This window comes from Mesorhizobium sp. M0514 (genome assembly GCF_040321145.1).
Taxonomy (GTDB): Bacteria; Pseudomonadota; Alphaproteobacteria; order Rhizobiales; family Rhizobiaceae; genus Mesorhizobium.
Window position 1 is genome coordinate 56670 of the sequence record NZ_JAMYQZ010000006.1, and the last position, 56874, is coordinate 113543.

The following is a 56874-nucleotide window of genomic DNA, read 5'->3' on the forward strand; positions in this document are numbered from 1 at the left end:
TGGCGGACGTTCTTGTCCAGCATCGCTTCGATGTCATTGAAGAAGATCATGCCGATGTCGGAAACGGGCTTGCACGAGCCGGCAAGCCCGTCCTTGGCGATCAGCCGGTCATACTCTTCGTAGGGGACCTCCAGCGTCACCTGCGAGGAACCGGATTCGATTTCGGCAACGCGGCTCGCCGCGTCGGTGACGAACTTGATCGTCACATTCTCGAAGGCCGGCTTGTCGCCCCAATAGTGCGGGTTGGCCTTCAGTCGGAGGAAAGCATTTCGCTCGAATTTTTCCACCATGTACGGGCCGGTGCCGATCGGCGCCTTCTCGAACCCTTCGGCGCCGACCTTCTCGTAATAGGCCTTCGGCAGGATGTAGCCGGTCAGGAACGACATCCATTTGAAGTAGACCGGATCGAACTGCACGACGTCGCCGGTGATCTTGTTGCCGTCGATCTTGAAATTGTTGACGTTCTTCCAGACGAACTGGATCGGATTGCCGGTCTTTTCGTCGCCCGCCCGCTGCAGCGACCAGACCACGTCCTCGGGCGTGAAGGGCGAGCCGTCATGCCAGGTCACGCCTTCGCGCACCGTCATCGTCACCTTGGTGCGATCCTCGTTCCAGCCCCATTCGGTGAGCAGGCCAGGCGCAAAGGACAGGTCCGGCTTTTGCGGAATGAACTGGTCGAACACTGACTGGTAGAGGCCCTGGATCGTCGGGTTGACGGCCGAGGGTCCGGTGGTCGGATCCCAGGACGGCAGGTTGACGTTATAGGCGATGGTCAGTTCGCCCGCTGCCTTGGCGATCTGCGGCAGGCCGATTGCGGCCGCACCAAGTGCCGCGGCACTGTATCCCAGCAATTCGCGTCTGTTGATTGTCATGGTCGTTCCCCTTGTTGTTTGTTGTCTTTGCGCGGCACTACCAGTTCATAGCTTCAGGCTTCGTGGGGCAGCAGCGCCTTGCCTCTCGTCGCCCTCCTGAAATCTTCCGAGCTACCTCCCGCCAAGCTGTTGCGCGAGCATGTAGCCCGAGGCCGCGCCGGTGCCGGCGCCCGGCCATGTCGCGGCGCCCGTGAGGTGCAGATTGGCGACCGGCGTGTTCCAGCCGGCATAGCCGCGCGCCGGGCGAAACAAGAAGTTCTGCGCCAGATGATGGCTGCCGCAGACCTGGTCGCCACCGACGAGATTGGGGTTCTCACGCTCGAGGTCGATTGGCGAGAACACTGCACGGCCGAGGATTTTCGGGCGCAGTCCGGGTGCGTATATCTCGATGATGTCGAGCACGCGCTCGGCGTAGGCATCCTTGACCTGATCCCAATGCGCGTGAGCGATCCTGCCTGCCGCATCGCCCAGGATTTCGGCAGGCAGCATGCGCACTTGCACCCACAGCACATGTTTGCCCTGAGGCGCGCGCGACGGATCGATCGCGGTCGGCTGGCCGACGACCAGCACCGGTTCGTCCGGCAGCATGCCCGCCATCGCCTGCTGATAGGTGCGCGACATCGCGTCGAGCGACGGCGACAGATGCACATAAGCGAACTGCCGAAGCTCCGCGCCGGCGCGCCAATCGGGCAGGTCGTCGAGCGCCAGATGGATCATCATCGTGCCCGGCGCGTGCCGGAATTTCTGCATCGCCGTGTCGAAGCCGGCGTCGCCGAAACCGTTGGGTAGCAACCTGCCGCTCAACGCCTTGGGCGCGACGCCGGCAATCACTGCCTTGGTGGCCGTATGTGTCTCACCTGAAGCGAGTCGCACGCCCGATGCCTTGCCGCCGGCAACGGTGATCTCGGCAACTTCCGCCCCGGTGACGATCGTGCCGCCGGCCGACGCCACCATGCCCGACAACGCGCGGATGATGGTGTCGGCGCCACCCTTGCCCAGCACCATGCCGAAGCTCTGATTGGCCATCGATTCAAGATAGGGGAATACGGCGCCGCCGGCGATGTCGGGGGCGAAGTCGAGATGCATGCCCCAGGTGGCAAGCGTTGCCCGCACATGCGCGGACTCGAAATTTTCCTCCAGCCAGGCGCGAGGCGATGACAACAGCAGCCGTCCCGTATCGAGCGCGCCGGACATGCCTTTCTTGCGCCACAGGTTCCAGGCGGTGCCGGCAAGCGCACGCGCACTCATCGGCGATCCCAGCAGCCGGAACAGGTGCTCGGCTTCACCCGGAAAGGCGGCGACCAGTCTACGCCAGGTCGCGGCATCCGCGGCGGAGAAAGCGGCCATGCGGCCGGTGGTTTTTTCCAGATCGTTGCTGACGCCGAACCAGCGTCCGTCCGGGAAGGCGCTGGCAAAACAGTCGGCGACCGGCGCGAACTCAAGACCCTGTGCTTTCAATTCATTTGCATATTTCCGGTGGAAGGCGGAGCCGGCGAACAGGCTCAGATTCATTGCACCGAAATCGTGCCGGAAGCCTGGAAGGGTGAATTCACGAGTCTGGACGGCGCCACCGATTGCTGCGCTGCGCTCGAAAATCCCGGTTTTCCAGCCTTTGAGCGCGAGATGCGCGGCGCATGCCAGACTGTTGTGGCCCGCCCCGACAAAGATGGCGTCGAACTCGCTCACGCCCCGTTCCCATTTCCTTTATGCTTAAAGATAATTGCAGATGCATATGTTTTCGTCTAGTAGGATATTAAGGGCCGAGACGAGCCTTGATCATCACCGACAAGAGGGAACTTCAGACCATGGACACGCAAAAACTCCTCGGCGAAGTCGCCGGCCAACTGCTTTCAGGCGCCATCAAGGTGGTCGACCTCTCTGCGCCGCTCGGACCCGACACGCCGCTGATCAGGCTGCCGCCGGAGCTTGCCGTCGACACGCCGAAGGTCGAGATCCACAACATCTCCCGCTACGACAAGAACGGTCCGTGGTGGGCATGGAACTGGCTGAAGCTCGGCGAGCATTCGGGCACGCATTTCGATGCGCCGCAGCACTGGATCAGCGGTAAGGACTATCCGGACGGCGCCACCGACACCATTCCGGCGCAGAATTTCGTCGGCCCGGTCAACGTCATCGACTGCTCGAAGGAAGCAGCCGCCGACCACGATTTCCTGCTCACCGTCGACCACATCAAGGCATGGGAAGCCAAGCATGGCACGATCAATGCCGGCGAATGGGTGGTGATGCGCACCGACTGGTACAAGCGCAACGGCTCGGAAGCCGAGTTCCTCAACGCCAACGAGACCGGCCCGCACACGCCAGGTCCGACGGCCGAAGCCATCCAATTCCTGATCAGCAAGGATATCAAGGGCTGGGGCTCGGAGACGATCGGCACCGATGCCGGCAACGCCGGCGGCATGGAGCCGCCATTCCCGGCGCACACGCTGATGCACAAGGCCAACCGCTATGGCCTTGCCAGCCTCTGCAACCTCGACCAGTTGCCGCCAAAAGGCGCCATCCTGATCGCCGCACCGCTCAAGATCGAACATGGCACCGGCAGCCCGATCCGCGCGCTGGCGCTGGTGTCGAAAGGCTGAGAAAGCACGCTGAGGTGAGCCAGCCGGATCACATCATCGTCGGCAGCGGCATCAACGCGCTGGTCTGCGCGGCGATGCTCGGCGGCAAGGGCGCGAAGGTGCTCATCCTCGAACGCAACGACCGCATCGGCGGTTGCATGCGTACCGAGGAGATCACCGCACCCGGCTTCATCCATGACGTAATGGCGACGACCTTCGTGCTGTTCATCACCTCGCCGGCCTTTGCGGCATTGGGCGGCGACCTCGCGCGGCATGGGTTGGAGTTCTGCCACGCCGGCACGCCAACCGGCGTGCTGCGGCCGGACGGCAGTCATGCAGTGCTCACAACCAACCGTGCCGCCAATGTCGCGGCAATCAATGCGATTGCCGCCGACGATGGCGACCGGCATGCGGACGATGTCAGCGGCATCGAGCGCAATGCCGGCCTGTTGTTCGGCCTGCTCGGCGGCAGCCTGTGGTCCTATCCGACGGCGAAACTGCTGGCCGGCGATGCCTGGCGGCGAAGCCCGCGCGGCCTTGCCGCCTTCCTCGGTGAAGCACTGGTGCCGGCGCGCAGCTGGCTGGAAAGCACCTATCGGTCTGAGACAATCCGCGCGCTGTGGGCGCCTTGGGTGCTGCATGCCGGGCTTGGACCGGAAGACGCCTTCTCAGGGCAGATTGCCAAGGTCATTGCCTTCGCGCTGGAGGCGGCCGGCGCGCCGATCGTCAAGGGCGGGGCGAAGAACCTGCTTGCGGCCTTCGAAGCCCTGATACGCGAACGTGGCGGCGACATCCGCACCGGCGCCGATGCCGCCTCGATCGTCCAGAGCGGTGGCCGCGCGACCGGCGTGCGGCTGGCATCCGGCGAAACGATTACAGCAAACAAGAGCGTCATCTGCTCGGTCACGCCGACGCAGCTTTACGGCCGGCTGCTCGGCGCGGATGCTCCCAAAGCCGAGGTCGAGGCGACACAGAAATATCGCTACGGCAAAGGCAATTTCCAGATCCACTATGCGCTGGCCAAGCCGCCGGCATGGCGCGGCGAAGGCCTCGACAAGGTGGCGCTGCTGCACCTGACGCCGGGGCTCGATGGCGTCTCGAAAGCCTGCAACGAGGCGGCGCGCGGGATGCTGCCGGAAGTGCCGACCATCTGCGTCGGCCAGCCGCATGCGCTCGATCCATCGCGCTGCCCGGAAGGCAAGGCGATCCTGTGGCTGCAACTGCCCGAGGCGCCCCGGCACATCAAGGGTGACGCCGCCGGCAAGCTGCAGACGCCGGCTGACGGACAATGGACCGAGGCGCTGCGTGAAGCCTACGCCGACCGCGTCGAAACCATTCTCGCCAGCCACATCGATGGCTTCAAGGGCAGCGTGATTGCGCGCCGCGCCTATTCGCCGGCCGATCTGGAAGCGATGAACATCAATCTGGTCGGCGGTGATCCTTATGGCGGGTCCTCGACCATCGACCAGTCGTTCCTGTGGCGCCCATTCAAGACCAGCCGCAACCACCAGACCGGCATCAAGCACCTCTACCATATCGGCGCCTCCACCCATCCGGGTGCAGGCCTCGGCGGCGGCTCCGGCTTTCTGCTGGCGGGGAGGCTGTGATGGAGCAGAAGGTCGCGGAAAGGCGCCAGCGCATTTCGACCCTCGGCCAGATCGGCCTGCAGCAATTCGCGCCCTATCTGATGAACCGCATCATGGGCCGCTACAACGCCACCTTGCGTGACGATTTCCGCAAGCAGGGCCTGACTATTCCGCAGGTCCGCACGCTGGCCGTGCTGTCGGTCACCGACGGCGTCACCGTCAACGACCTCTCGGTCTACACCGTCATAGAGCAGTCGACCTTGAGCCGCACGCTCGACACGCTGGAGGGACAAGGCTTTGTGCGACGCGAGCAAGGCGTCACCGACAGCCGCATCCGCCATGTCTTCCTCACCGATGAGGGCCGCGCAGAGTTCACCCGCGCCTGGCCGGCTATGCATGACGCCTTCGAGGCAATGTTCGACGATATTGACGATGCCGAATATGCAGCACTGATCGCGACGCTCTTGAAGATGCTGAAGAACATTCGCAAGCACGAAATCTAGACGTACGCGCTGCCAAGTTTCGGCGGCAACGGAAGGTTGGAAAAATGGCCGAACGGTCTTTTGCCAAGGAAGTCGAAAAGCTCCGGCTCGGCGCCGGCGAGGAGTTTGCCGGCGAGGGCATCCTCGCCATCACCAAGGCGCTGCTGCAATGCGGCGTCGGCTATGTCGGCGGCTACCAGGGCGCGCCGATCAGCCATCTGATGGACGTGCTGGCCGACGCGCAGGACATTCTGGGCGAGCTCGGGGTGCATTTCGAGGCGAGCGCCTCGGAAGCCACCGCCACCGCCATGCTCGCTGCCTCGGTGCATTATCCGATCCGTGGCGCGGCGACCTTCAAGTCGACTGTCGGCACCAATGTCGCGTCCGACGCGCTCGCCAACCTTGCCTCCGGTGGCGTTACCGGCGGCGCGCTGATCATCGTCGGCGAGGATTATGGCGAGGGTTCCTCGATCATGCAGGAGCGCAGCCATGCCTTCGCCATGAAAAGCCAGGTCTGGCTGCTCGACCCGCGCCCGAACCTGCCTTCGATCGTCAAGGCGGTCGAGGATGGCTTCGAGCTATCCGAGGCGTCCAATACGCCGGTGATGCTGCAGGTGCGCATCCGCTGCTGCCACGTCCACGGCCATTTCATCGCCAAGGACAACAAGCGCCCGCCGATGACGGTGGCCGATGCGCTCGACGCGCCGCGCCGCGACACCGGCCGCATCGTGCTGCCACCCGCCTCCTTCCTGCACGAGAAGGAGAAGGTGCAAAAACGCTGGCCGGCGGCTGTCGATTTCATCGCGAGGAACAAGATCAACGAATTCTTCGGCTCGGATCACGGTTCGGTCGGCATCGTCATGCAGGGCGGCATGTACAATTCGGTCATCCGCGCCTTGCAGCGTCTCGGCCTTGCCGACACCTACGGCGAGACGGATGTGCCGCTCTATGTGCTCAACGCCGTCTATCCCCTGATAGACGATGAGTTCCTGTCTTTCTGCGAAGGCAAGCAGACGGTGCTCGTGGTCGAGGAGGGCCAGCCCAACTACATCGAGCAAGCCTTTGCCGCCATGCTGCACAAGGCCGGGCGCGGTACCAGGCTGGTCGGCAAGGAGTATCTGCCGATGGCCGGCGAATACACCGGCCAGGTCATGCTCGACGGCATCGGCGCCTTCCTGCGCGCCGAGGCCTCGCATCTCTTGCCGGGCGAGGTGCGCGCGCCCAACAAGGTCGGCGACGGCGTCGACACCGCCGACCTGATCAATATCGTGCCGGGCCGTCCGCCGGGCTTCTGCATCGGTTGCCCGGAGCGGCCGATCTTTGCCGCGACAAAGCTGGTCGAGCAGGAACTCGGCAAGCACCACATCGCCTCCGACATCGGCTGCCACCTGTTCTCGATCATGCCGCCTTTCGAGCTTGGCGCCACCACCATGGGTTACGGGCTCGGGCCGGCCTCGGCTTCAGCCTTCAATTCGCCCGACGCCAAACGGAGGTCGATCTCCTTCGTCGGCGATGGCGGCTTCTGGCACAACGGCCTGACCTCCTCGATCGGCAACGCGGTGTTCAACAAGAACGACGGCGTCATCGTCATCGTCGACAATTTTTACTCCGCCGCCACCGGTGGGCAGGACATATTGTCGTCGCGTGCGGGCAACAAGACCAAGTCGACCAAGCATCCGATCACCGAAGCGGTGAAGGGCATGGGCGTCAAATGGCTGCGCCACATCGACCGCACCTACGATGTCGGCAAGATGCAGGACACGCTGCGCGAGGCGCTGACGACGGAGGAAAAGGGACCAAAGGTCATCGTCGCCTCTTCCGAATGCATGCTCAACCGCCAGCGTCGCGAAAAGCCGCTGGTCGACAAGGCGATCAAGGGAGGGACCCGTGTCGTCAAGCCGAAATTCGGCGTCGACGAGGACATCTGCACCGGCGACCACGCCTGCATGCGGCTGTCCGGCTGCCCGTCGCTGTCGGTGAAATCGCTCGACGATCCCTTGCGTGACGATCCGGTGGCATCGATCGACCAGAGCTGCGTCGGCTGCGGCAATTGCGGGGAGGTGGCGGACGCCGCCGTGCTGTGCCCATCCTTCTACCGCGCCGATGTCGTGCACAATCCGGGCCGCTGGGACCGTTTCCTGGAAAGCGCTCGCCGCGCCGTGATCGGCCTGATGCAGCGCCGCCGCGAGAGCCGTAGGTTGACGTTCGCCGATGCTTGACCAGGCTTCGCCCTTGCGCCCGAAATCCGGTGCCGCCGATACCGAGCCGGTGATCAAACTCGCTTTGCTCGCGGTCGGTGGCCAGGGCGGCGGCGTGCTCGCCGACTGGATCACCGATGTCGCCGAGCGCAATGGTTACGTCGCGCAATCGACCTCCGTCGCCGGCGTCGCCCAGCGCACCGGCGCTACGATCTATTACGTCGAGATGGCCCGCGACACCGGCCGGCTGCCGGTCTTTGCCCTGTCGCCTTCGCAAGGCGATGTCGACATATTGATCGCCGCCGAGCTGATGGAAGCCGGCCGCGCCATCATCAGGGGCTTCGTCACGCCCGATCGCACCACGCTGATCACCTCCTCGCACCGTATCGCCGCGGTGTCGGAAAAGATCGAGCCGGGTGACGGCCGGGCCTCGTCTTCGAAGGTACGCGCGACGGCGGAAGCTGCATCGAAACGCTTCATCGCTTTCGACATGGAAAAGATCGCCGCCGACAATGGCTCGATGATCTCGGCCAGTCTGCTTGGCGCGCTGGCCGGCTCCGACGCATTGCCGTTCAGGCGTGAAAGCTATGAGCAAGCGATCGGCGCCGGCGGCCGGGGCGCGAAAGCCAGCCTCGCTGCCTTCGCCGTTGCCTACGACCGCGCGCGCGGTACGACGGTCCCCGCGCCAGAGCGGGCAGAACCGGCCACGGTCGAACCAGCTCCGGGTGCAGGGCGCGTGAGCGGTCCGCAGAACCTGCTGCAGGGTTGGCAGGCACTGGCCGCCCGCATCGACCTGATGCCCGCGGCGGTGCGCGACATGGCGCTCCGGGGCCTGAGAAAGGTCGTCGACTACCAGGACATCTCCTATGGCGGCGAGTATCTCGACCGGCTCGACCAGGCGGTCGCGCTGGATAGCGCTGAACATGCCCATGCATTGTCCATCGCTGCCGCCAAGCATCTGGCCAACGCGCTGTGCTACGACGACATGATCCGCGTCGCCGATCTCAAGACACGTTCGACGCGTGACCGGCGGGTGCGCAAGGAGGTGGGCGTCAAGGACGGCTCCATCCTGCAGGTGACCGAATATTTCCATCCGCGCATCGAGGAGTTCTGCGGCACCTTGCCGGCGGGGTTGGGCAGCTACATCGAGAACCGACCGAAACTTGCCGGCTTTCTCGACCGGCGCATCAATCACGGCCGGCGCATCCGCACCGACAGCTTTGCCGGCTTTGCGGTCCTCTGGTTCATTGGCGGCCTGCGCCGCTGGCGCCGCCGCCTGTTGCGCCACAAGGTGGAGACGGCGCATCTGGAGCGGTGGTATGCATTGGCACTTGGATATGTGCCCCAGGATTACGCGCTCGCCGTCGAAATCCTGAACTGCCGCCGGCTGATCAAGGGCTACAGCGACACCCACGTCCGCGCCCAGTCCAAATTCGATCGCGTGCTGTCGGCGCTCGATCTGGTCAAGGGCCGCGATGACGCTGCCGACTGGATCAGGCGGTTGCGCGAAGCTGCGCTGAAAGACGAGAAAGGCGACATGCTCGATGGCGCGGTGAAGACGGTGGCATCGTTGTCTGATCATGGTGTGGGAGGAGGTCGAGCTTAGGCTGGTACCTCTACGCTACTGCCGCCGTTTCCCTACTCCCACTGGATTGCGGATTGAACACGCCGCTTCAAGCGATCGCAGCTCGGCTTCCACCCGGATTGCGGGAAGCGTTGCCGGCCGACCTGCCGGGCGTCAGTCGCGCGATATGGACAGCCCCGCGAGAAGCGGAGCGTACGCGGCGAGCCTGCGGGATACGAACTCCGTGAAGAGCCGCACCCGCTTCGTCTTGCGTGTCTCGCCTTGCGTGAGAAGCCACAGTGTCCCATGCATGGGCACGTCGATCCCCGGCACCCTCACCAGCAGGGGGTCGGCATCTCCAACGAAGCACGGCAGTTTCGTTATCCCAATCCCTTGGTGCGCCGCGATGATCTGCGTCTCGGCGTCAGGTGTCCTGAACGGTACTCCCGTCACGTGAACTTCTCCCTCGCGCGCCCAGTCCGGAATTCCATGATTGTCTATGCCTATCCACCGGATGGGATCAGGCGTGCCCGCACGCCACGCGGCTAGTCGATCGCGAGACATGTAGACGCCGCTGAACAGCTCCGGTCCCTTCAGGCCGTGAAGATTGAGCGGCAGGGTCTTGCGGTCGGCGACAATGCGGATCGCGACGTCGGCCTCTCGGTTGGTCAGATTGGCCAGCTCGCCGGACGACAGGATTTCCATCTCGATGTCGCGATGTAGACGCGCGAAGTCGGCGAGATCCGGCATGAGCAGGTGTGTGGCGAGGAACGGTGGAAGCGTCACCCGCAAAAGCCCGCGCGCGCTCTGGTCACGACCGAAGACTCGCGTCTCCAACTGGTGCGACGACGCTTCCATCTGTGTCGCGAGATCGAGGACCTCTTCGCCCGCAGCCGTCAGGCGGTAGCCGGAAGGCAGCTTTTCGAACATCTGCGCCCCGAGGCGTTCCTCGAGCTGAGCGATGCGTCGCAGCACGGTCGAGTGGTTCACACCGAGGTGCGCGGCGGCAGCACGCACCGAGCCGCCGCGCGCGGCGGCAAGAAAGTAGCGAACGTCATCCCAGTCGATCATGGTGCATTCCTGCGCAGCGAAGTGCGGCTTGCAAAGCCCATACTAACACGATCAGCCGTAGTTCGTGCGGTCGCCGCGGCGTTCAATCATCTAGCTGGATCGTTTTCGCACCAGCGATGTGCGCGATTGCGCACTCACCGCCCGACTTCGGCGAACCCATCTTGAGGCTCTCGCGGGACTTTCCCGTGCAGCCAAAGATACGAGACGGCGAAACGAAGGATGCATGACATGAACAGACTGAATGGAAAGACCGCTGTGATAACCGGCGGCGCTACGGGCATCGGCCGCGCCGCAGCCAAGCGCTTTATCGAGGAGGGCGCCTTCGTCTTCGTCTTCGGCCGCCGGCAGGAAGCGCTCGACGCTGCCGTGGCCGACCTTGGGCCTAGTGCCCGCGCGGTTAAGGGCTCGGTCTCGGATGAGGCCGACCTCGACCGACTCTACGCTGCGGTGAAGGCCGAGCGCGGAAGCCTCGATATCGTCTTCGCCAATGCCGGGGCGGGAAGTCTGCTTCCGCTCGGGCAGATCACCGCCAGGCACATTGACGAAACCTTCGACACCAATGTGAAGGGTACGATCTTCACGGTCCAGAAGGCGCTGCCGCTGATGAGCCAGGGCGGTTCGATCATCCTGACCGGCTCGAGCGCCGGCACCACGGGCGCTCCGGGGTTCACTGCCTATAGCGCGAGCAAGGCGGCAGTGCGCAACCTGGCGCGGACCTGGGCGGAGGACCTGAAGGGCACCGGCATCCGGGTAAACGTGTTGTCGCCCGGGGCGACGGCGACCGAACTCGCGAAGGAGGCGTTGGGCGAGGAAGGCCAGAAGGCCTACGGCGCGATGACTCCGCTCCAGCGCATGGCCAATCCGGCGGAGATCGGGGCCGTGGCCGCCTTTCTCGCGTCGCCGGACAGCAGCTTCATGACCGCCAGCGAAGTCGCCGTCGACGGCGGCCTGGCTCAACTCTGACCCCAGCGCGGTCCGCACCTGGGCCGCGCGCAACGAAAGACAAAGAATTATGAAAAAACTCGAAGGCAAGATCGCAGTCATCACGGGCGGAAGCAGCGGGATCGGATTGGCCACAGCCAAGCGCTTCGTAGAAGAAGGAGCGCACGTCGTGATTACCGGGCGAAGAGAGAAGGAGTTGAAGGAGGCCGCAGCCTTCATCATGAAAAACGTTACGACGGTCGTGGGTGACGTGTCGCTCCTGGAAGATCTGGATCGCCTCTATGCCGTCGTGAAGGTGAAACATGGTCATATCGACATTCTCTTCGCCAACGCCGGCGCGGGGACGATCGCACCGCTCGCCGTCGCTACCGAGGCACATTTTGATCAGACCTTCGATGTGAACGTGAAGGGTCTGTTCTTTACGGTGCAGAAGGCCCTTCCCCTGTTCAAAGACGGCGGTTCGATCATCCTGAATTCTTCAGTGTCGAACGTGTTGGGGCTTCCAGGGTTTAGTACCTACGCCGCGAGCAAGGCGGCTGTACGCAACTTCGCGCGCGCTTGGACACTGGAATTCAAAGACCGCAAAATCCGCGTCAATGCAATGAGTCCGGGACCAATCGAGACGCCGGCCTTGGAGACAACGACTGGCCTTACCCCTGAGCAAGCCGAGCAAGCGGCCGCCCAGTTTGCGTCACAGATCCCAATGGGTCGCAGGGGCAAACCAGAGGAAATCGCGGCTGCCGTAACGTTCCTCGCCTCCGATGAAAGTTCTTTCGTCACCGGCGTGGATCTCGCCGTCGACGGAGGCATGGCGCAAGTCTGACCCCGGCATTAGCACCAGATCGGAGAAGTACTATGAACTATGCAATCGTAGGATTCGGCAATATCGGACGGGCCCTTGCCAAGGCGTTTGCCCGAAACGGCATCGAAGTTTCCGTTGCAACCACACGCGACCCGGAAAGCTTTGCCGCCGATGCGGCCGCGATCGGACCCACCATCATCCCCAAAAAACTGGCGGAAGCCATCAAGGCGGACATCATCTTTTTGGCTGTCCGCTTCGAGGCGCACCCGAATGTTGCGAAGGCGCTCCCCACCTGGCAGGGGAAGACGATCATCGATGTGACCAATGCCTATGGCGTGCCCCCTGAGGAACTGGGAGGACAACCTTCTTCCAAGTTCATCGCGCAGGCCTTCTCTGGCGCAAAACTGGTCAAGGGCTTCAACCATCTGGTCGCCCCGGTGCTTGATCAGGATCCGGCCGTACATGGTGGCCGGAGGGTCGTGTTCCTGGCAAGCGACGATGATGCTGCCGCAACACAGACTGGGGAGCTTGCGGAAAATCTCGGTTTCGCGCCGATCAAGCTTGGCGGGGTGTCGGAAGGTGGCCTGCTGGTCCAGGCGCGCGGAGACAGCTGGGGTCATCTGATCTTCAAGGACTTGGTCAAATTCGACTGACGAGCGCGACGTCCCCACCGGCAAAGAAACCACGCACTCGATCGGAACTCGGATCGGATCAAGCGCGATCCGATCCGAGCAAAATGGAGAAATCACTATGAGCACCGAGAAGAATATCCACTCCTAAGGAGATTTCGATGTACGACCAATCCAAGGTATCCGAGTTAATCCGGTTCGCACGAATCGAGGCGGGCTCCACCGTGATCGACGTCTACCCTGGCGACGGAGACTGGACGCGCCTCTTCTCCGACATCGTCGGATCAGAGGGGCGGGTCTACAGCTTCGTGCCGGCCGAAGTCGCCCACTTCAAGAACGATCCGGTCGGCCTCATGCGGACGCTCGCGAAGGAGCCGGGCCGAGAGAACGTCGAAGCCGCCTCGGCGGATCTCGTCGCGATGCCGGAGGTCACGCCGCCAGCGGATGTCCTATGGCTGCACCTGTTTTACCACGATCTTCACACCGCCCTGCAGAAGAAGGGTGCGACGGCGGCCGACTTCAATCGAGCTGTCTACAAGCGGCTGAAACCCGGTGGGTCCTACGTCATCGTCGACCACGCCGCCGCCGCTGGGTCGGGCACGAGCGACCCGGTCGCTGCATCGGATCGACCCTGCATTCGTCGGCGAGGAGGTGGAGGCGGCCGGCTTCGTACTGGACGCGGAAAGCACCGTGCTGGTGAATAAGGATGACCCGCACTCGATCAAGGTGTTCGATCCCGCGATCAAGGGCGAGACCGATCGCTTCGCGTTCCGGTTCGTGAAACCCTGACAGCTCCCGGGCGCCGACTTTCATGTCGACCTCTCCAATGGGCCAATCAACTCGGGTTGGCACCCGTCAAGCTGGGAAAGGTCAACGAGGATGGCGCGCTGGTGCACGCACGCGATGCGGCAGCGCTTGAAGGCGTCCGAGGTGATGATGGCACAAGGTTCTGGAGCACACCTGCCGCAGGTTCCTGATTTGAACTTGATGAAATGACGGAAGTCGCCGCGCCGTTGAGGGAGCCGGCGCATCTCCTCAGGGATGCGCCGGGACAAACCGTTCAAGAATGGTGGATTTCCGTTCCCAACACCTTCAGGCATTCACGGATGAACGCCGCAAGCGCGGTCCAGCCTTTGGCTGAAACCATGGTCCCATCGACATAGGCGTCGGTGGGAGACAGATCGATATAAGTGCCGCCGGCAAGCGTCACCTCCGGCTCGCAAGCGGCGAGCGCCGCCACCTTCTTGCCGCGCACGACGCCGTCGACCGCGATCAGAATCTGGACGCCATGGCAGATCGTGAAGATCGGCTTTTTCGCCTCGTGGAAATGGCGCACCATTGCCTGTATCCGCTTGTCGGTGCGGATGTATTCGGGGCCACGACCGCCGGCGCAATAGACAGCGTCGTACTGGCTCAGCTGCTTCTCGGCGTCGGCGAAGGTCTTGTTGATCAGCGCGTTATGGCCGGGCTTTTCGGTGTAGGTCTGATCGCCCTCGAAATCGTGCAGCGATGTCTTGATCATGTCTCCGGCGCTTTTGTCGGGGCACACGACATGAACGGTGTGTCCCACCGCTTCCATCGCCTGCTGATAGACGAAGATTTCATACTCCTCCGTGAAATCACCGGTCAGCATCAGGATTTTTTTGGCTGGCATGTCTTTTCCTCTCGGCTTGTTTCAGGGGCGAGGTGCACTGCGCGCCTCGCTTCCCGGGATCGAAATCGGCTCAGAACGGGGAATAGAATTCGTAGGCGGCAGGCTGGGCGGACAGCGGCGCGCCGCGCTTGAGGGTGCCTCGGGCAAGCAGCATCGCCAGGCTACTCGAACGCAGGCAGGAGCCTGTCCCGCGAATTTTCGATGTGCGCACGCATGGCTTTTTCGGCGGCGTCCGGATCGCCCGCGGCAAAGGCAGCGAGAATAGCCTCGTGCTCGTCGAGCGCCTCTTCGGTCACCCTGGAGTGATACATCAGCCGGAAGATATGGAAGTGGGTATGCTGGTGATTCAGTGTCTCGCGAATGAGTTCGTTTTGGGCGAACTCGACGATCTTGTCGTGGAAGATGGCATCCTGACGGGCGAAGTTCGAATAGCGCAGGCGTTCGTCTTTCCCCACCCGCCGAGCCATGACGCCGGCCGCCTCCTGCAGCGCGGCAAGGCGCTCGCCGTCCATTGTTGCGGTGGCTTTGGCCGCGGCGGCAGGTTCAAGCAATAGACGCAGCTCGTAAAGCTCGTCGAAGCGCCGGCGGGTGATTTGTGGGGCGGCGCGATAGCCGATCAGGTGGGTTTTCAGAACCAGCCCTTCCCCCTCCAGCCTGCCAAGCGCTTCACGAATGGGGGTATGCGAGACGTTGAATTCCTTGACGAGATTGTCGACGGTGATGCGCGATCCCGGAGCAATCCTCAAAGACATGAGCTGCGCGAATATTGCTTCGTAAACGTCGCCAGCCAGGCTGTTGGCGCGCTGAATACGACGGGTCGCACGGGCTTCATTGTCAACCGTCAGGTCCGTGTTCTGCATCGTTTGCCTCTTGACAGAACCACCCACTAACACGATGCTCCGCGAAACTCAATCCTATATCCTATACGATTTTATGAGGATATCGCATGATCATGACCTGCAGCGCGGCCGAGGTCGGCCTCTGGCACGAAGCCAAGCCTGTCGGCTTCCAACCCGTCTTCGCAGGATCTTGTGCATGAGCTTGTTTGCAGCGGCGCGCCTGCCGAGCGAGATTCTGTTCGGCAAAGGCCAGCGCCATGTCCTGCCTGCCATCGCCGCCAAATATGGGCGCCGCGCGTTCGTCTGTACCGATGAGCGCTTCGCGGCGACGTCGCAGTTCGCCGAGATTCTCGCTGGCTTGCACAACGCGGCGATCGAGACGTTGGTCTTCGACCGAACGCTGCCGGATGTGCCGCGCGACAGCGTCGCCGCCTGCATTGCGCAAGCGAAAGATTTCAAGCCGGACATGGTGATCGGCATCGGGGGCGGCAGTTGCCTCGACATGGCCAAATGCGCTGCACTTCTGCTCAGCCACGGCGGCAAGCTCGAGGACTACTATGGCGAGTTCAAGGTACCCGGCCCTACCCTTCCGGTGATCGCAGTGCCGACGACGGCTGGAACAGGCTCCGAGGTGACCCCCGTTGCCGTGATCTCCGACCCGGATCGGACGCTGAAAGTGGGTATCGCCAGTCCGCATCTCATCGCAGCAGTGGCGCTTTGCGATCCGGATCTGACGGTGACCTGTCCACCATCCTTGACGGCGATCGCCGGCGCCGACGCGCTGACGCACGCAATCGAGGCCTTCACAGCGGCCAAACGCGGCGCCGACCCTCATTTGCCGCAACAGCACGTGTTCATCGGCAAGAGCGCTCTGACCGATCATTTCGCGCTTTTGGCCATCAGGCTGCTCGGCCGCAGTCTGGAAAAGGCATATCGCGACGGATCGGACGAGGATGCGCGCGCCGACGTGATGATGGGAGCGCTGGCCGCCGGTTGCGCTTTCGGCACGGCGGGAACGGCCGCCGCCCATGCGGTGCAGTATCCCGTCGGTGCGCTTACCCACACCCCGCATGGTCTGGGGGTCGCCACCATGCTGCCCTATGTGATGGCCTACAACCTGGCCGCAGCAGCCGCGGAGATTGCGGAAGTCGGCACTGCTCTTGGCCTTTCCCTTCAGGGCGGCGGCGCCGATGCCTTGGCGCACGCCACCATCCGGGAGGTGAGCCGGCTGTTTGGCGCCATCGGCATCACGCCGACATTGGCCGAACTGGGTCTTCCCGAAGACAAGATCGACTGGACGGCCGAGCAGGCGCTCGGCATCGACCGATTGATCAAGAACAATCCGCGTCCGTTCGACCGCGCCGCGATGCGACGGCTGGTCAGGGCTGCCTATGACGGCGACATGTCCGCCACCATGATGTGATCGACCAGGAGTTCATCCAATGAACATTGCCGCAGGCATATCCGACGAGGATCAAGATATGTTCGACTACGCCACGGTCTCGCACGGTCTCTACATTGGCGGACGCTGGCGGCCCTCATCGGAGGGCCGCGTGATCGAAGTGGTCGATCCCTCGACTGAAGCCGTGATCGCTGCGGTTCCCGATGCAACGCTCACTGATGCCGCCGCCGCCGTCGACGCTGCCGCGAAGGCGGCGGCCGGCTGGCGCGAGACCCCGCCACGCAGGCGATCGGAAATCCTGCGGCGCTGCTTCGAACTGATGACCGAACGGGCGGAGACGTTGGCCGCGCTGATCTCGCTGGAGAACGGCAAGGCGCTGCGCGATGCGCGCGGCGAAGTCGCCTATGCGGCGGAATTCTTTCGTTGGAACGCCGAGGAAGCGGTCCGCATCAACGGCGAGTTCGGCCTTGCACCCTCGGGCGCGAACCGGATCATTGTCGACTACCAGCCCATCGGCATTTGCGTGCTCATCACGCCATGGAATTTCCCGGCTGCCATGGCGACACGTAAAATCGCTCCGGCGCTGGCGGCCGGCTGTACGGTGATCCTGAAGCCCGCCAGCGAGACACCGCTGACGGCCTATGCGCTTGCGGCGCTCTACGAGGAAGCCGGCGTGCCGCCCGGCGTCGTCAACGTCCTGACGACCTCGACCCCCGGACCGGTGACGGCGGCCATGCTGGCCGATCCGCGCGTGCGAAAGCTGTCCTTCACCGGCTCGACCGGCGTCGGGCGCGTGCTGCTGGCCGAAGCCGCAAAGCACGTCATTTCCTGTTCCATGGAGCTTGGCGGCAACGCACCCTTCATCGTCTTCGACGACGCCGACCTGGAAGCAGCCCTCGACGGTGCGATGGTTGCCAAGATGCGCAACGCCGGCGAAGCCTGCACGGCCGCCAACCGGCTTTACGTCCAGGCCGGCATCCATGATGCTTTCGCGGAAGGCTTGAGCAAACGCATGGCGGCACTCAACCTGGGCCCGGGCACAGACTCAGACACAGAATGCGGGCCGATGATCACCAGGAAGGCTGTGCACAAGATCGACAGGCTTGTGCAGGACGCCGTTGCCCGCGGCGCCAAAATCCTGTGTGGCGGCGGCGTATCTGAAGGCAGAGGCTTTTTCTATCCGCCAACGGTGCTCAAGGACGTGCCGGCCGACGTTGCCATGGCTCACGAGGAGATCTTCGGTCCCGTGGCGCCGATCAGTCGCTTCGACAGCGAGGCGGAGGTCATCGCCAAGGCCAACGACACAGAATACGGTCTCGCGGCCTACATCTACACGCGCGACCTGGCCAGAGGAATGCGCGTGGCATCAAAGATCGAGTCGGGCATGATCGCGCTCAACCGCGGCCTGATGTCGGATCCGGCGGCGCCCTTCGGCGGAGTAAAGCAAAGCGGGTTGGGGCGAGAAGGCGGCCAGAAGCATGGCGTTGCCGAGTTCATGGAGGCCAAGTACATCGCCGTGACCCTGTGAGCGGACATCACGCCAAAGATCCGTTTCGCATTCGCGATCATGTGGTCGAGTTCGACGACATGGTCGCCGAGATCGTTCGCAGAAGCGAGGAGACCAGGGCGAATGTTCCCATGGTCGCCGATGTCGCCTACGGGGCTGACGCCACCGAAACCGTGGATCTGTTCTTTCCCGAGGGCAAACGGGACCGCCTGCCGGTGCACATGTTCATCCACGGGGGCTATTGGCGCATGTTCTCCAAGCGCGACTATTCCTACGTCGCCGAGACCGTTACGAACGCAGGTGCGATCGCGGTCATTGTCGACTACGCGCTGATGCCGACCGTCAGGATGGCCAGGATCGTCGACCAGGTGCGCCGCGCCAAGCGATGGGTATTTGACAATGTCGCACACCATGGCGGCAATCCCGGCCTGCTGACCGTTAGCGGTCATTCCGCCGGTGCGCATCTGGCAACAATGCTTTTCGACGGTGACGAGCGGGCTTCCGGCATCAAAGCTGCGCTGCTGCTTGGCGGCCTTTACGACCTGAAGCCATTGCAGATGTCGTTCCTTGCCGCCGAGATCGCGATCACCGACGAGGAGGCCCGCCGATTCTCGCCCATCGATCACAGTTTCGATCCATCCGTGGACGTAGATATCTTGGTCGGCGCCGATGAAACGCCGCCGTTCCACAGCCAGGCCGCACTCTTCACGGACCACCTTGACACACAGGGACTGACTGTTTCGCGCACCACCCTTGGCGGGGCCAATCACATGAGCAGCGTCCGTGACCTTGGCTTGGCTGGTACCGAGGCCGCGTCACTGCTGGCCCGCGTCGTGGCCGCCTGAGAGTTCCGCCAGAAGCGCTGCTGGGCGCGACCGTTCTTCGCAGTAGCGTCGCAGCATCGAGGTGCCGACCGCGGTGGCGAATCTTCCGCCACCGGTCCCCATACCGTAAGCCCGCCGGCGATGTCGACGTCGACGTGGTTCATGCTTTCCAGCGTGATTGAGCTTGATAACCGATGTCGGCGATCGCCGTCATGCAGGCAGCCCAGTTGAGTTCTCAAGGCTGGCCGGCCAAAGACGCCCTTCAGGGGAGAGCGGGCCGACGTTCCGCAACACCGGCCCGCAACCTTCAGAATATGATAGCCCGCGGCACCCCGGAGAAGGGAATCTGCGCTCTCACACCAGCATCGACTGCTGGGCGAAGATGCCCGCCGTCGCGCCGTGCGATATTGCCAGGGTGACCGATGGCGGCGTGAGGGGGTTGGCGAGGTCGCCCGCGGCGTAGATGCCGCGCATGCTGGTTTCGCGGCGCTCGTCGACCTTGAGGATTACGCCGAGGGGCGTATCGACCGTGGCGAGGCCCAGTGATTCATGCAGGCTTGCGGACGACTTGTTGCGCGGATGCGCGAACAGGATGTCGACCGCGACCTTGGGGCCGGTATCGAGCTTGACGGTGGCGTTATGCCCCCCGTGATGGGCGATCTCGCTGATCCGGCCGTCGACGACAGGTATGTTGCGGCGCGCCAGACCGGCCCGGATATCGGGCGGAATGTCGTGACCATCAGCGAAGACCGTCAACCTGTCGGTCCAATCGTGGAACAGCCTGACCTGATTCATCGACTGTGGGCCGGACCAGACGAGGCCCCAATGCTGGCCGGCGACTTCAAAGCCGTCGCAATAGGGGCAGGGCACGATGGACGTGCCCCAACCTTCGGCAAAGCCCGGAACATCAGGCATCTGGTCGGCGACGCCATAGCTCAGGATCAGCCGGCGCGCGCCGAGGCTTCCGCCATCGCCAGTGAGGACGGAGAAATCGTCGATGGCCCCGGAGAGGCTGTCGGCCCGGGCATTGACCAGCTTGATCGTGGGATAGCGCGCCAGCTGCCGCCGCGCCTCGGCCAGGATGTCCAGCGGTGGCTTGTGATCGTGGCCGAGCAGGCCATGCGAGTGGCCGGCGAAGCGGTTGCGCGGCAGGCCGGTATCGAGAACGGTGACCTTACGGCGGGCACGGCCGAGTTGCAGGGCGCCGGCGAGACCGGCAAAGCTGCCGCCGATGATGATGACGTCATCCATGATGGGCTCCGTGTTGTGGATGAGGGGCTGGTTGGACCTGGTTGAAACCTACCCATCGGCTTGCGCATTTCAGAAACTACATGGTATCGTAATCCGAGAATTTGGATACTGTCAAGGACTGGAATTGTCGTGACCGAAAATAGCCAGGGCCGGCGCGGCCGGCCCGCCAACGAGGCGCTTGGCCAAACGATACTCGACGCTGCGTCCGAACTCTTTGTGGAATTGGGTTTTCAAGCGACCACATTGGACAAGGTCGCCCAGCGGGCGAAGATATCCAAGCTCAGCATCTATCGGCATTTCGAGAACAAGGAGGCGCTGTTCAGCGCGGCCATCGCGGCCGGCTGCCATCAGTTGTTTGCGCCACTGGCCCTTCTTGAAGGCGTCGGCGGTTCGGTCGAAGATCAGCTCATGGCGGTGGGATCATCCCTGCTTCGGACGCTGTTGAGATCAGACGTCCGCAGTGTCGAAGCCATGGTCATGGCCGACCAGACGAATCCAAGGTCGTTAAGCAAGCTCCATTTCGAAGCCGGCCCCGCCCATGTCATCGCCCAAATCGAGGTCCTGTTGCGTCAGTTGCACGCGAAGGCGGTTCTGAACGTGCCCGATCCTCTCCGGTCCGCCCGCTTGTTTGCCGCGCTTTTCAAAGGATCCGATCTTTTGATTATCGCACGCTTCGATGAGGCGAGAGCGGCGGACGACAATGAAATCGAATCCTATTGCCGGTCGGCCGTCGCCATGTTCATCGCTGCGCACGGCTAGCAGTCCGCCCTGCCCGCTAATCATTGTATTTCTGCGAAATACTCCGCTAGTGTCGCCGTCGCGATGGGCGCCCATCCACCCCATGTCGATCGCGTCGGGTCGGGCTGCGCGCCCGCCGGTGAGCGGCATCTCCTACCTGCTCCGGTCACACAGCGCTGACCCTTGAGCGCCTCCGCCGACCTGTGAGGGCGAGGAAGAGAATGCCGGTTATGGCCGCGAGAATCGAGCAGATGAGGTGTCGATCGCCGCGAAGGGACACCTGCGGACGGACCTTCTTTGGCACACTTGAGTACGTCCATTCGTGGCTCGGGCTCCAGCGGTTCGTGCCCCGACGCGCCTGGGAAGGCCGCTGGTGCCCGCGACGGATCCTTCCAAGGTGCAGGTCTGGAATGGCCCAAAAATTCTCTCGAGCTCCCGGAACATCGGTCCGCCCCTGTGGTTCGACAAGCAGCGGCACAGTCGATCCAACCAGGCATCGGCCCGCTTAGGACAGGCGCGAGGTCCCTACCCACAGATCTTGCGAAAATAGGAGCAAGCTATGCGAGCGTTGGTCTGGCACGGCAAGGAAGACATACGCTGCGATCAGGTTTCGGACCCGGGAATTGAGGATGAACGTGACGCGATCATCAAGGTGACGAGTTGTGCGATATGCGGCTCCGACCTTCACCTCTACCACAACTATGTGCCAGCCATGCTGCCCGGCGACATCATGGGCCACGAGATGATGGGAGAGGTCGTTGAGGTCGGCAAGGGCGTCAACGGCGCTCTGAAGAAGGGAGACCGCATCGTCGTGCCGTTCACCATAATCTGCGGTGAGTGCGACCAGTGCAAGCGACAGAACTTTTCGGTTTGCGAACGCACAAACCGCAAGAAGAATCTCGGTGACAAGGTGTTCGGGCACACCACCGCGGGTCTGTTCGGCTACACTCATTTGACCGGCGGCTATCCTGGGGGACAGGCGGAATACATGCGTGTGCCGTTCGCCGATGCCACGCACGTAAAGGTGCCTGACAGCCTTACCGACGAGCAGGTTCTCTTCCTCGGCGATATTTTTCCTACCGGATGGCAGGCGGCGGCACAGTGCGACATTGAGCCCACCGATACGGTTGCTGTGTGGGGCTGTGGCCCAGTCGGGCAGATGGCCATACGCAGCGCCCTGCTGCTCGGCGCGAAACAGGTGGTGGCGATCGATTGCCTGCCGGAGCGGCTTTCCATGGCCGCGGCCGGCGGCGCCATCGCCATCAATTTCGCCGAGGAAAGTGTCGTCGAACGACTGCGGGAACTCACCGGCGGAAAGGGCCCGGAGAAGTGCATCGATTGCGTCGGCATGGAAAGCCACGTCTCGCTGGCCCAGCCCGATACCGTCTACGATCGCGCAAAGCAGTTGATGCTGATGGAAAATGATCGACCGCACGTTTTGCGTGAGATGATCTATGCCTGCCGGCCGGCCGGCGTGATCTCGATCCCCGGCGTCTACAGCGGGCTGGTCGACAAGATACCGATGGGACAGGCAATGAACAAGGGGCTCACCTTCCGAATGGGGCAGACCCATGTCAACCGTTGGACCGAGGATCTGTTGCGCCGCATCGAAGATGGCCAGATCGACCCATCCTTCGTCATCACCCATACCGTGGGGCTCGAGCAGGGACCCGAGATGTACAAGGTGTTTCGCGACAAGCAGGACAGCTGCATCAAGGTTGTACTGAAACCGTAGGGAAATCGTCATGAACGTGATTGCCAAACTTACCAACATCACCCGATCGCCTGGCGATCCCAAAGTGCTGAAGACTGGGCAGAGTGCGGTCGCGGCCTCCGATGGCCTTGCCCGCAAGCTCGGCTGGTTCAGCATCGCGCTTGGCGTCGCCGAGCTGGTTGGCGCCGAGCGGATTGCCGGCGCGCTCGGCATGCGCGGCAAGGAAGATCTGATCCGCGCTTATGGGGCGCGGGAAATAAGCAGCGGCATACTCTCGCTTTCAGTGGACAAGCAAGCGGGGCTGTGGAGCCGGGTGGCCGGCGACGGCCTGGATATCGCGACATTGCTGACAGCGTATCGGCCTGGCAACCCAAAGCGCGATAATGTGGGCCTTGCGCTTGCGATGGTCGCCGGCATCACATTGCTCGACATCATCGGTGCGAAAAGCGTGACCGCGCGCCACTCTCGGAGGGGGACCAAGCCACGCGATTACAGCGATCGAAGCGGCTTTCCCGGAGGCACTGCCGCAGCCCGCGACAGTGCCCGCTCGCAGCGCAGCCAGGAGGCCGGCGCAGCCTGATAGAGATTTCCGACCCTGGCGCCATGCGACCTGGACAGGTGGCATCTCGTCAGGCCCTAACGCCAGAGGTGGTTGCTTTCGGCGAGCCGAGTTTGCTGGAACAGAGTGGACCGTCGCGCGGCCGTTCTCGCCGTCCTGGGTCACCGCCGCGCATGGGTTGTGTGGCCGGTGCGCTAAAGGCACGAAGCAAGCAGCGATCCGACCGGCGTCGAGCCTTCCATTGGCAAGGTTCCGGCGATCCTCAGGCCGAGCCGCGTTCGGGAAGCTCGGTCTCTTCCGCCACCCCTTTCCGCAGGTCTCGGCGCAAGCGTTCCACTTCGTCGGAATTATTATCGTCGTCTGTCCGCTCGAGTTCGCGATCGACTGTCTCGCGCGACCCCTCTGCCGGATCCTGTTGCGGAGATGTGTTCGGGCCGGTTTCGATCTTGCCGTCGCCGGGAACGGTGCGGTCGCGAGACTTCGTCATCTTCAGCTTCCCTTTCATCTGTCATCTGCCTCGGCATCTCCGATGGCATGAATTTTGGCCGCTTCCCTGCCGAACCGGATCGTCGACGCTTTGTTCCGGGAAAGCCCCCGCAGGTTCGTGCTGGTCGGCCCCGGGGCATTGGTCGATGCCCTTGCCGGGAAGCATCCTATGCCAACGAGGTCGGCGGCAGCCTCATCGATGTCGTTATCAACATGTGGGCTGTGAAGGCGTTTTCGGCCCGGACACGCGAGCACGCCAGGCTCGCGGCGAGTTTTCGAACCGAAGCAGATGCGCAGCGTAACAACTGGATGTATACGGAAAAGGCTGCCTCATCCACGACATCGCGCTTTCGGTGATGGCCGGCGGCATGCTCGCCTGGGCGGTCCGGCAGCTGGTAGCGAACTGGTCATAGGCCTTTGCAAAGCCGCGTCGATGAAGCGGGTGCGGTAGCGCTGGTCGGTGTAGCGTCGAGGCATCTGTCAATCGGAGACAAGCGCGACCGCTTTTGGGACCTCACTGTTTTTTCCACCGGGACTCGACATCTCACTATCATAGTTGATTGTGGCTGCCGGTGACCCTGCGTAATGGATAGCCATTCCAACTCTCCAACAGGAAAACGGTATGTTGTATCCGGGTCGGTTTTTGGGGCCAAGCGAGATTGAGATGCTCGCCCAGGTTTGTCACACGGTCTGCAAAGAGCGCGCCCTACCTCTTGCTTCGCAGAACGGAGAGCGCATAGCTGCGCATATACTCAGGCTGTTTATGAATGGCTTGATTGAGCAGAATGAACTGCTCGATGCTGAGAGGAACTGGGCTCTTCGGCTTGACCGTTCGGGCCAGCAGACGATGTCAACTACGCGCACATGAGAGGCCGCGGGTCTCAGTTTGGTTCTTACAGCCGAACACCCGCCGCTATCTGAGATATGTTGCGGGGTTTTCTTCGCCGCGGAGTGATCCGATACAGTGCGCGGAAATCATGGCAATCCTGTTCGCAGTGATTCTATTGATACGCGTAATCGCAGTCGCATTCTTGGTCGTAGGAAAGCCGCCAAGGCCAGTTGGGAACAAACCTGACGTTTAAGCGTTTGTAGAGCCCTTCCACCGGGCAACTCACCGAAATGCTTCTTGCCGTGCATGATTCGATGTCGACGGCCGTTTTGGCGGGCAGGAGCGCCAATGCGGAAATAGTAGGCGTGGTCGACCTCACCAACAAAGGTGAGGTCGACATCGGCATCACCAGCTTGGGAAGAGCCATCCAGTTCGTGGCCAACGCCTCGGTGCTTGGATACGACATTCGCGGCGCCATGGTCTTCTATGGCGCGCCCGGTACCCCGAGCCTAAGGGCGAGAGAGTGCGAGCGCTTGTGGGCGCAGTTTGGCGGCGCGCTTCTACAGCCGTAGCTCTATCAGGACGTTCGCCCCGCCCGTTCTTGGTATGAACGCGTACGGAACTGAGGCGCTACCCAGCCGCAGCGGGAATGGCTCAGTGGTAGCTCTAGCTGGCGACCGCACTAAGCAGCTTTTCGGTGATGGGCTTTGAGCGGCTGAGCCAGCGTGAGAACGTTCGGCCGCATATCTGCCGGTGCTTGCTTTCATGTGACTGGGCGGGGCTATTGGGGAGCCGTGTTGACCACTGGGCCCTTAGCCGAGGGAAGCACAGTACGGCAACCTCGCCTTTTGCTGGCTAACATCCTTCCGCTCTCAGGGACCGGACCATGCGCACAACAACAGGGTCATACGGTTTCTTTTCGGATTTCCGATAATTCATTGTGAAAAGCGCGGCACGCTGGTTGCAGACCATAATTGCACGGACGTAGCGAATCTCGCCATTCTTGACCCCGGAGTAGCTGGCCCATTTCGGGGCTAGGCGCCGATAGGTCAGTCGCCAACCGGCCTTTTCGTCCTCGATCATGCGATGTTCAATCTCGGCGCGAAAACTTGCTTTGCCCAGTCGCGCGCCCCAAACGACCAGAAACGCGTCTCTTGGGCCCTGAAAAGCCGCGCCCTGCTCCGAATTCTGGGTCAGGACGAAATTCGGAGGAATATCGAAACTAAAGCCAAGCTGTCGGACGCCGAAGGGCTGCCAGGCCTCGGCCTGAAGCAACGTGGTCCAAAAGAGAAAAACTGTAAGTCCCAGCAGGAGGCGTCGCATTGCTCTGATTTAGCGCTGGCTAACATGGTGTCCAGACGGACAGAGGTCCGTGACATAAAAAATATGCATCATGGCCGCGCAGCATATGGACGCGGGATTCGCGATTGACGGCGTGCGGTCGAAACGGCTTCCGTCCCACGAAAGGAGAGGACGCAGAGGGAATTGGTGCGTCGGTATGTTCGATTGGCAGAAAATTGGCGAGGCCGAATGTCCAACGTTCATTGCCCGCAAAAGTGGGCGCCGGTTCCTCTTGTGCCTAGGGAAGAGGAGCCGAATTATTCTCTGGCGAAGACCCTGATCTACCTCAGACGGGGGCATGCCTCAGTAACTTCGCCGTGACCTGATCCCTTCGGGGAACAATCACATCGAGCTCCAGTTTGGCCTTCAAGCGAAAGCACTGATGGAGCATGCCATGAGATTTCCACACAGCACGACGGCCGCGGCCGCCGTTTTCATTGCCCTGACCTCCCCCGCACTCGCCCAGACAAGCGGAACACCATCACCCTCGACACCTGCACCCGCTCCGGCAACCGAACCGCCGACCGCCGGACAGTTGCCGGATGCGACCGGACAAGCGGATGCACCAACACGCGAAATGATCCGCCAGATGGTTGAGCAAGCTGTCCGGGAGAGAATGCAGCAGGATCGCGGTTCCGAAGAAGGTTTCCGCGAGGAAGATAGTCGCAACTATCAAGGCGATCGCAACGAGGGTGCTGACCGACACGATGAAGATGGCGGCCGTTGGCAGAACCACGGTGGCCGCGATCGTGGACACAGAATGGCTGGACGCTGGCATCATCAGCTGATGCGCGGTGCCGGCATGCGACTGATGTTCGGGCTGTTGGACACCGATGGCGACGGATCGGTGTCCGAGGACGAGGTTCAACGCGCGGTGGGCAGGATGTTCAGTAGCATTGACGAGAATGGTGACGGCAAGATCGATGCGGACGAGATCCAGTCCTTCATGCATGGCTCCAGCATGCATGGCACTGATAGCGAGGACACGCCGTAGCTGCCTTCAAAGTGAATGCCCTCCCTCGGACAAAGCGGGCGAGCGCCTGGCGGTCGAATTCGAAGCGGTGTCTCTTGGCTGTTAGGCGCGGCGGCCCTAACAGCACCCTCCAGCCTTGCGCTATTCCCGCGACGCCAGCCGTGACAAAAAAACGGCTGCGCAGTGCTGATCAAGGAACGATCGAAGCCGACCAACGCAGGGTCACTCGGGCGCCCGGTCCTCCAGCAGAACGAAGGATGCGGCGATCAAGTCGTCGCCATTGATACGTCCTTGGCTGTCCTCCAACATAGTTGCAACCTTGTGGAAGGCCATCATTTCACCCGCGTCAATCTGCGCTTCACGCATCTTGGCTGTGAGATCAGCCACGCGATTTCCTAACGAATGTGATTTTGCAGTCTCGCAATTCGACATGATTAGTCATCCTTTGCCTTGGGGTTTCACGCTGCCGAACGCAATGCTTCAGCGGATGTTCCGAATTTGGCCATCAGTCTTATGGGATAGGACTTGCGTCTGATTGCGGTTGGAAGAAGCCCGAACGGCGGAACACGCAGCCGGACGCGGAATTGGAAACCGACCGTCGATCGAAGTCCCTTGTCGCCGGTTGAGATCCCGCCATCTTCACTGTCGAGAGGGTGGCGGGATCGCCTTCCGAGGAGCGAGCACATATGAGGTAATAGATATTTGGCAGATGTACTCACGGCATCCTGCTCGCTTCTTTTGTCTGCGCATGTTCATTCTTTTCGGGAAACCCCATCTCTCCAACAACACGCAACAACCGCATTGCTACCCACGATTGATGCGATGACAACTGCATCAACAAAGCAAAGCCTCTTCGCCTAAGGTGCGATTGCCGCGCGCTTTTCGACTGGAAGGTCGTCCAAACGCGCCCGGTGGTCAGCCATGGCGTTCAGCAGGAGCTAGGTAGACTCTCATCGCGAAAATCCCGCAGCGAGGCATGTCGCAAGTCCTCCTCGCCGCGTGCGGATACTGGAATCCGCCTGGCTCGTTGTGACAGGCATGCGAAGATGAGTGTCGGCGCATGGACGCGGAAAAACCCGCCAGCGTGAGCCAGCGGGCCTTGTGATGGGATGGCCCGCGCGTGCGGTCAAGGCTGCGCGGGCCGACCATGATGAATGAGGGGACATCTTGGTCACCGGCACGACCGATGAAGAACGAGCCGGGTGTGACAGAACACCCTTGGAGCGAGGATGTTCCCGTCCGCACAAAAAAGCTCGCCGGCGTGAGCCGGCGGGCAGTCGCTATTTTGCCGTCAAGCGGACAGACCGCTTGCGGCCCACCCACTGCACCATTTTTCCACTTTGAGCCGAAATCATTCTCAACTATGGTTCGCCAGGCTTAAGGCATGGGGGATTGCCGATGGTTTTATCACGCAGGGGTGTCGTGCTCGGCGGTCTGGCGCTGGTCGCGGTCGGTGGAACCAGCAATATTGTTCAAGCCGCGGGGGCAAAATCCTTTTTCGCCGGTACCGCCAGCGATAACGATTTCGTCTATCGCAAGACCAACTTCGCCAAGATCGACAAGAGATGGCATCGCCAGATCGTCAAGTATTTCAGCAGCGAGCCGGTCGGCACCGTCGTGGTCGATACCCGCCACCACTTCCTCTACCTCATCATGGAAAACAAGACTGCCATCCGCTACGGCGTCGGCGTCGGCAAGGAAGGCTTCAAATGGTACGGCCGCGCGACGATCGATCGCCGCGCGCTGTGGCCGCAATGGGTCCCGCCCCCCGAAATGCGTGAGCGCAAACCGGACCTGCCGCCCATGATCGCGGGCGGCGCGTCCAACAATCCGCTCGGGCCGCGAGCGCTCTATCTGTACCGCGACGGCGCCGACATCGGCTACCGCCTGCATGGCACGCTGGAGCCATGGAGCATCGGCACCGACGCTTCCAGCGGCTGCATCCGCATGTTCCCCGAAGATATCATCGACCTCTACCAGCGGTGCCCGATCGGCACCGCGGTGGAGGTCCTGCCGCACATCGCCGACCAGGCGCCCGCTTCCACCACTGTCGAATGATTGGCGCATCATGAACCGCATGATTGAAAACACGCGCCGGCTGCTCGCCGCCGGCCTGCTGGTTGTGGCCACATCCTGCTCGACCAGCAACACGCTGGCCCCGTCGACGCCCGACGTCACCAACGCCGAGATTGCCGGCTTCCAGAACGTGCAACCGGGCAGCGAGGAGGATTTTATCCTCAATGTCGGCCGCCGCACCTACTTCACGAAAGGTTCGGCCGCGCTCGATTCTGTCGCCAAGGCCACCCTCGACACCCAGATCGCCTGGTTGACAAAGCATCCGCGCTGGCTGCTCAAGCTGCAGGGTTTCGCCGACGATCCCGGCGCAAGCGAAACGGCGCTGTCACAGCAGCGCGCCGATGCGGTGATGGACTACCTCGCCGCCGGCGGCATAGACCGGAACCGCATGTGGGCCAAGGGCTACGGCAAGGACAGGCTGGTCCGCGACTGCCCCGACTCCGCCTGCAGGTCGCAGAACCGCCGCGTTGTGTCTAATTTGCGCGATGAGAGGGACGAGTCGTAGAGGCTGCTGTTTTGCTGGTCGCCAAATCAGTCTCACAACGCGACGGCGGCATGGCTGCAAGGCGTCTATCGGGGACATTCACCCAGCGTTTGCCCCTCCCGGAAAGCTGACGCTCCGGTTGACCCGGAATGAAGTCAGCTTCCCGTCTACCAACCTCCGGTTCAGGGTCTGGTGGGAGGCTTCGGCATCCGCCTCGACCAGTTTGCGGACGTGGCGGTTGTCCGCGATCCTGATCGCGCATGAGCCTCGCCACATGTCGGTGTGCTACCGGGAGTGGGCGCCGTGGAGCTGGCAGGTACGCTCGCTCAAAGCATCGGCCGTCCACCGGTGACCTCGTAGAGTGCGCCGGTGGTGTAGCTCGATCCTTCCGAGGCAAGCAGCACATAGGTCGCTGCAAGCTCTGCCGGTTGCCCGGGACGCTTGAGCGGTGTGTTCTTCCCGAACTCCTTGACCTTCTCAGAGGGCATTGTCGACGGGATCAGCGGCGTCCAAATCGGCCCGGGAGCGACCGCGTTTACCCGAATGCCGCGTTCAGCTACCAGTCCTGCAAGTCCGGCGGTGAAGTTGGCGATCGCTCCTTTGGTAGTGGCGTAGGCAAGCAGTGCCGGCGAGGGACTGGTCGCGTTGATCGAGGATGTGTTGATGATGGTCGAGCCGGGTTCCATGTGCTTCACTGCTTCCTGGGACAGATAGAACATCGCATAGACATTGGTGCGAAAGGTGAGATCCCATTCCTCCGCGCTGATGTCCTCCAGCTTCTCGAACGACGCCTGGTGGGCTGCATTGTTGACGAGGATGTCCAGGCGCCCGCATTCATCGATAGCTCGCTGCACAAGCGACCGCGCGAAGATTTCGTCCGAGATGTCGCCGCGTGCGAGCACCGCCTTGCGCCCCGCTTCCTCGACCAAGCGCGCCGTCTCCTGCGCATCTTCGTCCTCTTCAAGGTAGGAGATGATGACGTCGGCGCCTTCGCGTGCAAACGCGATAGCCACCGCCCGGCCGATGCCCGAGTCCGCGCCGGTGATCAGCGCGACGCGGTCCGTCAGCTTACCGCTGCCGCGATAGCTCTCCTCTCCGTGGTCGGGCCGTGGATCCATCTCGTCGGTGTAGCCGGGCATGTCCTGCTGCTGTTCGGGAAGCGGCGGCTGAGGATATTTCTGCTGGGCATCCTGCATGTCAGGTCCTTTTTTGGTTGGAGTTGCGGTTGTGTCGATCCGGTTCCGTGATCGGTCCCTTGGCGGCTTTCGAGCCACCGCCCCATTCCTCGGCCTTGCACGCTTGGTCGCCGCCCATGAGGTCCGGCGAACCGCGATTTGCGGTGCCGCTGTCGGTCTTGTTCAACTCGTGCTCCTTCTTGCGTGTGGTCAGTCTTTCTCGCCGGCGGTAATCATCGACCTCAGCGGCTCTTGCGCCACATTCGCCTCGATTTCCGCGCGTCCGGGGGTATCCGGTAGCGCCTTGCGGAAATTTCTCGCATAATCCGGTGGCATCTTCGGTGGCATCATCGGTTCGTACGGATCGACCACGGCCTCGATGACCACCGGACCCTCAGCAGCCAGGGCAGCGTCGAGAACGCCTTCCACCTCCTCGGCGCGAGAGACGCTGTAGCCAATGCCGCCCATGGCTTCGGCGGCCATGGCGAAGTCGATGGGCTGGAGTTCGCAGGCGAATTGCGGGTTACCGAGGAACATCATCTGCTCCCAGGCGATCTGATTGAGCATGCCGTTCTTGAGCACGAGCACCTTGAGTGGGACCCGGTACCGAACTGCCGTCGAGAACTCTCCGAGCTGCATCGCGAGACCGCCGTCGCCGACGACCGCGAAGACCGGCCGGCCGGGAAAGGCCAGGCCCGCGGCGATCGCGTAGGGCAGTCCGCATGCCATCGAGGCCAGCGCGCCCGAGACGCCGAAGGCCTGCCCGTCACGCAGTTCGATATGGCGGGCTGCCATCTCGGTGTTCTGGCCGGAATCGGCAACCAGGATCGCCTCATCGGGCAATCGTTTCCCAAATGCGCGTGTGACCACCTGGGGCTTGAGCGAAGTGGCGGCCTTTTGCTCCGACTGCGCCATCATCTCGCGCCAGCGTCGCATGCCCGCCTGCGCCTTCTCGAGGAAGCTGCGATCATCCTTGCGCTTCAGGCGCTTGTTCAGCAATCGCAGCGTCACGGCGGCATCGCCGGCAAGGCCGGCCTCAACGGGATAGCGCAGGCCGATGCGCTGCGGGTCGCGCTCGATCTGCACCCCGCGCGCCTGTCCCGGCTTCGGGTAGTATTCGATGTAGGGAAAGGTCGAGCCGACGACGAGCAGCGCGTCACATTCCTCCATGATTTCCTGCGACGGCAGCGTGCCGAGAATTCCGATGCCGCCAGTCGTCAGCGGGTGATCGTCGGGCAAGGCAGCCTTACCGAGCAAGGCCTTTGCGACGGGGGCACCAAGCAGCTCCGCCGTCTCTTCCAACTCGTGCCTGGCACCAAGCGCGCCCCGACCGGCGAGGATCGCGACCTTCGTCGCGCCGTTCAGGATCTCGGCGGCTTTCGCAAGTTGTTCTTCGTCGGGAAGCCTGCTTCCTTCGAACCAACGATCCGGCGTATGCGACGGTTTGTTGCGCTTCGAGCGCTTGGCCTGGTCGAGCGTGTGCTCCTGCACATCGCTAGCGATCGACAGATGCGCAACGCCGCGACGTGCCAGCGCCGACCTGCAGGCGAGACCGGCCAGGCTATCCATATGCGCCGCGTCGGAGACCTGCGCGTTGAAGACGGCGACATCGCTGAAGACGCGCGTCAAGTCGACATCCTGCTGGGTGAAGGTCTCGATGAGGTCGTGGAACTGCATGCCGGTAATGGCGAGCACCGGCGCTTGGTCGAGCTTGGCATCGTAGAGTCCCGTCAGGAGGTGTGTGCCGCCAGGGCCGGAAGTTGCGAGGCAGACACCGAGCTTGCCTGTCCATTTTGAGTAGGCGCACGCCATGAACGCCGCGGATTCCTCGTGCCGCACCTGAATGAAGCGGATACGGTCCTGCCGCCTGCGCAGCGCCTCCATGATGCCATTGATGCCGTCGCCCGGCAGGCCAAAGATGATATCGACGTTCCAGTCGATCAGCGTCTCGATGAGGATGTCCGCGGCGGTCGGCATGTCTCGGTCCTACCGCGATGCGGATCCCGCCGCCTGGCTGCTCTTGTTCGCGGTCTTGTCAGTCTTACGCTGGTCCTTGTCGCCGCCGCGATTGCCGCCATGCAAGTCGTCGGAAGATTGAGCGGTCTTGCCGTCTTCCAAATTAGTGGCCATGCGCAAAGCTCCCTTCATCCGGCCTGCCTAACCAGAAAGTCGGTGAGATGTTCCGTGCCCGAAGGCAAGGCCGCATTCAGGTGCCGAAGGCAAAGGTCTCAGTACCACCCGATGACGCGCTGTTCGGCAGTCAGCGGCTGAACAGGCGAGGTGCGATCGAACAGACGAAGGCATCGAACTGCTGCGAGGCCGAGGATTGCATGTAGTGGCCGAGGCTGTCTGATCGCCAAAAGCTCTCGCGGCAGAGCTGGCCGATGTTCAGGTCGCGTCTTTGCAGGTCCCTATAGCCAGAGCGCAACGCCGCCCGGACCGTCCCCATAGGCGAACTCCTCGCACCCCTCGTCGACGATTTCTCGCGCGGGATTCCGCCTCAGTGGCGAAAGGACTCGTTCGTCGCGCACACCGCGGCGGGCGATGTGCGCCTCGACCATGCGGTGCCTGGCGTGCCGGTAGTCTGGCATGGCTCCTCGATAGCCTTAAAGACGACAGGCTTAGTCGTCCTGCCTGCGCTTGTGGTGCTCGCTCTCCTGGTTTTCGCCGCGGATCATCTGGCGATCATCCTTGTCGGTCAATTCCACGCCCTCGTCGCGCAGATTGGCGCCGCCTTGCCGCGCCTCGCGCTCCTGCTTGGTTCTCTTCAGCTCATCCTCGGCATTGAAATCGTCGCCGGCATTGCTGGTGTTCTCGCGCTTTTCGATGATGCGCAGCTGCTGCTCGTGGGTCTTCCGGCCGGCCATGGCAAGGTGCCTCCTACTTGTTCGTGCGTCCGGTCTGGTCAGGGTTGATGCCGCCCTGAGGCGTGACGTCGTTCTCGACATCGCCTTCGAACGTATTGTCCCCATCGAGAGCATCGTTCTCGTCGAGCATATCGCCGCCCTTGACCGCGCCCTTCGAGGTGCCGATTCCCGGGTTGTCTCGCAGATCCTAGTCCGTGGGCTGTTTAGTCTTGGGGTGTTGGTTGGTCATGGAATTTCTCAGCGCTGGTTGAGCTTGGACGAAAGACGGTCCTCGCGCTGTCCAACTTCAACGTGGAGAAAATGTTCCGGAACATATTCGCTGTGTCAGGTTCGGTGCGCGTAAGCGGCCAGGCGGCCGCCGTCTCGGCTAGCGAAACCCCAGGCATGCCACATTACATCCCATTCCGAGGCGAATTGGCGGGCTAAAGTGAAAATCGAGACGGTCGAAAGCTTGCAAGGAGTGGGTGCTCTGTTCCGGTGGCGATCTCGGTTGCAAGCAGTTCGCCGGCAATCAAGCCAAGTGTTGCGCCGCTGTGGCTGAAGGCGACGTAATACGCCTCGATCTCCCGCAACTGGCCGAAGACCGGCTCGCCGTCTCCGGGGATTGGCTTGGGCCCGACACCGTAGCTCTCCAATTCCAATTTCGGATGACCGTCGAGAACATTCGACGCTTCGTCGAGAAGCCCCTGGATGGTCGATGCTTTTACGCGATAAGTCCCGTCCGGATTGACTACCACCTGTTCTTCCGACCAGGCAGAATCGAGCGCGAGGGCGCCATCAGGCGTCGGCCGGATGGCGACGCGCGGCGTGTTGAGCACGGCGCGTAGAGGCAAGTCGACTGGCTTGGTCCTGACCAGCAGCGCGATTGGTGTCCCATCGGCAATACGCTGACCGGCCACGGCGACCATTCGCGGCACATCCGCACCGGTCGCCAGAAGCACCGCGTTGGCGGCGAAGCTGATCCCGCTGGTGGTGGTGACGCCGGTGGCGCGGCCGTTGGCGACGGTGACGGTAGCGCGTCCGGCCTCGGTGACCACCTGGCCGCCCCGCTCCACGAATTCCGCGATCAATATTTCGATCAGCGACGGCAGGTCGACCCAGCCCTCGCCCGGGTTGAAGATCGCGCCTTGAGGCGTGACAGCGCTTGCGCAGACACCCGGCGCGACCAACCTTATGGCGTCCGCGGACAGATGCTGCGCATCATAGCCGAGACGTTTTTCGTGAGCGAAGACATCGGCGATCTCGTTTGAGGCATCGTCCGCATCCCACGTCAGGCCACCGTCGAAACGCAGCCAGGCGGCATCCGGGCATCGCGCCGACAAACTGCGGTAGCGGTCGATACCGATCATGCGCAGGCGATGATATTCAGCCGAGCGCCTGCGCGCCGAATTGATCCAGGCGAGCGAGCGGCCGGAAGCTCCCTTGGCGAGCGGTCCATCATTGACCAGCACGGTCTCGATGCCGAGCCTTGCAAGATGAACGGCCGAGGAGACGCCAAAAATGCCGCCGCCGACGACAACGACCTTGGAAACCTGATGTGATGCAGCCATGAGATATCTTTCACTGGTGGAGGTTGGTTTGGGCGGCCGTCTTGAAGGGCTCATGCGTGATCAAAGCACTTCGGCAAGGAAGTGCTTCAGACGTGGGCTTTTCGGCGTGTCGAAAATCGCGGCAGGCGTGCCGGCCTCGATGATGCGGCCTTCATCCATGAAGACGACCTGATCGGCGACCTTGCGGGCGAAGCCCATTTCATGCGTCACCACGACCATTGTCATGCCGCGCCGGCCGAGATCCGCCATGAGGTTGAGCACACCCTTCACCAGTTCTGGATCGAGTGCGCTCGTTACCTCATCGAACAAGATGACCTCCGGGTCCATCGCCAATGCACGAGCGATTGCCACACGCTGCTGCTGGCCACCGGAAAGGCTCCCTGGACGATGGTGTTTGCGGGTCGCAAGCCCGACGTCGGCAAGGCGCGCCTCGGCGATGCGCTCAGCTTCCTGTACAGGGAGCCCCTTTACCTTGGTCAGCGACAGCATGACGTTTTCGAGCGCGGTGTGGTCGGGAAACAGATTGAACTGCTGGAAAACCATGCCGACACGCCGGCGCAGTTTTTCAGGCTTCATCGCCAGGATGCTCGCACCATCGAGCAACACCTCACCGCCCTTGGGCTCGACCAGGCGGTTGAGGCAGCGCAGCAGGGTCGACTTGCCCGAACCTGATGGGCCGATCACGCATGTGACCGTGCCAGGCTTGACTGCCAGGCTGACGCCTTTGAGAACATCGAGGTTGCCATAGGCCATGTCGAGATCGGTGATGGCGAGACTGCCGCCCTTGAAGCGGGGCAGCGCTGAGCGGGCATCCGAGCCGGCCTCCGAAGGTGCACTGCCGGTGGCGCCCTCCAGTTCGCTCACTTCGGCCAGGCCGCTGACGACGAGGCCGGCCTTTTGCTTTCCGACCCGCAGCGAGTTGTCGATATAGTTGACCACATGGGTCAACGGCACGGTGATGATGAGATAGAACACGCCGGCCAGAAGCAATGGCGAGAGGTTTCCGGTGACCACTGCCTGGTCCTGACCGACACGGAAGATCTCGCGCTCCGAGGCGAGCAGACCGAGGAAGTAGACAAGGCTTGAATCCTTGACGTTGCCGATGAACTGGTTGACGAGGGCCGGCAAGACGCGGCGGATGCCTTGCGGTATCACGATCAGGCGCATGCCTTGGCCGTAGCTCATGCTGAGCGCCCTGCAGGCCTCCATCTGCCCGCGCTCGACGCTCTGGATGCCCGAGCGGAATATTTCGCCGATATAGGCGCCGGCGATCAGGCTCAGCGCAAGAATGCCGAGCGGAAAGGGCGAAGGGCCGAAGATTTCACGGCCGATGCGGGCAAAGCCCTGGCCTATCAGCAGGATGGTGACGATCGCCGGCAGCCCACGGAATATATCCGTGTAGACCCGCGCCGGAATGCGCAGCCAGCGCGATTGCGAGATGCCCATGACCGCCAGGATCATGCCGAGGATGACACCCAGTACTGTCGACGCGGCGGCGAGGATCAAGGTGTTCTTCAATCCGATGGTGATCATGCTGGGCAGCACGTCCGCCATTGCGTGCCAGTCGAGGAAACTGCGCCGCAGGTTTTCGAGCCAGTTCATTCGCCCCCCTTTTGGTTGCGCTATTTACATCGTCCGCATCAAGGACGGAGGCGTAATCCGGCCGCCGGCATGAAAGCCAGCGGCCGGGTACGGTCTACTTCTTGGGAAGATACTGGTCGGGCATCGGCGAGCCGGGGAACCACTTTTCATAAAGCGTCTTCCAGGTGCCGTCCTGCATGGCCGCGTGAAGGGCGGTGTTCAGCGCATTGCGGAGCTTGTCGTTGCCCTTGCGCAGGACAAAGCCGGCCGGCGCGTCAAAGGAAGGAATATTGACCGCGATCTTCAGGTTCGGGTAGCGAAGGCCATAGTCCTTGGCGGCCTCGTAATCGAGGAAGTGGGCATCCACGGTTCCGTTGTTAAGCGCCGAAACGGCGGAGTTGTTGTCGGGGAATTTGACGAGATCGGTTCCGACAAAATTCTTCGCCGCGTAGATTTCCTGGAGCGTGCCCTGTACGACGCCGAGACGTTTGCCCTTGAGCCCGTCCGCCGCCGTGATCGCCTTGTCGGCGGTAAGCACGGAGAGATAGCCTGCGATATACCCGTCGGAAAAGTCGACGGTCTTCTTGCGTGCTTCCGTCGTGCCGATTGCCGCGACCGCGACATCGAAGCGCTCGTTTGCAACCGAAGGCATCAGCGCCGAGAATTCCTGGCCGGTGAAGATCACCTGGTCGGGCTTGAAGCCAAGGCGGCTCGCGACGTTGCGGAACAATTCGATGTCGAAGCCGGTGAACGACCCATCGGCCTGGGTGAAAGCGTAGGGTTTGGCATCGCCCATGGTCCCGACGCTAATGACCTTCGCATCAATAAGGCCATAGGGATTGTCATCCGCGGCGGCCGCTCCTGAAACCAGCCCGGCGCCGAGGCACATCGCCATAAGAGCCATTGCGCCGGTTCTGACCGGGCACATCAACGACTTGAGAATTTCTTTGCTGCTCATGTCTTTCTCCACTCTGAAGGTCTGTTCTTCTTGGTATTTCCGTCGAGCCGCCATCTGGCGCCCCGACATGCCCTTGCCGAAATCACGGTCCGTCACGCCTCTCGGCTCCACTCCTTCTAAAGAGACCGGTCTCATATTGCATGAGACCGGTCTCTTTGTTAATCGTTATCGCCACGTTGACCTCCCGTCAACAACTCTTGTAGTCGTCATCCGATGAAAAGAACCGCCCCCAAGACCCCGTCGATAACGGTCAGCGACGTCGCCCGTGCGGCCAATGTTTCGAAAGCGACAGCCGCGCGCGTGCTCGGCGGATACGGCGTCGTCAGCGACATGATCCGCGCGGAAGTCATGGCCGCGGCCAAGGCCTTGGACTATCGTGCGAACGAGCTCGCCCGCAGCATGACGACCGGCCGCTCCGGCATCATCGGCGTGGTTGTCGGCGACATCGAGAACCCGTTCTTCAGCCTCGCGGTACGCGGCATCAGCGACGCGGCAAAGGCAGCCGGGTTCAACGTCATCCTGGCCAATTCCGGCGAGAAGATCGAGGCGGAAAAGGCGGCCGTGAAACTGCTCATCGGCAAGCGCGTCGACGGGCTGATCGTCACGCCGTCGGAATCGCGCGACATCGCGCACCTGCGCGATATCCACCGCTCGGGCCGACCGCTTGCCCTGCTGGATAGGGCGCTGGCAGATCTGGATGTCGATACGGTCACGACCGACGATCGCGGCATCGCCATGCTGGCGACCCGCTTTCTAGCCGATGCCGGCCACCGCAACATCGCCTATGTGACCGCGGTCGACGCCGAAGGGCACGAGTACCGCGATCTCGGGCAGATCTACACCTCGTCGGTCCGTGAGCGCATCGACGGTTTCCTCACCGTGTGCCGAGAGGCCGGACTTGATCGGCCAGAACGCTTTGTTCGCCTTGGCGCGACAAGCCCCACCGAAACGCGCAGGGTTGCCGGCGAGATGCTGTCGGCGCCGGATCGGCCGACGGCGATCCTCGCCTCCGACAGCGTCATTGCGCTGGAGATCTTCAAGGTGACCCGCGAGCGCGGCCTGCGGGTTCCCGAAGACATTTCGCTCATCACTTTCCATGATGCGGACTGGACGAGCGTCACCACGCCGCCCATCACCGTTATCGACCAGCCCGTCTACGCGCTTGGCAAGAGCGTCGCGGAATTGCTCATCCGGCGATTGAAGGGAGATTCCCGCCCGGCGGAAAAGCTCGTTTTGCCGACCGCCATCATTGCACGCGGATCCGTTGGCCCGCCCTCGAATGGAAAGCCGCAAGTGCGCCAAGCATAGGTGTGATGGCGATACGGCCAACATGAATACGTTAGAACAAGGTCGACGCACTCCGCTTTAAGAATGTACGTCGATCAACCCAGCAAGCACCCTGATCGCAATGCCGCGTCCACCGTCATCGGGACGGCACGTGCCGGCTCATGGTTTGAAGAGCGTGACGATGAGCCAGATGCCCGGCTACTTCTTGCGCCTGCCTGGCTTCAGTGCCGCCAAAAGATTGGTGATCCTGCCCGCCTTGCGGTTGCGGATCTCGGCCTCGTTCTTGCGGCGCACCGCGGCGCGGACAAGTCTGGCGCCGAGATATCGCAACGGCTCGGGCGGCAGCGACATGCGCCGCTCGATGCCGACCAGACCGCTTTCGCTCCAGCGATCCTTTCGCTCGAGCACCAGGCTCGCCAGAATGCGTCCGGCTATCGGCGTCTGCGCGATGCCGGTGCCGTTAAATCCCATGCCGTAGAAGATATTGGGATGATCGCGCAGGTGGTCGAAGACAGGAACGTGTTCAGGCACGCAGTCGATCGGCCCCGACCAGTCATATTCGATCGCCACACCGCGCAGCGAGGGGTAGACCCGATGCAGCTCTCGCATATTGTCGCGGCCGTGCTCCGGGCTGCGGTTGAAGCTGGCGCCCAAATTTCCACTGAAGGCGACGTTGCCGCTGCCACGACCGAAGACCACCCTGCCCCCGATGGTGCGCTGGTAGTAGAGCACCTGGGCCTGGGAATCGCATATCGAGGCACCGTCGCGCCAGCCGATGCTGTCGAGCAGTTCGGGGACGGCGGCAGTGGCAATCACCTCGCTGCCGACGACATAAAGATGCCGTCGCAGTTCCGGCAGCGCCGAAAGCCAGCCGTTGGCGGCAAGCACGATTTTGTCAGCCCGTACCGCGCCATGCGCCGTGCGCACCGTGCATGTCATGCCCGGTTCGATGGCGAGGACCGGGCTGCGCTCGTGGATGATGACGCCGCGTGTCAGTGCCAGCTTGCGCAATCCGATGGCAAGTTTGGCGGGATGGACCGTGCCGGCAGTGGTCTCGACGACGCCGACATAGGAGGCCGATGAACCGGTGCGGCGTTGAATGTCCTCGGCCGTCAGCGGCCTGAAACGGTTTTCTCCAACAGCTGCCGTCAAGGCCACGGCGGTCTCCCAGGCGCCTTCCTGCGCAATGGAGCTTGCGGTCCACAGCCATCCATCCAGCCTCAGGTCCATGTCTATGGTGCCGTTTTGCTGCAGCGTCTTCAGCTCCGCGATCGATGCCACCGTGTCGGCGCACAGCAGGCGCGCTTCCTCGAGACCGACGACCGCACTGATCTGGTCGATTTCGGCGAACCATGAATGGACCTGACCGCCGTTGCGCCCCGAGGCCCCCGATCCGCACAGATCGGCTTCAAGGATCACCACCCGCGTTTGCGGCGCCAGTTCAAGGATCCGCAGCGCCGTCCACAGACCGGTATAGCCGCCACCGACGATCACCACGTCGGCGCGCTCGTCGCCTCGCAATGGCTCGGTCGCAGGGGCGGCGGCAATGTCCTGCAGCCAAAACGACCGGTCAGATGCAAGCGCGACCGCAGGCTGCCGCAAACGAATTGTAGTCACGCTTGGGCTCCCTGCGCATCGACAATGAAGCTGGCATATTTGGCTGGCAGCCAATCGGGCATCGGACGCGGTCTCTGGGGAAACCCGCCAAGATGGGTGCAGGTCTGCGCCGCCGCGATCGACGCCCTGTGCAATGCCTCCAGGGCGCCGAGGCCGCCGAAATGGAAGCCGGCGAGGAAAGTGGCAATGAAACTGTCGCCGGCGCCACACGTATCCACGACATCGACAAGCGTCGCCGGCGCATGCACGACATTCGTGCCATCGTCGAAGTAGGAGCCGCGTCGACCACAGGTCAAAACCACCTGCCTTGCGCCGGCCGCCCTGAGCGCGCCCAGCGATGGCTCGATGGGAACATCGACATCGTCCGGTCCGGACGCAAACAAAAGCGGGACACCGTCGAGCGGCAGCGCCATATGGGCGGTCGATAGATCGATGCTGAACGGCACATGGTCCGCCACCAATCGTTGAACAAGGTGCTTGTTGGCGTTGGTGCCGAGATGCACCCAGTCGGCCGCGGCGATGACCGCATAATGCGCGGGCGCCGGCATGTAGTTTTCGCCCACACCGAAGGATTCGTGCAGGAACTTCCGGTCGCCGGATTCATCGCGCAGCAAGGTGACGGCCGTATCGCCGGGACGCCGTTCGACGTCGTCCGGAGATAGGCCGGCACCTTGCAGTTCGGCAAGCACCACGTCGCCTTCGGGATCGTTCCCGACGGCGCCGAAATAGCGCGCGGACCAGCCGTTGCGCCGCCATTGCGCCGCGACATTCAAGGCATTGCCGCCCACCGTCATCAAGTTGTTGGTCAAATAGGCATCAAGGCAATTGTCCCCGACCGCGATAAGCTTCTTCGACCTCATGCCGGCACCGTTGCGCGATCGATATACGGCGCGATGGCGCCAAGGCAGCGTGTCCAGGCTTTTACCGGATCGAGCGCGTAGGAGCCGTTGCCGAACGGCTCGAAGGTGAACTTACCGGCATAGCCGAGGCGCGCGAGTTCGCTGACATAGTGGTCGAGCGGCAGCGTGCCCTCCCCCCACACCAGATGCCCGCCTGGCGTGCCGTCGACCAGATGAACATGCGCCAGCCGCGAGCCGAACAGGTCGACATAGCCGGCCACGGTGTCGCCGGCCGTGGCCATGGCGACAGTGTCGAGCACGACATCGACGTTGCCGGCGCCCACCTCATCCAGCATTTGGCGCAGGCCTGCCGCATTATTGACGAGGTTGCTCTCGAACCGCTGCAACGGCTCGAGCAGGCAGCGCACCCCGTTTGCGGCGGCGCGCCGGGCGATCTCGCCGATCGAACCGACCGCGCGGTCCCATGCCGGTTGCCGGGGTTCGCTCTCGTAGCCCCGGCCGGGCGTCAGGAAGAGATAGCGGGCGCCAAGCGCCGCGCAGATGTCGGCTGCACGCCAAAACCGCTCGATGCTGTCCTGGCGCAGTGCGGCGTCGCCGGAGGCAATGTTGATTGGATACAACACCTGCTCAGGCGTAAAGCACCAGGCCGACAGCTCGTTGTCGGCGAGTACCCGGCGAACGGATTCGACACGTGCGTCCGTGGCGTGGAACAGGTCCAGATGCTGGGCAATCCCCCACAGCTCGATCTCGCGCAGGCCAAAGCCTCGGATCGTCCTGGCGACCTCATCGAAGGGGAAGTGCTGGAAGCTGAAATTGGCTCCGATCAGCTGATGAGCAGCGAGCTGCGGCATGAAGGCTCCTTTCGGGAATTGTTATTTGCCGATGCCTTCGGCCAAGCCACGGATGAAATAGCGTTGCGCGCCAAAGAACACGATCACGATAGGCAGCGCCGAGATCGTCATGGCCGCGAACACCACGGCATAGTTGGTCCCGTGGGTTGCCATGATCGACGTCAGTCCGACCGGCAGCGTCTGCACATCCGAGCCGCTCGTGAAGATCATGGCGAAGAGATATTCGTTCCAGGCGAACAGGACGTGCAGGATGACGCAGGAAATGATGATCGGCCGGCACAGCGGCAAGGTGATGCGCCAGAAGATCTGACCCTCGCTGGCGCCATCCATCGTCGCCGCCTCGTCGATGTCTTCAGGCAGATCCAGCATGTAGGCGCGGATGAGGAAGGTGGTGAACGGCACACGGAACGCCGTGTAGAGAATGATCAGCGCCCAGTAGGTGTTGTAGAGACCGAGCGCCTGCAACATCTTCACAAGTGGAATGATCGCCACGGTGGGGCTCAGCATCAAGCCGCCCAGAACGATGACAATAACCAGCGGCTTTGCCGACATCTTGGTGCGGGTCAGGCCGAAGGCCGTCCAGGCGCTGATCAGGACGGTGCATATGGCCGAAGCGACGGTCACCAGCACCGAGACTGTCACGTAGCCACGCACGCCCTGGTTCCATGCCTGCATGTAATTGTTCCACGACCAATGGGTGGGCAGGGCGAAGGGATCGCCGAAGATCTGCGCATTGTCCTTGAAGCCGCTCAGCGCCATCCAGATCAGCGGATAGATGACGACGACACCAAGGCAGACCAGGAACGAATAGAGCAATGTCCTGGCGATGACCGACCACACATTCACGTTCCGGCTGCGACCGGCTGCGACCATCGCACTCATAGCTGCACCCGGCGGCGCTTGGTGTACCAGAGCTGTGCCGCACCTGTGAGCATGGTCAACATGAAGATGACGGCGGCGATCGCCGCGCCATAGCCGAAATTGTCCTCGATGAAGGCCTTCTGGTAGAGCCACGTGCCCAGCACCTGGCTGCTGTTGTTGGGCCCGCCTGCGGTCATCACCATAACCTCGTTGAACACCTGGAACGCGCCCGTGATGGTGACGATGATCATCAACCCCGTCATTTCCCGGGTGAGCGGAAAGGTGATGCTCCACAGGCGGCGAAGCGGACCCGCGCCGTCGATCGTTGCGGCATCGTAGAGGTCGCGCGGGATCTTCTGGATGGCAATGGCGAACAGCAGCGTCGAATAGCCAAAACCCTGCCATTGGCTCATGGCGATGATGGCATAGATGGCGGTATGCTCATTGCCGAGCCAAGGCATGACGAGCTGGCTCAGTCCAACACGGCTGAGCGCGGCATCCAGCAAGCCGATCTGCGGCTGGTAGATGAAATAAAACAGCAGGCCGGTCACCGTGATCGAGATTGCCGACGGCACGAAATAGACGGCGCGCCACAGCCGGCGCCAGCTTTCGCTTTTCAGGTCCTCGATAATGGCCGCCAGCAGGAACGCGCCGAAGACCTGGAAGATGACGGAGATGAGAGCGTAGAGGCAGTTGTTCCACAGCGCCAGCAGCACGACCGGGTCATGCAGCAGCCGGTCGTAGTTGGCGAGGCCGACATTGGTGACCTCGCCGGTGTAGATGTCCTGGTCGGTGGTGCTGACGATGAAATTGTCGACGATCGGATAATAGACGAACCAGCCGATGAGGATGAGCGCGATCGCCGCCCATCGCAACGACAACAGGTTGGCGAAGCGCGCCCGCCGGCTCTTTGGCCGTTGCGGCTTGGCGACGCCGATGTCGGTGCCGCTGTCCACTGTGTCCGAGGCCCCTGCCATGCTCGCCTGCTTTATTTGGCCGCGGATGCGGCTTTGCGCACCTCGTCCATCACTTGCTCGGGCGTCATCGAGCCGCCCGCCAGCGCCTGCAGGCTGGACAGCCAGACGGCGGCGACGCGCGGTGGGTTGGCCGTATCCAGCCAGGGCATGAGGTATGAGGCGGCGTTGATATCCTTGAGGCCATCGACCACAGCCGCGCTCATGTTCGATTCCGAGGCGCCGCCGATGGTGGCGCTCGGCTGGCCATAGGGTGGCGCAGACAGCACCTGCGCATTTTCCTTCGAGGTCACGAACTTCATGAAATCGATCGCCAGCGGGATGTTCTTCGATGCCGCATTGATCATGTAGCCCTCCGGCGCGCCCTCGATCGACTTGGCGTCACCCTTTGCGCCGGCGGGCACCGGCAGCCGGAAGAATCCGAAATCGGCGGGCTTTAACGCCGACTCCGGCGTGGCGGCCTGATCGAACTCGATGATTTCCTGGTAGTACATGGCCGACTGGGCGTTGGTGAAGGCCTGGAGAGCCGAGGCATAGGATGTGCCGTTGACGCCGGCGCCATCGGTGCAGCGCTCGACAAGCTGGCTGAACTGCTTGAGTGCTGCGACATAGCCTGGATCGCTGTATTGGGCGGTGGCCGGATCGAAGTCGCGTTCCAGCGTTGCCTGCGGCACGTTGTAGGCGAGCAGCTGGCCTGCAAAGTGGATCGCCGGCCAAGCCTCCTTGTTGCCGAAGGAGATCGGTGTCACGCCGGATTTGCGGATGGCGTCGCAGCTGGTCAGCAAGTCCTCGAAAGTGGCGGGTGCCTTGAGGCTGAGCTTGGCGAAGATCTGCTTGTTGTAGCCCATGAACTTGGCATCCTGGTAAAGCGGAATGCCATAGAACTTGCCGTTGTACTGGAACGCCTTGACGGCGGCTGGAGACAGCGACTTGCCCCACTCGGTATCGGCAGCAATGACGGGCGTGAGATCAACGGCGCGATTGCCGCGCACGAAATTGCCACCCCAGCTGCCTGTCCAGGAGAAATAGATATCGGGCAGCGAGTTGGAAGCGACCAGCGTCTTGGTCTTGCCCTTCACGCTGTCGTCGCTCTCCTGGATAAGTTCGACCTTCACATCCGGATGGAGCTTCTCATAGGCCTGTGCCAGGTTGACGAAATAGGGCGACAGCTGTTGCAGCCCGAACTTGGTCAGGACCGAAAGCGTGCCGGTGTATTCCACCTTGGCGTTTGGGTCGGCCGTGACAGCCGGCGAAGCGGCGGAACTGCCGCTTATCGACAACCCCAATGATGATACCGCGGCCACCGTGACCGCCACGACTTGCAGCGAACGTTTCATGGATAGCTCCTTCAGAGGTGAGAGGGGATCAATATTCCACGCGTTTGTAGTAGCGACGGGTGGTCAGCGGGTGGTTGCGCAGCACCTCGAGATGGGCGCTCAGCCGCTCGAGCAAGGTGGCGAGCAGAACCGGCGAGATCATGCCGCGGACCTTTGCGGAGATGCCCGGCAACTTGACCGAGGCCGCGTCCAGCGTGCGAACGCGGTCCGTGTAGCGCCTGGCGAAGTTCTCGACCCGGTCGGCCAGGGGCCGAAGGGCATCTTCGCCCTTGAACACGAAAACGCTGACGCCCGGCTCGACCAACTCGAGCGTACCGTGGAAGAAGTCGGCGGCGTGCACCGGGCGAGTGCGAATCCACTGCATCTCTTCGAGGATGCACATGCCGTAATAGTGTGCCTCCGGCCACACCGAGCCGGCGCCGGTGAAGATGTGATAGGTATCGTCCTTGATTGTCTGGGCCAGTTCTGCCGCCCTGTCCTCAAAGGCAGCCTTGGCGTCGGCAAGCAGATCCGGCAGCAGTTTGAGTTCGGCGACAGTGCCATCAAAATCATCATATTCGCCGCGCTCTTCCAGCAGGGCCAGGACGATCAGCAGCGTCTGCAGGTAGAAGGATTCCGACGAGGTGTCGTCTTCGGCGAAGTTCGTGAAATTGTGGTCAGCCTCCCGTGCGATTGGCGTATCCGAATGGCCGGTGAGCGAAATCGTGCGCACACCACGTTTTTTCAGAAAGGCCATGAGCTCGACGCCTTCCTTGGTCGTGCCCGACAAGGACGGGATGACCACCACGGCCTTGCTGTCGAGACCGGCGGGCGGATCGATCACGGCCTGCGCCGGATAGGCACCGCTCACCGGGAAGGTGGAACAGCGCTGCGCCAACTCGATCGCGGGCAAGGTTAGAAGCTGCACGCCGCCGGTGCCCATGAAAAACAGCCGCTCGACGCCATCTGCCAGCAGTGTGCGCATCAGTGAGCGAACCTCACCTGCGACGGCGACGGCCCCGCTTTGGATCTTCACGAAGCCGTCCCTATCGAAGTTCAGCATGACGTTTTCCTTGTATTTCGCATGTGACAGGCCTCTAGCCCGCCTTAGGCGTCGGTGGGCCGTCTAGCTCGTTTTTCCGATGTGAGATCGATCTCACAAGCAATAATGGGCACGCAATTTCGCCAATGGCAAGTCCTTTAGACGAAATTCTCCGAAATCGAGGGGTTTGCTCTTTAGCGCACAGCGCGCCGGGCAACCGATCCGCGTACGATCAAGCGGGTCTGAAATCGGGTACGGCGCGGTGCAACCTTTTTGCCGGCAAGCCGCTCCAGCAGATATCTGGCGGCGAGCGGTCCGATCTCGGAGATGGGTTGCGCCACGACCGTTATCTGCGGATCGGTGAACGTGGCGAGGTTGAAGTCATCGAAGCCAACCACCGACACATCATGCGGAATCGAGAGCCCCATTGAACGCAGGCCAAGAAGCGCGCCTTGCGTCATGAGGCTGTCCACCGTGAACAGTGCGGTGGGGCGATTGCGCCGGCTGAACAGGCGGATCGTGGCTTCGATGGCGTGCTCGACGGTCGAGCGCGATACGCCGATGAGCGCTTCATCGATTGCGATCCCATGCGAGTGGAGCGAGTTTTGGTAGCCAGCCAAGCGTTCCTGTGCCGTAAAGATGCGTGACTCGTCGCGCAAAAGACCGATCCGGTGGTGACCGTTGCCAACCAGATAGTCCACTGCCTCGCGTGCCCCGCCCTCGTTGTCGACGACGACGCTGTCGCATTGCAGGTCCTTTACCACGCGGTCGATGAGCACGATCGGTGCGCCTTCGCGGGCCAGTTGCACAATATGCTGGCTGTCGGTTGCAGACGTTGGGGCAAGGATGAAGCCGCGAATGCTGAGCGAGCGAAGGCTCTCAAGCAGTTCTTTCTCCTGTTCTACATTCTCCTCGCTGCTGGCAATCAGAAGATTGTGGCGGTGCTTGCGCAGTTCCACCTCTATGTCGTGCGCGATTCGGGCGAAGAACGGATTCTGGATATCGCCGGGCACGAAGCCTATGATCGGCAATTGTCCGCTGCGCAGCGCCTGCGCGACGAGGTTGGCCCGATAGCCCAGCCTTTCGGCTGCCTCAACCACGCGGAGCGCCGTCTCGTCGCCAACGTAACCATAGCTGTTGAGCGCCCGGGCGGCCGTGGCGCGCGACACCTTAGCCGCTGCGGCAACGTCCTTTAGTGTGATTCCTTTCTGGGCCACAGGTAACCGTCCTTCTTGGATCTGAACATTGCGTCAGATCATCCTCGGCTCGTCTTGCCGGCATCGTTGTGCGGCATATCGGACGATTCTCAAACTGCGAACATAGCTTTCGCAACTCCTTGCCACCTAATCGAGATACGCGCGCTGTTTGGCTATCTGGAAATTTGATCCACGAATGCACTTACATCTTGTGCAGTCAGTTCATTGCCTTGCACTGCCAGCATACGGCAATGAGTTCACGCCATGGTCCAGGCGGCCTCCCTGGCATCGATCATAACACCGGTGGAGACGACTAGCCTTGCCGCCAAACTCGTCCAGCGATTGGAGGCGAGCTTTCAAAAAGGTCGAGCCAGACGCTCAAGGCCCGCTGCACGGAGAGCCACAGGCTGGGAGACTCTGAGCAAATCGGGAATCTGAGTCGCTTGCTCTGAACCGTCGGCATCATGCTGCTAACCGGTTTTGATCCTCCGGGGCTCCGCATTGGCAATAGCGACGAAAATGCTGTCGAGCAGACCCTTGTCGCGGAAGGAACTTGCCAAGCAAGGGCACCTCGGCCAAGTACGCAAACAACGCCCGGAGACGAAGGCGCATCCGGCAGCACCCTTTTGGGGCCAGATAGAGACTCAGAAACCCAAAGCTTTCATCTTCCCGCTATTGAAACGGAGGACTCGATCGTGACGCGTGCGCCCGACCATCGCCAACGGTGGGCTCCAAACTGATCGAAACTTCTCGTCGACCTTTGCAAGGTGATTGATCATCGGGGAGACCAAAGCCGAAACACTGGGGTTGGTGTCTCCAGTGACGCTGAACGAAGCTTCAGGGAAAATCCCAAATCTGCCGATTTCCCTGGCGCTGTCATTGCAACGATCGAGACAATCAGGGAGACCGGACCGGAGGCACGAGAGGCCGCGTCCTTCCGTGGGGTCGCTCCTCCAAACCGTTTGACGCAATTTAGAGATGTTGCGTTGACCCCGCACTAGCGTCTACTGCATCTGCTAGTAGGAGCGTCACGAATGGCGAGAAAGTCTGTCCGACGCAAGTCAACGATTTATGACATCGCGGTGGCGGCAAAGTTGTCCCCGACAGCGGTTAGTCTCGTCCTCAATGGCTCGTGGCAACAGCACCGGATCAAGGCGGAAACCGCAGCGACCATCCTCGATTGGGCTGAGCGGCTTGGCTATGCTGTCAACCTCAAGGCACGAGGATTGCGGCTTTCCCGATCCGGGCTCGCTGGAATGATCTTGCCACATTACCGCAATCGCTTCTTCGCCGGATTGGCCGAAGCCTTTGAAGCGGAATCCCGCGTCCACCGCTTGTGCCCGATCGTCGTCAGCACCCATCGCAATCCTGATAACGAGTTGAGTGTGACGGAAACCCTGCTGGCCCAGCAGGTGGAATTTCTCTTCCTTGCGGGCGTTCGTGACCCCGATCCGCTGAATGATCTGTGCCGGGCAGCGGGCGTCCGGTGCATCAACATCGATCTGCCAGGCCGCCGGGCTCCCTCAGTTGTTTCTGACAACTACGGGGGCGCCAAGGCGCTCACAGAGATCATTGTTCAGAAATTGAAAGAACGAGGGGGCTCCACCGAAGATCTCTTCTTCTTTGGCGGGGTCAGCGATGATGACGCAACACGTAGCCGTTTGCTGGGTTTTCACGATGCGCTGGCAGCGCATGGGATTGTTACGGGCCCGGGCACGATTGACTGCTGCGGATACGCACCGACCAACGCTGCTCGGTCTCTCGCTGCACGATACGCTCAGCTTGGGCATCTGCCCTCAGGTATGTTCGTCAACGGCGTGACCGCTCTTGAAGGAACATTGCGGTTCACTTCGACACTAGCCTCAAGTGAGCTTGGACGGGTTGTTGTCGGAAGCTTCGACTGGGATCCATTCGCGGCGCATTTGCCCTTCGATGTGACCATGGTCCGACAGAATGTCGAGGTGATGATTGCTGAAGGATTTTCGCTTCTCGAGAATTATTCGATAGACCACTTTCCGCTGGTGACCGTACCGACCAGCTTTGGGCGAACCGGAGAGCATGACGGCGCCCAAGAAGATTGGGATTCGGCATCCAAATCGAGCATCGACCACTAGCAATTCTTTGTCACGAGACAGGTTGCAGAAGTTCAACTCCGTTCATCAGCACCTCGGATCTGGGTAGCACCGCCTCCACCCAAGGCTCGCGGGGGATCGCATGTCCTTTCTACGGGTGCAGCCTGAGTGCGAACGGGCGGATCGTTTACATCGATCGAGAAATGTTTTTAGACGCTGGTTGCGTGACCCGCCTTGCTAAATCTATTTAGCGCCTTGACCGGCCGGCATTCAAAGTCTTTTATGGCGCGTTCTGGGAGGAATGCGGCGCCGAGTGCGTCAATGCAGTCGGGCACAAAGGGGCGGGCCAAACAAAGCCGACATGGGCAATAGGCAACCCAAAAACTCGTCAATCAGGGAGGAATTAAATGTTAGCAAAAACTATACTCGCGGCAGCGTTCGGCGCGGCCCTTTCGATCGCCGCAATGGATGCTGCGCTGGCGAAGGACGTCAAGGTTGGAGTCGTCGTGAAGATCGGCGGCATTCCCTGGTTCAATGCCATGGAAACGGGAATAAAGGAAAAGTCGAAAGAGCTTGGCGACGACGGCTTCATGGTCGGGCCGACCAGCGCCGACCCGGCACTTCAGGTCCGCGCGATCGAAGACCTGATAGCTCAGGGCGTCAGCGTAATTGGCGTCGTGCCGAATGATGCAAACGTTCTCGAGCCGGTTCTAAAAAAGGCGCGCGACACGGGCATCAAGGTCATAACCCATGAATCGCCGGACCAGGTGAACGCTGATTGGGACTTCGAAATGGTCTCGGCCGTTGGTTTCGGTGAGGCCCATGCCAAACTATTTGCCGAGAAAATGGGCGGCAAAGGCAAGTACGTCGTGTACGTGGGTTCTCTTACCGTGCCCGCACACAATGCCTGGGCCGATGCTGCAATCGCCTACCTGAAGAAGAACTTTCCCGACATGCAGATGGTTGGCGACAGATATGGCGTCGCCGAGAGCGCCGATGACAGCCGAAAGACGGCTCTGGATGTGCTTGCCGCCAATCCTGACCTCGGCGGCTTCCTGACGTTCGGCAGTCAGGGACCGATCGGCGCCGGACGCGCGATCGAGGAGCAGAAGCTTGGTGACAAGGTGGTTCTTGTCGGTTCATTCTCGCCTAGCCAAGGCAGCGCAATGCTCAAGTCCGGCATTATTGACGGCGGCTACATGTGGAATCCTCTGGAAGCGGGCAAAGTATTCGTAACGATGGCTGATTTTCTGGCGGGCGGCGGTGAAATCACCGACGGCATGACGATCGAAGGTCTGGGTGTCGTTCACCCTGACTTCAAAACCGGCACCATCATCGTGGACGCTGTGCAGCCTATCACGGTCGAAACGGTCGATGGTCTTGCAGCCCTAGGGCTTTAGATGGCGGACCATGGCTGGCGTGCCGGGGTGGCAGATCAATCCCGGCACGCCCCATCCTTGTCATTTCAGAAGGGCCCGCCGTGAACCTCGTCGCGTCTACGACGCAGGACCTCCCATCGGTTCTGTCGTTTAGCAACATAAGCGTCACATTTGGTGGCGTTAGAGCCCTCCAGGATGTCGCCTTCGAGGTTCTCCCGGGTGAAGTGCAATGCATCGCCGGTGAGAACGGCAGCGGCAAGAGCACCCTGATCAAGGTAATCACCGGCGTTTGTCAGCCGCTAGCCGGCGCAAACATGTCGATCGCCGGAAAGTCTGTCGACATCATGTCGCCGGCTGCGGCGCGCAGCGCCGGGGTGGAAGTCATCTGGCAGGACCTCGCACTGTTTCCTGAAATGACAGTCGCGGAAAATATCGGGATCAGAACTGTCCTCGGCAACATGCCTCGGCTCGTCGATCATTCGCGCATTCGCGAGGTGGCGCGAGGGCTGTTGGCGCGGCTTGGCGCCGACCTCGATGTCGACGCGCCTCTGCGTAGCTTTGCAATCGCCCAACGTCAGATCGTCGCCATCGCCCGGGCGCTCGCCGGCGATGCGAAGGTTATTTTCATGGACGAGCCCACATCGTCGCTTACTCAATCGGAAACAGACCGGTTGCTCGCGATCGTTCGAACACTCTCGAATGAAGGCATGGCCATCGTCTTCGTCAGCCATCGCCTTGCAGAAGTTCTGGAGATCTCAAGTCGCGTCACCGTTCTGCGCGACGGTAAGGTCCTTGGGGTGTTCCCGACCGCCGGAATGACCCAATCACGCCTCACCGAACTAATGACCGGCAAGACTTTCGACCAAACCGTGAGCACGAGAAACCTTAGTGGATCACCCGTCGTGTTGAAGATCGACCGATTGACCCGCGCAGGCGACTATGACGACGTTTCGCTGACAATACGGCGCGGTGAAACGCTTGGCCTGACCGGGCTACTCGGCGCCGGTCGCACAGAACTCGCGCTTTCTATTTTCGGCATGCTGCGCCCAGACCGCGGCAGCATCGCACTCAACGGGACGGTTCTTCATCTGAACTCCAACCGCGACGCAATCCGCGCGGGTATTGGATATCTCTCCGAAGACCGCTTGTCCCTTGGTCTCATACAAGCTCAGTCCATCGCCGACAACGCCGTTATCCCGGTGCTCGACAAGATCCTTGATCGAGGGCTGATCTCCTCGGAGAAGAAGGACGCGCTCGTCAATCATTGGATCGAGGAATTGGCGATAAAAGTCGGGCGGCAGACCGATGCGATTTCCACGCTCTCGGGCGGCAACCAGCAAAGGGTGGCCATCGCCAAATGGCTGGCGGTCGGCCTGAAACTGATCATTCTTGATTCGCCAACCGTGGGGGTGGACGTTGGCGCGCGGGCCGGCATCTTCGAGATTGTCGCCAAGCTCGCTGCCGAAGGCCTGGCGATTCTGCTGATATCCGATGAAGTGCCGGAGGTCTATTTCAACGCCGATCGTATCCTTCATATGGCTGCGGGCAAGATAGTCGCCGAATACGATCCGCACGCCATCCCGCTCGGCGACCTGGAAGCTGCCGTCTATGCGTAACCGCGGCAAGCTCTTCCGGGCTCATCCCACCGAGACATGGCTCGTTGTGGTTCTTCTCATCATGAGCGCAGGTCTCTCCGTTGCGAGCGACAAATTCTTCACCATTGCCAATCTCTTCAATCTGCTCAACACAAGCTCGACAAATCTGATCTTCGCGGTTGGGCTGCTGGTGGTGTTGATCGCTGGGGGCATCGACATCTCCTTCGCTGTGGCCGCGTCAGTGGTTCAATACGTCGTGGCGCTGGCTCTAGCCCAAATGGGAGGTGGTGATTGGTTCATCGGCCTCACCTTGGCGGCAATTGTCGGGATCGCCCTGGGTGCGGTGAACGCCGGCCTCATCTACTATTTCCAGATCATTTCAATCGTTGTCACCATCGCCACCTTCAATATTTTTTTCGGCCTGCTGATGTTCTTCACGCACGGTGTATCGATCTACAATCTGCCTGCATGGTGGACGCATCGCACTGTGCTTTTCGAGTTCCAACAGGCGAATGGCAATTGGGCCGAGCTAACACTGCCGGTTGCGATCATGGCGGTCTGCGTCGCCGCCACCTGGGGGCTTATCCGGTATACCACCACGGGACGGCAGCTATACGCTTTTGGCGATAACCCGGAGGGCGCCCGTCGCCTCGGTATCAACATCGCGGCGATGCACTTCATTGCCTTCGGCTGGCTTGGTTTGATGGCCGGGATCGCGGGACTTGTGCAGGTGCACTATTCCCAGGAAGTCGTGCCCAACGCATTGGTGGGGCGCGAGCTGGACGTGCTGGCAGCTGTTGTCCTTGGCGGTGCCAGGCTGGGTGGCGGGCGCGGCACCGTGCTCGGTTGCATCCTTGGCGTGTTTCTTGTGTCGGTGACGCAAAACGGGCTGAACCTCCTCGGCATCTCTCCCTATGCTTTCAAGATGATCGTCGGGGCGATCATCTTGATTGCCATCACGCTGTCCAACGCGCCGCTCGGGCATATCCTCGCGGGCTTGCGGCAGAGGATGGGTACATGACGCAGCGCGTGCTCGAAACTGGAGCGCTACGGCACGGATTCTTGCGCCGTCTTGCCGGCACGTTGGGCGCCGAGAATATCGGACTTTTGCTGGCATTGATTTTGGTGATTGCATTCTTCGGATCTCTCTCGCCGCGATTCCTGTCCAAAGCTACCTTTGAATCGGTGGCCTTCCAGTTGCCTGAACTTGGACTGCTTACGCTCGCGATGTTGATGCCGATCATCTCGGGCGGCATCAATCTCGCCGTGACGTTCACGGCCAATCTCTGTGGCCTCACGCTCGCCTGGGTTCTTCAGGTCAACGGAGGACCGGACGCAAGCATCTATGCCTTTCTACTCGGTTCCGTACTTGCGGTCGGCGTTGGCACGGCAAGCGGCTTGGTCATGGGCCCGGTGATAGCCTATACCGGCGCGCACCCCATCCTCGTTTCGCTCTCGGTGATGATTTTCCTGCGCGGCCTTGGCGAGTTTCTGACCCGCGGCGCCGATATTTCGGGCTTTCCCGAATTCATCCAGCCCCTGGGCCACGGCAGCATCGTCGGCATTCCTGTCCCGCTGCTGATACTGCTCGGCGCAGTCATCGTCTGGCATGTCTTGATGACCCGAACCAGGCTTGGCTTTTCAAACTATATGGTCGGCTCCAACATCGAGGCGACGCGCTATTCCGGCATCTCGACGCGACGCGTGATCATTCTGATCTACGCGCTGTCTGGCGCCATGTGTGCGTTGGCCGGCATTATCATGATGGCACGATTCAATTCCGTCCGTGTCGGCCATGGCGAGTCCTATGTGCTGATTACGGTGCTTGCCTGCTTCCTGGGCGGGGTGAATCCGTTTGGCGGCTTCGGCAAGGTCGTTTCGGTCTTCCTAGCCCTCATCGTTTTGCAGTTGCTTTCTTCGGGACTGAATCTCTTGGGCGCCAGCCAGCACCTGGCCACAGCCATTTGGGGCATCATGCTGATCGGCGTCATGATCTTGCGGTGGGCTGCCGGGCAGCTCAATTTCATGAGGATAACACGATGAAGGGTTTTGGCGTTCATACGAGCATGTGGACGAGTGGTTGGTCCGTAGAGGGCGCCGAGCACACTGTAGCGGCGGTGAAAAAATACGATCTCGATTTCATTGAAATTTCGCTGGCCGATCCATTTTCTTGCGATGCCGATCACACCCGCAAGCTGCTGGCGGCAAATGGCATGCAGGCGGTGTGCTCGCTAGGGTTGCCCGAATATGCGTGGGCATCGCGCCACCCACAGGAGGCGATTGACTTTCTCAAGGTGGCTATCGACAAGACGGCCGACATCGGAGCCCAGGCGCTATGCGGCGTAATCTATGGCGGCATCGGCGAGCGTACTGGCGTGCCACCTACGCAGGACGAACTTGATAACATTGCGAAAGTGATGACGTCCGCCGCCGCGCAAGCCAAGTCTCGCGGCATCGAACTCGGTGTTGAAGCCGTGAACCGCTACGAGAACCACATCATCAACACCGCGGCTCAGGCGGTGGCACTAATCGAGAGAGTCGGCGCCGACAATATGTTCGTGCACCTTGATACCTATCACATGAACATAGAGGAGAAAGGTATGGGCAACGGTATTATCGTCGCCCGCGATTACCTCAAATATATCCACCTCTCCGAGTCTGATCGCGGCACCCCAGGCGAGGGCAATTGCAATTGGGATGAGACGTTCGCAACGCTGGCCGCGATCGGCTTCAAGGGCGGGCTCGCGATGGAGAGCTTCATCAACATGGATCCGCGTCTGGCGTTTGGCCTCAGCGTGTGGCGTCCGGTGGCCGAGAGTGAAGCGGTTGTAATGGGCAACGGTCTGCCGTTCTTGCGCAACAAGGCACGGCAGTACGGACTGATCGCATAAGTTACATCGCCATGCGAGATCGAAACTCGGCACATCATGAGCCGACTGCATCGACATTGCGGCGACTGCCTTCGAAGCAGGAGCCGCTCGAGAGGCAATATTGCGGCGTTTTAGATCCCGGCCTTCGGCTGCCCCCCGGGCGCAAGCAGCCAACCGGTCGGCGATCGCAACTGCCGTGAACAATCTATTTCACCGGCTCGGGCATCACAGCCTACCTTCGGCGGTTGCGAGCCGGCCCCGCATCAATTCGCGGCGCTTTCGAAACTCTGTGTATTCCTGGTCGGCCAGTACCCCGATCAGGATCACCGATCCACTCACGGCAAAGTTGAGTGAGGAGGGAATGCCTAGAAGATTGACAAGGTTATGAAGCACCTGCAGCAAGATCGTTCCAAGCACCACACCAATGATTGAGCCTTCCCCGCCCCGCAACGAGAACCCTCCAAGGACGGCGGCGGCGATCGCGTAGAGCTCGTAGAAATTGCCATGCGAGCTTGGCAGGATCGAGCGTGTGTACATTGCGAGAAAGATGGATGACAGCGCCGTCAGCCCGGCGCAGATCACATAGGCGCAGATGATAACCCGGCCGGTGCGGATTCCCGAAAACCGCGCGGCCTCTTCATTTTTGCCGACGGCGTAGAGGTATCGTCCGAAGGCGGTACGGTGCAGAACGACCAACATCACCGCCGCCAGGACAAGCAGGAAGACAAAAGAATGAGGAATGGGAATGGAGGTAGGCATTGTTGGTAAGAACCGAAACCAGATCGGTGCGACCGGTGGTGAGATATTCCAGATCCTCGAAGCGGGTTTCGTAGGGAAAGCCTGCCGTCGCATCTTGCGTGTTGCCCTGCTGCTCGCCGGCATGAAGATCGCCCGCACCATCCTGCGTCAGCCGGCCCTGCAGGCGGTGATCGCCGAGGAGCTGTCGCCGGGCGGGGCCGCCGACCTTTCCGATCAATCCATAACAGACCACATCCTCGAACATGCCAAGACGGTCTATCACCCCTGCGGCACCTGCCGGATGGGTAGCGATGACCAGGCGGTGGTCGACCCGCAATTGCGCGTGCGCGGCGTGCCGCGCCTACGCATCTGCGACGCCTCGATCATGCCGCGTCTCATCAGCGGCAACACCAACGCGCCGGTGATCATGATCGCCGACCGCTGCGCCGATTCATCCTCGGCAGCGCTTAGCGAGAAACGGTCGGCCCAGAGAAATCCAGGCTGTTTTGAGACGGTGTATCTGTCCAGCGCATGCAGCGACTTGTCGCGACCGAAGCCGGACAGCTTGACGCCGCCGGGCGGCACGGTGATGTCGGCGCCGCCATACATTGCATAAGTCCTATCAAATCGAGACTGGGACAGCGATGCCAACGCGCTGCTGTTGGCCGCCAGAAAGCTGGTGCGGA

General features: G+C 61.7%; 52 protein-coding genes and 2 pseudogenes (1 of these 54 cut by a window edge). 27 read left to right on the top strand and 27 right to left on the bottom strand.

The annotated features are described in order from the left end of the window. Together NKI61_RS04510 and NKI61_RS04515 are read right to left on the bottom strand one after the other, a co-directional pair. Positions 1–872 carry the 5' portion of an ABC transporter substrate-binding protein gene (locus NKI61_RS04510; RefSeq protein ID WP_352838899.1) on the bottom strand. 655 nt of this gene lie to the left of the window's left edge, so 872 of the gene's 1527 nt are visible here — the first part of the coding sequence; it begins with the start codon at positions 870–872; its stop codon lies beyond the left edge, outside the window. A 111-nt stretch (positions 873–983) separates the two neighbouring features. Next, positions 984–2558: a phytoene desaturase family protein gene (locus tag NKI61_RS04515; protein WP_023740547.1), complete on the bottom strand. Its 1575-nt coding sequence runs from the start codon at positions 2556–2558 to the stop codon at positions 984–986. A 119-nt stretch (positions 2559–2677) separates the two neighbouring features. Here NKI61_RS04515 and NKI61_RS04520 point away from each other — a divergent pair, with 119 nt between their 5' ends. From NKI61_RS04520 to NKI61_RS04540, 5 genes are read left to right on the top strand one after another with little or no spacing between them, the layout of a single operon-like run. Further along, the gene (locus NKI61_RS04520) at positions 2678–3469 is read left to right on the top strand and encodes a cyclase family protein (protein ID WP_352838900.1); all 792 of its coding nucleotides are present in this window, start codon (positions 2678–2680) and stop codon (positions 3467–3469) included. Positions 3470–3483: 14 nt separating this feature from the next. Next, the gene (locus NKI61_RS04525; protein ID WP_352838901.1) at positions 3484–5055 is read left to right on the top strand and encodes a phytoene desaturase family protein; all 1572 of its coding nucleotides are present in this window, start codon (positions 3484–3486) and stop codon (positions 5053–5055) included. Then, positions 5055–5537: a MarR family winged helix-turn-helix transcriptional regulator gene (locus tag NKI61_RS04530; RefSeq protein WP_023820890.1), complete on the top strand. Its 483-nt coding sequence runs from the start codon at positions 5055–5057 to the stop codon at positions 5535–5537. The genes NKI61_RS04525 and NKI61_RS04530 overlap by 1 nt, the downstream gene beginning before the upstream one ends. A 44-nt stretch (positions 5538–5581) precedes the next feature. Further along, positions 5582–7735 carry a thiamine pyrophosphate-dependent enzyme gene (locus NKI61_RS04535; protein WP_352838902.1) on the top strand — a complete coding sequence of 718 codons (2154 nt, stop codon included), beginning with the start codon at positions 5582–5584 and terminating at the stop codon, positions 7733–7735. Next, positions 7728–9320 (top strand): indolepyruvate oxidoreductase subunit beta family protein, encoded by a 1593-nt coding sequence (locus NKI61_RS04540; protein ID WP_352838903.1) that lies wholly within the window; start codon positions 7728–7730, stop codon positions 9318–9320. The genes NKI61_RS04535 and NKI61_RS04540 overlap by 8 nt, the downstream gene beginning before the upstream one ends. A 132-nt stretch (positions 9321–9452) precedes the next feature. On the opposite strand, the gene NKI61_RS04545 is transcribed toward NKI61_RS04540, so the two are convergent. Beyond that, positions 9453–10349 carry a LysR family transcriptional regulator gene (locus NKI61_RS04545; protein ID WP_352521160.1) on the bottom strand — a complete coding sequence of 299 codons (897 nt, stop codon included), beginning with the start codon at positions 10347–10349 and terminating at the stop codon, positions 9453–9455. Between the two features lie 228 nt (positions 10350–10577). On the opposite strand from NKI61_RS04545, the gene NKI61_RS04550 reads away from it, so the two are divergent. The 4 genes and pseudogenes from NKI61_RS04550 to NKI61_RS04565 all read left to right on the top strand — a co-directional run bounded on the left by NKI61_RS04550 (position 10578) and on the right by NKI61_RS04565 (position 13511). Further along, positions 10578–11312: an SDR family NAD(P)-dependent oxidoreductase gene (locus NKI61_RS04550; protein WP_352838904.1), complete on the top strand. Its 735-nt coding sequence runs from the start codon at positions 10578–10580 to the stop codon at positions 11310–11312. 49 nt (positions 11313–11361) lie between these two features. Beyond that, positions 11362–12114 (top strand): SDR family NAD(P)-dependent oxidoreductase, encoded by a 753-nt coding sequence (locus tag NKI61_RS04555; RefSeq protein ID WP_023667786.1) that lies wholly within the window; start codon positions 11362–11364, stop codon positions 12112–12114. A 32-nt stretch (positions 12115–12146) separates the two neighbouring features. Then, positions 12147–12746, top strand: coding sequence for an NADPH-dependent F420 reductase (locus NKI61_RS04560; protein ID WP_023695174.1), 600 nt, complete (start codon positions 12147–12149; stop codon positions 12744–12746). A gap of 137 nt (positions 12747–12883) precedes the next feature. Beyond that, positions 12884–13511, top strand: a pseudogene (locus NKI61_RS04565) (class I SAM-dependent methyltransferase). Between the two features lie 271 nt (positions 13512–13782). Here NKI61_RS04565 and NKI61_RS04570 read toward each other — a convergent pair. Continuing rightward, a complete protein-coding gene (locus tag NKI61_RS04570) occupies positions 13783–14376 on the bottom strand; it encodes a DJ-1/PfpI family protein (RefSeq protein WP_023667783.1) in 594 nt (197 codons plus the stop codon). Positions 14377–14537: 161 nt separating this feature from the next. After that, positions 14538–15236 carry a GntR family transcriptional regulator gene (locus tag NKI61_RS04575; RefSeq protein WP_023710074.1) on the bottom strand — a complete coding sequence of 233 codons (699 nt, stop codon included), beginning with the start codon at positions 15234–15236 and terminating at the stop codon, positions 14538–14540. A 175-nt stretch (positions 15237–15411) separates the two neighbouring features. On the opposite strand from NKI61_RS04575, the gene NKI61_RS04580 reads away from it, so the two are divergent. From NKI61_RS04580 to NKI61_RS04590, 3 genes are read left to right on the top strand one after another with little or no spacing between them, the layout of a single operon-like run. Further along, on the top strand, positions 15412–16638 hold the full coding sequence (locus tag NKI61_RS04580; RefSeq protein WP_352535606.1) for an iron-containing alcohol dehydrogenase: 1227 nt from the start codon (positions 15412–15414) through the stop codon (positions 16636–16638). 58 nt (positions 16639–16696) lie between these two features. Next, positions 16697–18145, top strand: coding sequence for an NAD-dependent succinate-semialdehyde dehydrogenase (locus tag NKI61_RS04585; RefSeq protein ID WP_352747295.1), 1449 nt, complete (start codon positions 16697–16699; stop codon positions 18143–18145). Positions 18146–18186: 41 nt separating this feature from the next. Beyond that, positions 18187–18969, top strand: coding sequence for an alpha/beta hydrolase (locus tag NKI61_RS04590; RefSeq protein ID WP_348625861.1), 783 nt, complete (start codon positions 18187–18189; stop codon positions 18967–18969). Between the two features lie 333 nt (positions 18970–19302). Here the strand turns inward: NKI61_RS04590 and NKI61_RS04595 are convergent, their stop codons facing one another. After that, a complete protein-coding gene (locus NKI61_RS04595) occupies positions 19303–20199 on the bottom strand; it encodes an NAD(P)/FAD-dependent oxidoreductase (protein ID WP_352838905.1) in 897 nt (298 codons plus the stop codon). Positions 20200–20328: 129 nt separating this feature from the next. On the opposite strand from NKI61_RS04595, the gene NKI61_RS04600 reads away from it, so the two are divergent. From NKI61_RS04600 to NKI61_RS04610, 3 genes are all read left to right on the top strand, one after another. Next, positions 20329–20958: a TetR/AcrR family transcriptional regulator gene (locus NKI61_RS04600; protein WP_352838906.1), complete on the top strand. Its 630-nt coding sequence runs from the start codon at positions 20329–20331 to the stop codon at positions 20956–20958. Between the two features lie 538 nt (positions 20959–21496). Then, positions 21497–22672: a zinc-dependent alcohol dehydrogenase gene (locus NKI61_RS04605; protein WP_352838907.1), complete on the top strand. Its 1176-nt coding sequence runs from the start codon at positions 21497–21499 to the stop codon at positions 22670–22672. Positions 22673–22682: 10 nt separating this feature from the next. Continuing rightward, complete coding sequence (locus tag NKI61_RS04610; RefSeq protein WP_352838908.1) at positions 22683–23231, top strand: hypothetical protein; 549 nt, start codon at positions 22683–22685, stop codon at positions 23229–23231. 241 nt (positions 23232–23472) lie between these two features. Here NKI61_RS04610 and NKI61_RS04615 read toward each other — a convergent pair whose 3' ends face one another. After that, entirely contained in the window at positions 23473–23697 is a 225-nt protein-coding gene (locus tag NKI61_RS04615) for a hypothetical protein (RefSeq protein WP_352838909.1), read from the bottom strand. Between the two features lie 1142 nt (positions 23698–24839). Between NKI61_RS04615 and NKI61_RS04620 the strand changes: the two genes are divergently transcribed. Further along, on the top strand, positions 24840–25097 hold the full coding sequence (locus NKI61_RS04620; protein WP_352652808.1) for a hypothetical protein: 258 nt from the start codon (positions 24840–24842) through the stop codon (positions 25095–25097). Positions 25098–25380: 283 nt separating this feature from the next. Here the strand turns inward: NKI61_RS04620 and NKI61_RS04625 are convergent, their stop codons facing one another. Continuing rightward, a complete protein-coding gene (locus tag NKI61_RS04625; RefSeq protein WP_023667769.1) occupies positions 25381–25848 on the bottom strand; it encodes a hypothetical protein in 468 nt (155 codons plus the stop codon). A 412-nt stretch (positions 25849–26260) separates the two neighbouring features. On the opposite strand from NKI61_RS04625, the gene NKI61_RS04630 reads away from it, so the two are divergent. Continuing rightward, positions 26261–26860: an EF-hand domain-containing protein gene (locus NKI61_RS04630; protein WP_352759015.1), complete on the top strand. Its 600-nt coding sequence runs from the start codon at positions 26261–26263 to the stop codon at positions 26858–26860. Between the two features lie 201 nt (positions 26861–27061). On the opposite strand, the gene NKI61_RS04635 is transcribed toward NKI61_RS04630, so the two are convergent. Further along, positions 27062–27226, bottom strand: a complete 165-nt coding sequence (locus tag NKI61_RS04635) for a hypothetical protein (RefSeq protein WP_023667766.1) — start codon at positions 27224–27226, stop codon at positions 27062–27064. Between the two features lie 1011 nt (positions 27227–28237). Here NKI61_RS04635 and NKI61_RS04640 point away from each other — a divergent pair. Both NKI61_RS04640 and NKI61_RS04645 read left to right on the top strand, forming a co-directional pair. After that, a complete protein-coding gene (locus tag NKI61_RS04640) occupies positions 28238–28897 on the top strand; it encodes a L,D-transpeptidase (RefSeq protein ID WP_023682764.1) in 660 nt (219 codons plus the stop codon). A 10-nt stretch (positions 28898–28907) separates the two neighbouring features. Beyond that, a complete protein-coding gene (locus tag NKI61_RS04645) occupies positions 28908–29420 on the top strand; it encodes an OmpA family protein (RefSeq protein WP_023667764.1) in 513 nt (170 codons plus the stop codon). A gap of 305 nt (positions 29421–29725) precedes the next feature. On the opposite strand, the gene NKI61_RS04650 is transcribed toward NKI61_RS04645, so the two are convergent. The 9 genes from NKI61_RS04650 to NKI61_RS04690 all read right to left on the bottom strand — a co-directional run bounded on the left by NKI61_RS04650 (position 29726) and on the right by NKI61_RS04690 (position 37530). Beyond that, complete coding sequence (locus NKI61_RS04650) at positions 29726–30595, bottom strand: SDR family oxidoreductase (protein WP_023707232.1); 870 nt, start codon at positions 30593–30595, stop codon at positions 29726–29728. A 1-nt stretch (position 30596) separates the two neighbouring features. Beyond that, positions 30597–30761 carry a hypothetical protein gene (locus tag NKI61_RS04655; RefSeq protein ID WP_023710084.1) on the bottom strand — a complete coding sequence of 55 codons (165 nt, stop codon included), beginning with the start codon at positions 30759–30761 and terminating at the stop codon, positions 30597–30599. A 23-nt stretch (positions 30762–30784) separates the two neighbouring features. Further along, positions 30785–32551: a thiamine pyrophosphate-dependent enzyme gene (locus tag NKI61_RS04660; protein WP_352838910.1), complete on the bottom strand. Its 1767-nt coding sequence runs from the start codon at positions 32549–32551 to the stop codon at positions 30785–30787. Between the two features lie 9 nt (positions 32552–32560). Next, the gene (locus NKI61_RS04665; RefSeq protein WP_023738314.1) at positions 32561–32704 is read right to left on the bottom strand and encodes a hypothetical protein; all 144 of its coding nucleotides are present in this window, start codon (positions 32702–32704) and stop codon (positions 32561–32563) included. A 130-nt stretch (positions 32705–32834) separates the two neighbouring features. Then, the gene (locus tag NKI61_RS04670) at positions 32835–33023 is read right to left on the bottom strand and encodes a hypothetical protein (protein ID WP_352838911.1); all 189 of its coding nucleotides are present in this window, start codon (positions 33021–33023) and stop codon (positions 32835–32837) included. A 172-nt stretch (positions 33024–33195) separates the two neighbouring features. Continuing rightward, a complete protein-coding gene (locus NKI61_RS04675) occupies positions 33196–33441 on the bottom strand; it encodes a hypothetical protein (RefSeq protein WP_023699894.1) in 246 nt (81 codons plus the stop codon). A 422-nt stretch (positions 33442–33863) separates the two neighbouring features. Beyond that, positions 33864–34991 (bottom strand): NAD(P)/FAD-dependent oxidoreductase, encoded by a 1128-nt coding sequence (locus NKI61_RS04680; RefSeq protein WP_352838912.1) that lies wholly within the window; start codon positions 34989–34991, stop codon positions 33864–33866. A gap of 60 nt (positions 34992–35051) precedes the next feature. After that, complete coding sequence (locus tag NKI61_RS04685) at positions 35052–36593, bottom strand: amino acid ABC transporter permease/ATP-binding protein (RefSeq protein WP_352838913.1); 1542 nt, start codon at positions 36591–36593, stop codon at positions 35052–35054. A gap of 94 nt (positions 36594–36687) precedes the next feature. Then, a complete protein-coding gene (locus NKI61_RS04690; protein ID WP_023732310.1) occupies positions 36688–37530 on the bottom strand; it encodes an ABC transporter substrate-binding protein in 843 nt (280 codons plus the stop codon). A 213-nt stretch (positions 37531–37743) separates the two neighbouring features. Between NKI61_RS04690 and NKI61_RS04695 the strand changes: the two genes are divergently transcribed. Next, positions 37744–38838: a LacI family DNA-binding transcriptional regulator gene (locus NKI61_RS04695; protein WP_023732311.1), complete on the top strand. Its 1095-nt coding sequence runs from the start codon at positions 37744–37746 to the stop codon at positions 38836–38838. 177 nt (positions 38839–39015) lie between these two features. On the opposite strand, the gene NKI61_RS04700 is transcribed toward NKI61_RS04695, so the two are convergent. The 8 genes from NKI61_RS04700 to NKI61_RS04735 form a co-directional block, all read right to left on the bottom strand. After that, positions 39016–40434 (bottom strand): NAD(P)/FAD-dependent oxidoreductase, encoded by a 1419-nt coding sequence (locus NKI61_RS04700; RefSeq protein WP_352838914.1) that lies wholly within the window; start codon positions 40432–40434, stop codon positions 39016–39018. Continuing rightward, positions 40431–41294: a PfkB family carbohydrate kinase gene (locus tag NKI61_RS04705; RefSeq protein ID WP_352538455.1), complete on the bottom strand. Its 864-nt coding sequence runs from the start codon at positions 41292–41294 to the stop codon at positions 40431–40433. Before NKI61_RS04705 ends, NKI61_RS04700 begins: the two co-directional genes overlap by 4 nt. Beyond that, the gene (locus NKI61_RS04710; RefSeq protein ID WP_023745691.1) at positions 41291–42145 is read right to left on the bottom strand and encodes a sugar phosphate isomerase/epimerase family protein; all 855 of its coding nucleotides are present in this window, start codon (positions 42143–42145) and stop codon (positions 41291–41293) included. Before NKI61_RS04710 ends, NKI61_RS04705 begins: the two co-directional genes overlap by 4 nt. A 21-nt stretch (positions 42146–42166) precedes the next feature. Continuing rightward, entirely contained in the window at positions 42167–43027 is an 861-nt protein-coding gene (locus tag NKI61_RS04715; protein WP_352654948.1) for a carbohydrate ABC transporter permease, read from the bottom strand. After that, complete coding sequence (locus NKI61_RS04720; RefSeq protein ID WP_352838915.1) at positions 43024–43983, bottom strand: carbohydrate ABC transporter permease; 960 nt, start codon at positions 43981–43983, stop codon at positions 43024–43026. Before NKI61_RS04720 ends, NKI61_RS04715 begins: the two co-directional genes overlap by 4 nt. A gap of 11 nt (positions 43984–43994) precedes the next feature. Then, positions 43995–45317: an ABC transporter substrate-binding protein gene (locus NKI61_RS04725; RefSeq protein WP_023686870.1), complete on the bottom strand. Its 1323-nt coding sequence runs from the start codon at positions 45315–45317 to the stop codon at positions 43995–43997. A 28-nt stretch (positions 45318–45345) separates the two neighbouring features. Further along, positions 45346–46359, bottom strand: coding sequence for an SIS domain-containing protein (locus tag NKI61_RS04730; RefSeq protein WP_352838916.1), 1014 nt, complete (start codon positions 46357–46359; stop codon positions 45346–45348). Positions 46360–46532: 173 nt separating this feature from the next. Next, the gene (locus tag NKI61_RS04735) at positions 46533–47555 is read right to left on the bottom strand and encodes a LacI family DNA-binding transcriptional regulator (RefSeq protein ID WP_023686868.1); all 1023 of its coding nucleotides are present in this window, start codon (positions 47553–47555) and stop codon (positions 46533–46535) included. A 1013-nt stretch (positions 47556–48568) separates the two neighbouring features. On the opposite strand from NKI61_RS04735, the gene NKI61_RS04740 reads away from it, so the two are divergent. The 6 genes from NKI61_RS04740 (at position 48569) to NKI61_RS04765 (ending at position 55471) form a co-directional block, all read left to right on the top strand. Then, complete coding sequence (locus tag NKI61_RS04740; RefSeq protein WP_023667744.1) at positions 48569–49648, top strand: LacI family DNA-binding transcriptional regulator; 1080 nt, start codon at positions 48569–48571, stop codon at positions 49646–49648. A gap of 365 nt (positions 49649–50013) precedes the next feature. Beyond that, entirely contained in the window at positions 50014–51006 is a 993-nt protein-coding gene (locus tag NKI61_RS04745; RefSeq protein WP_352838917.1) for a substrate-binding domain-containing protein, read from the top strand. Between the two features lie 80 nt (positions 51007–51086). Then, complete coding sequence (locus tag NKI61_RS04750) at positions 51087–52601, top strand: sugar ABC transporter ATP-binding protein (protein ID WP_352838918.1); 1515 nt, start codon at positions 51087–51089, stop codon at positions 52599–52601. After that, positions 52594–53601 carry an ABC transporter permease gene (locus tag NKI61_RS04755; protein WP_023667741.1) on the top strand — a complete coding sequence of 336 codons (1008 nt, stop codon included), beginning with the start codon at positions 52594–52596 and terminating at the stop codon, positions 53599–53601. Before NKI61_RS04750 ends, NKI61_RS04755 begins: the two co-directional genes overlap by 8 nt. Then, entirely contained in the window at positions 53598–54623 is a 1026-nt protein-coding gene (locus NKI61_RS04760) for an ABC transporter permease (RefSeq protein ID WP_352838919.1), read from the top strand. The genes NKI61_RS04755 and NKI61_RS04760 overlap by 4 nt, the downstream gene beginning before the upstream one ends. Continuing rightward, positions 54620–55471 (top strand): sugar phosphate isomerase/epimerase family protein, encoded by an 852-nt coding sequence (locus NKI61_RS04765; RefSeq protein WP_023704358.1) that lies wholly within the window; start codon positions 54620–54622, stop codon positions 55469–55471. The genes NKI61_RS04760 and NKI61_RS04765 overlap by 4 nt, the downstream gene beginning before the upstream one ends. A 204-nt stretch (positions 55472–55675) precedes the next feature. Here the strand turns inward: NKI61_RS04765 and NKI61_RS04770 are convergent, their stop codons facing one another. Further along, on the bottom strand, positions 55676–56209 hold the full coding sequence (locus NKI61_RS04770; protein WP_502899845.1) for an ABC transporter permease: 534 nt from the start codon (positions 56207–56209) through the stop codon (positions 55676–55678). A gap of 121 nt (positions 56210–56330) precedes the next feature. On the opposite strand from NKI61_RS04770, the pseudogene NKI61_RS32885 reads away from it, so the two are divergent. Beyond that, positions 56331–56564: pseudogene (locus NKI61_RS32885) on the top strand (GMC oxidoreductase); the annotation flags it as partial. Between the last annotated feature and the right edge of the window lie 310 nt (positions 56565–56874).

Excerpts from the sequence above, each read along its gene's own strand:
- NKI61_RS04645 (WP_023667764.1), top strand. The coding sequence starts at position 28,908 with ATGAACCGCATGATTGAAAACACGCGCCGGCTGCTCGCCGCCGGCCTG.
- NKI61_RS04630 (WP_352759015.1), top strand. The coding sequence starts at position 26,261 with ATGAGATTTCCACACAGCACGACGGCCGCGGCCGCCGTTTTCATTGCC.
- NKI61_RS04615 (WP_352838909.1), bottom strand. The coding sequence starts at position 23,697 with ATGACGAAGTCTCGCGACCGCACCGTTCCCGGCGACGGCAAGATCGAA.
- NKI61_RS04760 (WP_352838919.1), top strand. The coding sequence starts at position 53,598 with ATGACGCAGCGCGTGCTCGAAACTGGAGCGCTACGGCACGGATTCTTG.
- NKI61_RS04765 (WP_023704358.1), top strand. The coding sequence starts at position 54,620 with ATGAAGGGTTTTGGCGTTCATACGAGCATGTGGACGAGTGGTTGGTCC.
- NKI61_RS04745 (WP_352838917.1), top strand. The coding sequence starts at position 50,014 with ATGTTAGCAAAAACTATACTCGCGGCAGCGTTCGGCGCGGCCCTTTCG.
- NKI61_RS04550 (WP_352838904.1), top strand. The coding sequence starts at position 10,578 with ATGAACAGACTGAATGGAAAGACCGCTGTGATAACCGGCGGCGCTACG.
- NKI61_RS04710 (WP_023745691.1), bottom strand. The coding sequence starts at position 42,145 with ATGCCGCAGCTCGCTGCTCATCAGCTGATCGGAGCCAATTTCAGCTTC.
- NKI61_RS04660 (WP_352838910.1), bottom strand. The coding sequence starts at position 32,551 with ATGCCGACCGCCGCGGACATCCTCATCGAGACGCTGATCGACTGGAAC.
- NKI61_RS04540 (WP_352838903.1), top strand. The coding sequence starts at position 7,728 with ATGCTTGACCAGGCTTCGCCCTTGCGCCCGAAATCCGGTGCCGCCGAT.
- NKI61_RS04665 (WP_023738314.1), bottom strand. The coding sequence starts at position 32,704 with ATGGCCACTAATTTGGAAGACGGCAAGACCGCTCAATCTTCCGACGAC.
- NKI61_RS04720 (WP_352838915.1), bottom strand. The coding sequence starts at position 43,983 with ATGGCAGGGGCCTCGGACACAGTGGACAGCGGCACCGACATCGGCGTC.
- NKI61_RS04725 (WP_023686870.1), bottom strand. The coding sequence starts at position 45,317 with ATGAAACGTTCGCTGCAAGTCGTGGCGGTCACGGTGGCCGCGGTATCA.
- NKI61_RS04640 (WP_023682764.1), top strand. The coding sequence starts at position 28,238 with ATGGTTTTATCACGCAGGGGTGTCGTGCTCGGCGGTCTGGCGCTGGTC.
- NKI61_RS04695 (WP_023732311.1), top strand. The coding sequence starts at position 37,744 with ATGAAAAGAACCGCCCCCAAGACCCCGTCGATAACGGTCAGCGACGTC.
- NKI61_RS04580 (WP_352535606.1), top strand. The coding sequence starts at position 15,412 with ATGAGCTTGTTTGCAGCGGCGCGCCTGCCGAGCGAGATTCTGTTCGGC.
- NKI61_RS04705 (WP_352538455.1), bottom strand. The coding sequence starts at position 41,294 with ATGAGGTCGAAGAAGCTTATCGCGGTCGGGGACAATTGCCTTGATGCC.
- NKI61_RS04535 (WP_352838902.1), top strand. The coding sequence starts at position 5,582 with ATGGCCGAACGGTCTTTTGCCAAGGAAGTCGAAAAGCTCCGGCTCGGC.
- NKI61_RS04670 (WP_352838911.1), bottom strand. The coding sequence starts at position 33,023 with ATGGGGACGGTCCGGGCGGCGTTGCGCTCTGGCTATAGGGACCTGCAA.
- NKI61_RS04575 (WP_023710074.1), bottom strand. The coding sequence starts at position 15,236 with ATGCAGAACACGGACCTGACGGTTGACAATGAAGCCCGTGCGACCCGT.
- NKI61_RS04740 (WP_023667744.1), top strand. The coding sequence starts at position 48,569 with ATGGCGAGAAAGTCTGTCCGACGCAAGTCAACGATTTATGACATCGCG.
- NKI61_RS04545 (WP_352521160.1), bottom strand. The coding sequence starts at position 10,349 with ATGATCGACTGGGATGACGTTCGCTACTTTCTTGCCGCCGCGCGCGGC.
- NKI61_RS04675 (WP_023699894.1), bottom strand. The coding sequence starts at position 33,441 with ATGGCCGGCCGGAAGACCCACGAGCAGCAGCTGCGCATCATCGAAAAG.
- NKI61_RS04625 (WP_023667769.1), bottom strand. The coding sequence starts at position 25,848 with ATGCGACGCCTCCTGCTGGGACTTACAGTTTTTCTCTTTTGGACCACG.
- NKI61_RS04770 (WP_502899845.1), bottom strand. The coding sequence starts at position 56,209 with ATGCCTACCTCCATTCCCATTCCTCATTCTTTTGTCTTCCTGCTTGTC.
- NKI61_RS04685 (WP_352838913.1), bottom strand. The coding sequence starts at position 36,593 with ATGAACTGGCTCGAAAACCTGCGGCGCAGTTTCCTCGACTGGCACGCA.
- NKI61_RS04715 (WP_352654948.1), bottom strand. The coding sequence starts at position 43,027 with ATGAGTGCGATGGTCGCAGCCGGTCGCAGCCGGAACGTGAATGTGTGG.
- NKI61_RS04680 (WP_352838912.1), bottom strand. The coding sequence starts at position 34,991 with ATGGCTGCATCACATCAGGTTTCCAAGGTCGTTGTCGTCGGCGGCGGC.
- NKI61_RS04570 (WP_023667783.1), bottom strand. The coding sequence starts at position 14,376 with ATGCCAGCCAAAAAAATCCTGATGCTGACCGGTGATTTCACGGAGGAG.
- NKI61_RS04730 (WP_352838916.1), bottom strand. The coding sequence starts at position 46,359 with ATGCTGAACTTCGATAGGGACGGCTTCGTGAAGATCCAAAGCGGGGCC.
- NKI61_RS04520 (WP_352838900.1), top strand. The coding sequence starts at position 2,678 with ATGGACACGCAAAAACTCCTCGGCGAAGTCGCCGGCCAACTGCTTTCA.
- NKI61_RS04605 (WP_352838907.1), top strand. The coding sequence starts at position 21,497 with ATGCGAGCGTTGGTCTGGCACGGCAAGGAAGACATACGCTGCGATCAG.
- NKI61_RS04650 (WP_023707232.1), bottom strand. The coding sequence starts at position 30,595 with ATGCAGGATGCCCAGCAGAAATATCCTCAGCCGCCGCTTCCCGAACAG.
- NKI61_RS04610 (WP_352838908.1), top strand. The coding sequence starts at position 22,683 with ATGAACGTGATTGCCAAACTTACCAACATCACCCGATCGCCTGGCGAT.
- NKI61_RS04755 (WP_023667741.1), top strand. The coding sequence starts at position 52,594 with ATGCGTAACCGCGGCAAGCTCTTCCGGGCTCATCCCACCGAGACATGG.
- NKI61_RS04560 (WP_023695174.1), top strand. The coding sequence starts at position 12,147 with ATGAACTATGCAATCGTAGGATTCGGCAATATCGGACGGGCCCTTGCC.
- NKI61_RS04690 (WP_023732310.1), bottom strand. The coding sequence starts at position 37,530 with ATGAGCAGCAAAGAAATTCTCAAGTCGTTGATGTGCCCGGTCAGAACC.
- NKI61_RS04585 (WP_352747295.1), top strand. The coding sequence starts at position 16,697 with ATGTTCGACTACGCCACGGTCTCGCACGGTCTCTACATTGGCGGACGC.
- NKI61_RS04530 (WP_023820890.1), top strand. The coding sequence starts at position 5,055 with ATGGAGCAGAAGGTCGCGGAAAGGCGCCAGCGCATTTCGACCCTCGGC.
- NKI61_RS04555 (WP_023667786.1), top strand. The coding sequence starts at position 11,362 with ATGAAAAAACTCGAAGGCAAGATCGCAGTCATCACGGGCGGAAGCAGC.
- NKI61_RS04620 (WP_352652808.1), top strand. The coding sequence starts at position 24,840 with ATGTCGACGGCCGTTTTGGCGGGCAGGAGCGCCAATGCGGAAATAGTA.
- NKI61_RS04595 (WP_352838905.1), bottom strand. The coding sequence starts at position 20,199 with ATGGATGACGTCATCATCATCGGCGGCAGCTTTGCCGGTCTCGCCGGC.